This is a genomic window from Kitasatospora sp. NPDC041917 (assembly GCF_055589745.1).
In genome coordinates this window covers 1-57537 of record NZ_JBVJBI010000007.1, presented here as the reverse complement: position 1 = coordinate 57537, position 57537 = coordinate 1, and the positions used below count along the sequence as shown (strand labels likewise).

Genomic DNA, 57537 nt, shown 5'->3' with positions numbered 1-57537 from the left:
GCCCCGGTCGCCGCGCCCGTGCGGCAGGCCACCCGCGCCCCGGCGCTGCGACCGCCCACCACCAGCGGCAGGCCAAGCCCGGCCAGCCGCTCCGCCACCGGCCGCCAGCCGAGGTCCAGTGTCCTCGGCGCCGGGCCGAGCCTGCGGCCCGCCACCCGCCAGGGCTGCTCGACCAGCGCCACGGTGATCCCCCGGGCCGGCAGCTTCCCGGCCAGCGCCACCAGGTCCCGGGCCTCGATCCCGCCGCCCGCGCCGTGGCCGAGCGCCAGCACGACCACGGGCCGCTCGGCGCGGTGGTGGGTGATCCGGGCCTCCCCGGCCTCGGTGGGGACCAGTTCGGTGGTGCTCATCGCGGTGACTCCAGGAAGGTTCAGAACAGGGTGCTCTCGTACTCGACCTCGGTCCACGGCTCCTTGAGCTCCGGACCGTTGTTGCGGATGCTGCCGACCGCCGGCGACACCGGAGTGGCCAGCAGCGCACCCGGCGGCGGGGGCACCAGCAGCCGGCGCAGCCCGTCCGGGTCGGTCAGCCGCGGGTCCAGCCACGCGTCCCAGTCCCCCGGGTCCAGGAACAGCGGCATCCGCTCGTGGATCGGCGCCAGCGACTCCTCGGCGTCCGTGGTGACGATCGTGAAGGTCACCAGCCAGGCCTCCGGGTGCCCGGGCGGCACCGCCCGGTTGCGCCAGAACTCGTACAGCCCGGCCAGCGCCAGCGGGGTGCCGTCGGCCCGGGAGACGAAGTACGGCTTCTTGCGGGCCTTTCCGCGCTCCCCCGGCACCGTCTGCCACTCGTAGTAGCCGTCCACCGGCAGGATGCACCGGCGCGCGGCGAAGGCCTGCCGGTACGAGGGCTTCTCGTGCACCGTGTCCGACCGGGCGTTGATCATCTTCACCGCCGTCTCGGCGGAGTTCGACCACTGCGGCACCAGCCCCCAGCGCAGCACCCGCAGCTGCCGCACCGGCCGCGGCCGCTCCCCGCCCAGCCGCTCCAGCACCACGAAGGCGCTGTTGGTCGGCGCGACGTTCCAGTTCGGGTCCAGGGTCTCCGCGGGATCCCAGTGCTCGACGTCGAACAGCTCGACGACGTCCTCGGGCTTGCTGCTGGCTGCGAACCGACCGCACATGCGGGCCAGCTTGCCATGCCACCGGTTCTCACGACGTGTTCATCCCCGGACCAGAACCACCCGCCGCCTCCCGCCCGTCCCCGCATGGGAGGCTGCCCCGAACGGCCCAACGCGACGGCCCAGTGCGGCGGACGGAGGCGGAGACACCGATGAACGCGAACGACCTGACCCTCGGCGACCTGTGGAACCAGGTGACCGGCACCCAGGCCGCCCCACCCGGCTGGCTGGTCCTGGCCACCGGCGCCGCCGCCCTGCTCACCGTCCTGGCCCGCCCGCTCTGGCACGTCGCCCGCAACGCCGTGACCATCGCCCACGAGGGCGGCCACGGCCTGATCGCCGTGGTCACCCGCCGCAAGCTGGCCGGCATCCGGCTGCACTCGGACACCTCCGGGCTCACCCTCTCCTACGGCCGCCCCACCGGCCCCGGCATGGTCCTCACCGCCGCCGCCGGCTACACCGCCCCCGCGCTGCTCGGCCTCGGCTGCGCCGCCCTGCTCGCCGCCGACCGGATCACCCTGCTGCTCTGGCTGGCGATCGTGCTGCTGCTCGCCCTGCTGCTGCGCATCCGCAACGCCTTCGGCTTCCTCAGCGTGCTGGTCGCCGGCGGCGCCTTCTTCCTGGTCTCGTGGTTCGGCAGCGCCGAGGTCCAGGCCGGCTTCGCCTACCTCGGCTGCTGGTTCCTGCTCTTCGGCGCCGTCCGCCCCGTCCTGGAGCTCCAGCACCAGCGCCGGATCGGCTGGGCCCGCGACTCCGACGCCGACCAGCTCGCCCGGCTCACCCACGTCCCCGCCCTCGCCTGGGTCGCCGTCTTCCTGCTCGTCGCCCTCGCCTGCCTCGGCCTCGGCGCCGCCTGGCTGCTCCAGCCGCTGCGGTAGCCGGCCGGGAGCGTCCCGCCGCCCGACCGACGAGGGGGCTTCCGCCGCGGCCCCTAGACTTGCCCCATGACCGAGACCCTGTGGCCCGCCCCCGTCGCGACCAGCCCCGTCGACGCCACCGTCACCATCCCCGGCTCCAAGTCGGTCACCAACCGGGCCCTGGTGCTGGCGGCACTCGCCGACGGGCCGGGCTGGGTGCGGCGCCCGCTGCGCAGCCGCGACTCCCAGCTGATGGCCGACGGCCTGCGCGCCCTCGGGGTCACCATCGAGGAGAAGGTCAACAACGACTCCGGCGGCACCGGCGGCGGCGAGGCCTGGCGGGTCATCCCCGCCCCCGCGCTGCTCGGCCCCGCCTCCGTCGACGTCGGCAACGCCGGCACGGTGATGCGCTTCCTGCCGCCGCTCGCCGTCCTCGCCGACGGCCCCGTGCACTTCGACGGCGACCCGCGCTGCTACGAGCGCCCCCAGCACGGCGTGATCAACGCCCTGCGCGCGCTCGGCGCCCGGATCGAGGACGGCGGCCGGGGCGCCTTCCCGCTCACCGTGCACGGCACCGGCTCGCTGGACGGCGGCCCGGTCGAGCTGGACGCCTCCTCCTCGTCCCAGTTCGTCTCCGCCCTGCTGCTCTCCGGGGCCCGCTACAACCACGGCATCGAGGTCCGCCACGTCGGCGGCCCGGTCCCGTCGCTGCCGCACATCCGGATGACCGTGGAGATGCTGCGGCTGGCCGGCGCCCAGGTCGACGCCCCCGAGGACGGCGGCGAGAAGGACGTCTGGCGGGTCACCCCCGGCGCCCTGCTCGGCCGCGACCTGGTGGTCGAGCCGGACCTCTCCAACGCCGCGCCGTTCTTCGCCGCCGCCCTGGTCACCGGCGGCCGGGTCACCGTGCGGGACTGGCCCAGGCACACCACCCAGCCCGGGGACCAGCTGCGCGAGATCTACACCCGGATGGGCGGCGCCTGCGAGTTCACCGACGAGGGCCTGCAGTTCACCGGCACCGGCCGGATCCACGGCATCGAGGCCGACCTGCACGACGTCGGCGAGCTCACCCCGGTGATCGCCGCCGTCGCCGCGCTGGCCGACTCCGAGTCCCACCTGTACGGCATCGCCCACCTGCGCCTGCACGAGACCGACCGGCTCGCCGCGCTCGCCAAGGAGATCAACGACCTGGGCGGCGACGTCACCGAGACCGAGGACGGCCTGCGGATCCGCCCGCGCCCGCTGCACAGCGGCATCTTCCACACCTACGAGGACCACCGCCTCGCCACCGCCGCCGCCGTGCTCGGCCTCGCCGTGCCCGGCGTCGAGGTCGAGAACGTCGCCACCACCGCCAAGACCCTGCCCGACTTCCCCGGGATGTGGTCCGAGCTGCTCGGCGGCGAAGCGGCGGCGGGCGCCTGAGCGGAGACTGAGCACATGCGCCGCTACGGCAAGGACGCCGACGAGGACGACATCCGCAACCGCCCCGCCCGCCGGGGCTCCCGGCCGCGGACCCGAATCCGGCCCAAGCACGAGGACGCCGCCGAGGCGATGGTGCTGACCATCGACCGCGGCCGGATCACCTGCCTGGTCGACCCGGGAACGAAGCAGGAACGCGAGGTCGTCGCCATGAAGGCCCGCGAGCTGGGCCGCAAGGGCGTCGTCGTCGGCGACGTGGTCAACCTGGTCGGCGACCTCACCGGGGACGCCGACACCCTCGCCCGGATCGTCCGGGTCGAGGAGCGCACCTCGGTGCTGCGGCGCACCGCGGACGACGACGACCCGTACGAGCGGATCGTGGTCGCCAACGCCGAGCAGCTGGCCATCGTCACCGCCCTGGCCGATCCGGAGCCGCGCCCCCGGCTGATCGACCGCTGCCTGGTGGCGGCGTACGACGCGGGCATGGAGCCGCTGCTGGTGCTCACCAAGTCGGACCTCGCCCCGGCCTCGACGCTGCTGGAGACCTACGCGCCGCTGGGCATCGAGTACGTGGTCACCCGCCGTGACGAGCTGGAGACCACCGGCGCCGAGGCCGTCCGGGAGCACCTGCGCGGCCTGTCCACGGTCTTCATCGGCCACTCCGGCGTCGGCAAGACCACCCTGGTCAACGCGCTCGTCCCGGACCGCCGGCGACAGACCGGGCACGTCAACGCCGTGACCGGCCGCGGCCGGCACACCACCGTCTCCGCGCTGGCGCTGCGCTTGCCCCCGCCGCCCGGCGCCAAGCCCGGCTCGAAGAAGGCGCTGAACCCCGGCTGGGTGATCGACACTCCCGGCTTCCGCTCGTTCGGCCTCTCGCACATCGATCCGTCCCGGGTCATCCTCGCCTTCCCCGACCTGGAGGCCGGCACCGTCGACTGCCCGCGCGCGTGCAGCCACGACGAGCCGGACTGCGCGCTGGACGCCTGGGTCGCCGAGGGCCACGCCGAGGCGGCCCGGCTCTACTCGCTGCGCCGTCTGCTGGCCAGCAAGGACGGCGAGGCCGACTGAGTCCGGCCGTCCGCGGCCCGTCGACGGGGTTGGTGGCCCGTTCGAGGTGTCGGAGCGGGCCCACCTGGCGATCATAGGAAAGTCGGGCCGTATGCGGTCCGCCCGTCGATCGACAGGGAGGGCACGCGATGGCATGGGCCCTGGTGGTCCTGGCCGGCCTGCTGGAGACCGGCTTCGCGATCAACCTCAAGCTCAGCGAGGGCTTCACCAAGCTCTGGCCCACCATCAGCTTCTGCGTGTTCGCCCTCGGCAGCTTCGGCCTGCTCACCCTCTCGCTGAAGACCCTTCCGGTCGGCCCCGCCTACGCGGTGTGGACGGGCATCGGCGCGGCCGGCACCGCGATCTACGGCATGCTCTTCCTCGGCGAGAGCTCCTCGGTGCTCAAGCTGGTCTCGATCTCGCTGGTGATCGCCGGTGTCATCGGCCTCCAACTCAGCGGCACGACCCACTGAGCGGCCCGGCACGCGGAGCGGCCGCCCGGCACGCGGAGCGACGAGCGGAGCCGACACGGCGCGCCGGACGGCCGCGCGCGCCCGCACCCGCTCCGGGCCGCTCCGCGAGCCCGGCTGTGCCGATCCGGGGAGGCTCGCTAGGGTTTCGGGCATGGCCGATTACCACGACGACCTCCGACTCGCCCATGTCCTCGCCGACTCGGCCGACTCGGTCACCCTGGATCGCTTCCGCGCCCTCGACCTGAAGATCGAGACCAAGCCCGACCTCACCCCGGTGAGCGACGCCGACAAGGCCGCCGAGGAGCTCGTGCGCAGCGTGCTCCAGCGCGCCCGTCCGCGCGACGCCGTCCTCGGCGAGGAGTTCGGTCTCCAGGGCTCGGGCCCGCGCCGCTGGGTGATCGACCCGATCGACGGCACCAAGAACTACATCCGCGGCGTCCCGGTCTGGGCCACCCTGATCGCCCTGCTGGAGGACGGCCCGGACGGCGTCGAGCGCCCGGTGGTCGGCATCGTCTCCGCCCCCGCGCTGCAGCGCCGCTGGTGGGCGGCCAAGGGCCTGGGCGCGTTCGGCGGCCGCAGCCTGACCAAGGCCTCCCGGCTGCAGGTCTCCGGTGTCTCCCGGATCGAGGACGCGTCCTTCTCCTACTCCTCGCTCAGCGGCTGGGAGGAGCGCGGCCGCCTCGACCCGTTCCTGGACCTCACCCGCGCCTGCTGGCGCACCCGCGCGTACGGTGACTTCTGGTCCTACATGATGGTCGCCGAGGGCGCCGTCGACATCGCCGCCGAGCCCGAGCTGTCGCTGTGGGACATGGCGGCCAACTGCATCATCGTCGAGGAGGCCGGCGGCCGCTTCACCGGCCTGGACGGCGTCCCCGGCCCCGGCGGCGCCGACGCCGTCGCCTCCAACGGCCTGCTGCACGAGGAGGCCCTGCGCCGGCTCTCCGTCTGACCCGGCCGGCCCGAGCGTGGTCGCGGCCCCCCGACCAGTGGAAGCTGGTCGGGGGGCCGCCGCCGTTCCCGGTCCGGTGACTACCGCTTGCGCAGCTCCCGGACCGCCGCGTCCAGCCGCTGCCCGAAGTCGGCGTCGGCCTTGCGGAAGTTGTCGACCGCCCGCTCCACGATGTCCTCGCGGTCGGCGGAGACCTTGGCGATGAAGCCCGCCAGGTTGCCGATCAGGCGCTGCTTCTCCTCCTCGGAGAACAGCCGGTACAGGTCGCCGGCCTGCACGAAGTCGTCGTCCTCGGCGTGCGAGGGCGCGGCGTGGGTGCCGGTGGGGCCGTCGACGGCGGTCGCGGCCCACAGCGGACGGCCGGTCTGCACCGGGCCGCCGAAGCTGTTCGGCTCGTAGTTCTTCTGCCGGCCGTGGCGGCCGTCGTACAGGTGGCCGTCGCGGCTGTTGGTGCGGGCCTCGGTGGCGTGCGGACGGTTCACCGGCAGGTGGTCGGCGTTGATGCCGACCCGGTAGCGGTGGGCGTCGGCGTACGCGAACAGGCGGCCCTGGAGCATCTTGTCCGGGGACGGGCCGATGCCGGGCACGAAGTGCGCCGGGGAGAACACCGACTGCTCGACCTCGGCGAAGACGTTGTCGGGGTTGCGGTTGAGCTCCAGCTTCCCGATCTCGATCGGCGGGTAGTCGGCGTGCGGCCAGACCTTGGTGAGGTCGAAGGGGTTGAAGCGGTAGTTCGCCGCGTCGGCCGCCGGCATGATCTGGACCTGCACCGTCCAACTGGGGAACTCGCCGCGCTCGATCGACTCGCGCAGGTCGCGCTGGTGGCTGTCCGGGTCCTCGCCGGCGAGGGTGTTGGCCTCCGCCTGGGCGAGGTTGCGGATGCCCTGGTCGGTCTTGAAGTGGTACTTGACCCAGAAGTGCTCGCCGGCCTCGTTCTGCCACTGGTAGGTGTGCGAGCCGTAGCCGTTCATGTGCCGGTACGAGGCGGGGATGCCGCGGTCGCCGAACAGCCAGGTCACCTGGTGGGTGGCCTCGGGCGACAGGCCCCAGAAGTCCCAGACGTTGTCCGCCTCCTGGGAGCCGGTGTACGGGTCGCGCTTCTGGGTGTGGATGAAGTCGGGGAACTTGATGGCGTCCTTGATGAAGAACACCGGGGTGTTGTTGCCGACGAGGTCGTAGTTGCCCTCCTCGGTGTAGAACTTCAGCGCGAAGCCGCGCGGGTCGCGCACCGCGTCGGCCGCGCCGAGGTTGCCCGCCACCGTGGAGAAGCGCAGGAACGTCTCGGTCTGCTTGCCGACCTCGGAGAGGAACGCCGCCCGGGTCCAGGGCGTCACGTCGGCGGTCACGGTGAAGGTGCCGTACGCGCCGGCGCCGCGGGCGTGCACCACGCGCTCCGGGATCCGCTCGCGGTTGAAGTGCGCGAGCTTCTCGAACAGCAGCTGGTCCTGGATGAGCGCCGGGCCCCCGACGCCCGCCGTCTCGGTGTTCTGGTTGTCGGCGACGGGGGCACCCGCCTCCGTGGTCAGGGTCGGGCGCTGCTCGTCCTGGATCGTCATGGGAGTGCCTCCGCGGTGTCCGGTCGTGATGACACGATCCTAACTTGGACTTTGTCCAAGTCAATACTGGAACCAATCTCGGAGCTTGACCTACTCTGGATGGCATGAGCGACCTGCTGGAGAGACTGCGCGCACGGGGCTGGCGGCTGACCTCGCAACGCCGGGTCGTGGCCGAGGTCCTGGACGGCGACCACGTGCACCTCACCGCCGACGAGGTGCACGCCCGCGCGGCGGCCCGGCTGCCGGAGATCAGCCGCGCCACCGTCTACAACACGCTCGGCGAGCTCGTCACCCTCGGCGAGGTCCTGGAGGTCGCCACCGACGGCCGCGCCAAGCGCTACGACCCCAACGCGCACCGCGCCCACCAGCACCTGATCTGCTCGGGCTGCGGCGCGATCCGCGACGTCCACCCGCAGGGCGACCCGCTCGCCGCCCTCCCCGCCGCCGAGCGCTTCGGCTTCGCCGTCACCGCCGCCGAGGTCACCTACCGCGGCCTGTGCCCGAACTGCCGCCCCTGATCAAGAAGTTGCACCGATCAGGGAGTTGCACCGATCGGCGGGACAAGCGGATCGCGGGGCCGCTCGAATCGGGGGTTACGCGCTCAACTCGGCGTTCAGCGCGCCCAGCAGCCGCCCGGCCCGTTCGGCCACCTCGGCCGGCCCGGAGCCGATCGCCCGCCGGCACCAGTTCTCCGCCTGCATCGGCTCCCCGCGGCGCAGTGCCAGCAGCGCCAGCCGCAGCGCCGCCCGGCCGTGCCCGGCGTCGGCGGCCCGGGTGTACCAGAGCATCGCCTCGGCCTCGCTGTCCTGCCGGGCCAGCAGCAGCCCCAGGTTGAACGCGGCGCTGCGGCTGCCCGCCTCGGCGGCCCGCCGGTACCAGCTCTCCGCGATCTCCAGCGCCCCGCGCTCGGCCGCCCGCACGCCCATCCGCACCTGCGCCCGGCGGTGCCCGGCGTCGGCGGCCAGCGCGTACCAGTGCTCGGCCTCGGCGTCCGCGTCCCCGCGCCGGTCCAGCAGCGAGGCCAGCCGGAACGCGCCCTCGGCCGAGCCTCCGGCCGCCGCCTGCCGGTAGCGCTGCAGCGCCCCGGCCAGGTTGCCGCGCTGCTCCTGGACGACCGCGAGCTGCAGGGCCGCCTCGCCGTGCCCCTCGGCCGCGGCGCGCGCGTACCACTCCTGGGCCTGCTGCTGCTCGCCGCGCCCGGCGTGCAGCACGCCGAGGTTGAACGCGCCGTCCACGCTGCCGGCCTCGGCCGCCTTGGAGAACCAGGGCTGGGCGCCGGACTCGTCGCCGCGCTGCAGCAGCACCACGGCCAGCGCGTTGCAGGCCTCCCGGTGCCCGGCGTACGCGGCCCGGCGGTACCACTGCTCGGCCTGCTGCTCGCGGCCGGTGCCGGCGCAGAGCAGGCCCAGGTTGAAGGCGCCGTTCTGGTCTCCCGCGTCGAGTGCGGCGCGGTACCAGCGCTCGGCCGCGGCGGCCTCGCCGCGGCTCGCGTGCAGCGCGCCCAGGGCGTTGGCGGCGTTGCCGTCCCCGGCCTCGGCGGCCTCCTGCCACCACTCGGCGGCGGCCGCCACGTCCCCGGAGTCGCGCAGCAGGAAGCCCAGCGCGCAGGCCGCGCGCGGCTCCCCGTTCTGCGCGGCCTGCCGGTACCAGCGGGCCGCCTCCTCCAGCAGCGACCGGTCGGTGCGGGCGCGCTCCTCCAGCAGCACGCCCAGACGCAGCGCAGCGCGGGCGTGGCTGCGGGCGGCGGCGGTGCGGTACCAGGTCTCGGCGGTCTCCTTGTCCCCGGCGGCCTCACGCATCCGGGCCAGCCGGTAGGAGGCCTCCCGGTGCCCGGCGTCGGCGGAGACCTTGAACCAGCGCTCGGCGCGCACGTCCCGCCGGTGCTCCATCAGGTCGCCCAGGGCGTACGCGCCCAGCGGGTGGCCGTGGTCGGCGGCGAAGTGCAGCCAGTACTCGGCGGCCTCCTCCTCGCCCTGGTCGCGCAGTTGCAGCCCGAGCGCGTGCGCGGCCGGCGCGCTGCCGGCCACGGCGGCCTGGCGCCACCACTGGCCGGCCTCGGCGCGGTGGCCCTGCTGGTGCAGCAGCACGCCGAGGTTGTTGGCGGCGGCGCGCACCCCGGCGGCCGCGGCGGCACGCAGGTAGGACTCGGCGTCCTCCAGTTCGCCGCGGCGCAGCAGCAGGGTGCCGAGCCGGCAGGCGGCGTCCGGGTCGCCGCCGTCGGCGGCCTGCCGGTGGCGGGCCTCCAGCGCGGCGGACTCGCGGGCGGCGAGGGCGGTCTCGAAGCTGGTCGAGTCGAGGCCGGCCGGGTCGAGCGCGGCGCCGGCGGCCGGCTCCCCGCCGGGCTGTTCGCCGTACGCGCCGACGGCGGCGGCGAACTGACGGGTCGACACGTGGACCAGGCTGTCGGGCCCGTAGCCGGTGGCCGGGGAACGCTCGGACAGTCCGCTGGTGCGCTGGGCGGGCAGGGCTCCGGGGTGGGCGGCGGTGCTCTCGGGGCTCTCCGCCCAGGCGTCGGTGTCCGCCTCGACGGCCGCCGCGGACTTGGCGCCTGACTTGCCGATCAGCCTCATGCCGACTCCCGCTCCCCCAGAGTGTCGCGGCATCGTGCCCCGGCGTGCGACCGGGAGGACTCCCGGGGGAGGCGCCGGACCCGACGGCCGGTCAGCGGCCGTGCACCGTCCCCCATGTGTCCCATCGTCGCATCACCCAGTACCCGCGTACACCTGCCCCGGCCGAATTCCGGCGGGGCTGACCCGAAGCCGACGAAATTGCTTCGGCGCTTTGTCGATTTCCCGACACTCCAACCCCACAAACCCCGCTGCCGTCGTCCTTGGCGACGGTCGATACTACCGGAGCGGTTCCCGCCGCTTCCGGGCGAGAACGGAGCGGGAAACACCAGAGGCCCGGAGGAAGAATCCTCCGGGCCTCTGGCCTTTGTAGCGGGGACAGGATTTGAACCTGCGACCTCTGGGTTATGAGCCCAGCGAGCTACCGAGCTGCTCCACCCCGCGTCGGTGGTTGAACCATAGCACGGTCGCGGGGTGGAACGGAAAACGGTTGCCGCAGCTCAGTGGGCTACGGCTGCGGGCTGGGCGATCCGCCGCCCGTGGCACCCGGGGCGGGAGTGCCGCCCGGGGCGGGCGCCGGGCTGCCGCCGCGGGCCGCCTCGGCGGCCTTCAGCGCGTCGCCGAGCGCCTTCTGGGCGTTGCCGTAGGCCACCCAGTCGCCGTTCTTGAACGCGGTCTGGCTGTCGTTGTACGCCTTCTCCGCGTCCGAGAGCGCCTTCTGGAGCTCCGGCGAGATCGTCCCGCCCGGCGCCGGCGCGGTGGGCGTCGTCGGGTTGGTCGGGGTCGTCCCGGTGCCCGGGTTGGCCGGCACGGTCGGGGTGGTCGCCGGGGGCGTCCCGCCGAACACCTTCTTCAGCGCGGCCTCCAGGGTGTCCTCGAACGCCACGTTGTCGTCCCCGTACACCGCCAGGACCTTCTGCATCGTCGGGTACTTGGCGCCGCGTCCGCGCACGTACACCGGCTCGATGTTGAGCAGTCCGCCGCCGACCGGCAGGGTCAGCAGGTTGCCGTACTCCAGCTCGGCGTCCCCGCCGCTCTTCAGCGCGAAGATCTGGTTGGCCACCTCCTGGCGGGAGTTGAACTTCGACTGCACCAGGCCGGGGCCCGGGGCGCCGCTCTCGCCCGTCATCTTCAGGATGCGGATCTTCCCGTAGTCGTCCCCCGGGTCCGCGTTGACGGCCATGAAGGCCGCCAGGTTGGGCCGCTGGTTGGGCACGAAGGTGCTGGTGAGCGAGAAGCTCGCGGTGTTGGTGTCCGGCATCCGCACCGTCACGTAGTACGGCGGCTGGACCTGCTTGGTGTCGCTGGTCGGGTCCACCGGGACCTGCCAGATGTCACTGCCGTTGAAGAAGGAGTTGGCGTCGGTGACGTGGTACTGGCCGAGCAGGTCGCGCTGCACCTTGAACATGTCCTGCGGGTAGCGCAGGTGCGGCAGCAGGCCCTGCGGGATGTCCGCCTTGGGCTCGACGGTGCCGGGGAAGGCCTTCATCCAGGTCTTCAGGACCGGGTCCTTGTCGTCCCACTGGTAGAGCTTCACCTCGCCGGTGTAGGCGTCCACCGTGGCCTTGACCGAGTTGCGGATGTAGTTGACCTGGTTGGCGACGGTCAGCAGCTCACCGCGCTGGTTGGTCAGCGAGTCCTTGGTGGCGGCGCCCAGCGTCGTCTTCGAGGAGAACGGGAAGCCGTCCGAGGTGGTGTAGCCGTCCAGCACCCAGAGCACCCGGCCGTCCTGCACCACCGGGTACGGGTCGGCGTCGATCGACAGCCACGGCGCGACCTTCTCCACCCGCTCCTTGGGCGTCCGGTTGTAGAGCACCTTGGCACCGTCGGTGATCGCCCCCGCGTAGAGGATCTGCGGCTCGCTGAAGCGCACCGCGTACGCGGCCCGGGTCAGCGGGTTGTCCAGCGAGACCCCGCTGCCGCCGGAGTAGGTGTACTCGGCGTTCTGGCCGGTCTTGGGATCGGTGTAGTCGATCTCCTTGTTGGCGCCGCCGACGATCGAGTAGGTGGTGGTCTTCTCGCCGTAGTAGATCCGCTGCTGGTAGTCGCCCAGCGTGCCGGTGGCCGGCAGGCCCGACTCGGTGAACACCGGCTGGCCCTTGTCGTCGACCTGGTTGCCCTTGGCGGCCACCGCGCCGTAGCCGTGGGTGTACTTGAAGTGGTCGTTGATCCAGTTGCGCTGCACGCCGTTGAGGTCGAGCTCGCGCAGGCCGATCACGCTGTCCTGCTTGCCCTGCCCGGTGCCGTAGCGGTCCACGTCCAGCGTGTTCGGGAAGGCGTAGTAGTTGCGCTGCTGCTCCAGCGACTGGAACGTCGGCGAGACCACGTTCGGGTCCAGCAGCCGGATGTCCGCGACGGTCTGCGCGTCCGGCTTGAGCGCGTCGGCGTTGGTGGTGCCCTGCGGGGTGTACTGGGTGGTCTGCGCGTCCGCGATCCCGTACGCCTGGCGGGTGGCGTCGATGTTCTTCTGGATGTACGGCGTCTCCTTGGCCTGCTCGTTCGGCTTGACCTGGAACTGCTGCACGATCGCCGGGTACAGCCCGCCGATCAGCACCGCCGACAGCACCATCAGCCCCAGGCCGATCAGGGCCGGGGCCCAGGTGCGGCGGATGGGGGTCAGGAAGAACAGCACCGCGCAGATGATCGCGACGAAGAACAGGATGGTCTTGGCCGGCAGGAACGCGTTGGCGTCCACGTAGCGCAGGCCGGTCCAGCCCGAGACGCCCTTGTACGAGCCGGTCTTCACCGCCAGCGCGTACCGGTCCAGCCAGTACGCGACGGCCTTCAGCAGCACGAACACGCCCAGCAGCACCGCCAGGTGCCCCTGCGCGCCCACACTCGCCCGGCGGCCCGGGCCCTGCAGCCGCAGCCCGCCGTACAGGTAGTGCACCAGCGCCGAGGTCAGCAGCGAGACGATCACCGCGCTGAACGCGAAGCCCAGCACGAACTCGTAGAACGGCAGGTCGAAGGCGTAGAACGAGACGTCCATGCCGAACTGCGAGTCCTTCTCACCGAAGGAGGTCGAGTTCGTCCACATCAGCCAGGTCCGCCACTGCCCGGAGGCGGCGGCGCCGGCCACCAGGCCGATCACCAGCGAGATGCCGATCAGCGCCCAGCGCTTGAACGGCGCCAGGCCGGCCCGGTAGCGGTCCAGGCTCTGCTGCTCCACCGACATCGCCGACAGCGGCGGCCGCAGCCGGTGCGCCAGCCAGATGTTGAAGCCGACGATCACCGCCATCAGCAGCCCGAACACCGCGAACAGGCCGATCTTCGTCCACAGCTGGGTGGTGAACACCGAGGAGAAGTGGACCGACTTGAACCACAGCCAGTCCGTCCAGAAGCCCGCGAACATGACGAACAGCAGGAAGAGCACCGCGAGCACGCCCAGGGTCAGCAGGGCCACCCGCGCTCGCCGGGAGGGCGGGCCTACCCTGCGCCGGAAACCCGGCTCTGAGCGTTCGGGCATCTGGAAGACCACGGTGGCACCTCGGCTGTGTCGTCTGAATGGGTCGGTCGTCAGAGAAACTTAACCAGGCTTTGGTCGAGTTCCCACCGTTAGCAGACGGTTACGACGCCGGTCCGCCCCCGGCCGTCCCTTCCGTGGTTCCCGCGGCCCTCCGGGCGGCCCCGCGGCGGTCGTCGCGGCGCCCCTGACGACGGCTCCCGCGGCGGACCGCCCGGCGAGCGGGCCCCGCCCGGCGTGTGAGGATTGAGGCATGTCCGACGCGTCTGATCTGAACAACTCCCCCGACGACGTCTCCAAGCTCCCGGCCGCCACCCCGCTGACCCGGGCCGCGCTGGAGATCGACGAGTACGCATCCACCCTCGGCTGGGACCTCCCGGCCCGGCTGTTCGCCCTGGTGGACAGCGCCGCCCTGCGCAAGGCCAACCCGAAGATCGCCAAGCAGCTCGGCCTCGCCGAGGGCGACGAGGCCGGCCTGACCCCGATCGAGCAGGACGAGCTGCCGGCCGGCATGGAGCTCGACAAGTTCCTCGGCACCATCGCCTGGCCCGACTCGGTGGCCGGCTGCGCCCTGGTCGTCGAGCGCATGATGCTGCCCCCGGGCGCCGAGCAGTCCCGCCCGCGGGGCGCCAGCGACGCCCAGCTCGCCGAGTGGGTGGCCAACCACCCCAAGCGCGAGGAGGTGCGGATCACCGCCGCGGTGCTGCGCGGCGGCAAGAAGGAGATCGCCCTGCGGCTGCGTTCCAAGGACGTCGCCCGCGAGGTGCTGACCGGCCCCGACCTGGTGCCGGGCCTGACCGAGGCACTGCTGGCGACCTTCGCCTGACGCCTTCCCCGCCGGCTCTCCCGGCGGCCGCCCGGCGCCCGCCGGGCGGTCGGCCGGGCCTGTCAGCCGGCGGAGCAGGACGGCAGCGCGGAGGTCTGCCCGGAGCGGACCTGCTCCAGCGACTTCAGCGCGCCGTCCAGCGTGTCCGCCTTGATCAGGGTCAGCCCGGACGGCACGTTCTTGGTCGCCTCGGCGCAGTTCGAGGACGGGGTGAAGAAGTACTCGGCCCCGGCGTCCCGGGCGGCGATCAGCTTCATCGAGATGCCACCGATCGGGCCGACCTTGCCGTCGTCGTCGATGGTCCCGGTGCCGGCCACGAACTTGCCGCCGGTGAGGTCGCCGCCGGGGGTGAGCTTGTCGATGATGCCGAGCGAGAACATCAGGCCGGCGCTCGGGCCGCCCACGTCCTGCAGGCCGATGTCGATCTGGAACGGGTAGGTGTGCCGCATCCCGGTGCCGATGCCCACCACCGCGAGCTCCGCCCGCTCGGCGGAGGCGTTCGGGTCGAGGTCCTTGGCCCGGACGGTCGGGACGGTGACGTCGGTCTTCCCGCCCTGCGTGGCGGCGCCGTTCGCGTCCTTGACCCGAGGCACGACGGTGAAGACCACCGACTCGCCCGGCTTGTGCTTGGTGACGGCCGCGACCACCTGCTCGACCGAGCCGACCGGCGTGCCGTCCACCGCCACGATCTGGTCCCCCGCGTGCAGCCGGCCCTCGGCCGGGGCGCCCGCGGTGACCGACTTCACGATGAACTCGCTGCCCACCGGGATGCCCAGCTGCTTGAGCGCCGCGGTGCGCGCGCTGTCCTCGGAGGAGGCGAACTCCTCGGCGTTCTGCTTCTTGGCCTCCGCGTCCGACTGCCCCTTGGGGTAGACGTTGTCGTGCGGCACCACCAGCACGTCGTCCCGCAGCCAGCCGACCACCGCGTTGACCAGGCTGGGCTCGTACTTGGCCCCGGTGACCTGGACGGTGGTCATGTTGAGGTGACCGCTCGTCGGGTACGAGTCGTGCCCGCTGATGCTGATCACCGGCTTGCCGCCCTGGTTGCCGAGCGTGTTGTACGTCGGCCCCGGGCTCATCTCCGTGTACGGCACCTTCATCAGCACCGAGACGCAGAGCAGCGCTATGAGCAGCAGGGTGGCAGCGAGCATCGTCGCGGAGCGGCGTGGCATGCCACGACAGTACGGGACGCGCCCGAAGCGGCGCCCGCCGGGCTACCTGCCGGAGCCCTCGCCGGGGGCGGCCGCGCCCGCGGTGGTGCGTTCCATGGCGGCCATGAAACGCCGGTGTTCGGCCAGCGAGGCCGGGTCCCCGGTGGCCCGCGGCGCCCGCTGGGCCCACACCGCCCAGAGGGCGGCGACCAGGACCGCGGCCACCGGAATGAGCAACCAGGCGAGCGCACCCATGTCAGTACTCCCAGCTCGTCGTGTCTATGAGCAGATTAACCACTCCGGCGGACAACGCGGCCGGCGCCATCCGGGTCACGGGACGGCCGATCGGCTCACTTCCAGGGAGTATTCGGAGCACCGTCACGGACCCGTTGGAGTGAGACCTCGGCGCGCCTGACCCGACCGACGCACGAGGTGTGCCGATCGGTTCCGTCGCACCGGTCCCGCTCTCAGCAGCCGCCGGCGCCGACCCACTCCTCCCCGCCGTCGGAGAAGACCTGGTGCTTCCAGATCGGCACCTCGTGCTTGAGGTCGTCGATCAGCCGACGGGCGGCCGCGAAGGCCTCGCCGCGGTGGGCGCAGGAGACGGCGACGATCACGGCCTTGTCCGTGATCTCCAGCCGGCCCACCCGGTGGACCGCGGCGAGCGCCCGGACCGGGAAGTCGGCGGCCACCTTCTCGGCGATCCGGCGCATCTCCTGCTCGGCGGTGGGGTGGCAGCTGTACTCCAGCGCGGAGACCGACTTGCCGCCGTCGTGGTCCCGGACCGTCCCGACGAAGACGGTGGTGCCGCCGGCCGCGTCGTCGCCGACCGCCTCGTACACCTCGTCCAGCGAGAGCGGGGTGTCGCGGATGGCGAGCAGGCGGATGGGGTCGTGGTTCTCGGACATGACCCCATGATTCCCCATCCGGGACGGGACGGGGCACGTACTTTCCGCATCACGACGCCGGACTTTCGCATCGTGAGAAGCGCGTGCCGTCCGTCGACCGCCTCCCCACGCCGCCCGGTACCGGCAGGACGGAACCGGCCGATCGGAACCGGCACCGGGGCCGACCGGTCGGGGCCGACCAGTCAGAACCGCCGCCGCTTGCGGGCCCGGCGCACCAGCGCCGCCGTACCCACCAGCGCCACCGTCGCCCCGGCCGCCCCCAGACTGGTCGCCGCCTCCTTGCCGCCCAGCCGGCGACCGGCCACCGCGTGCTTGCCGGACACCTGCTCCAGCAGCTCGGCCAGCACCTGCTCGTTGGTGTGCGCCGGACGCCAGCCCGCCTCGTGCAGCCGGCTCCCGGACACCACCCACGGGTACATCGTGTACGCCAGGTCCCCGGCCGGGGCCGGGGTCAGACCGAGCCGGTGCAGCCGCGCCGCCGTACCGAGCGCCAGCGAGGCCGGCAGCTCCATCCGCCGGATCCCGGACAGCCGCTCCACGTCCTCCTGCTCCAGCCAGCCGTCGCAGCCGACCGTCACCTCGCCCTCGACCAGGCCCAGCGCCGCGTACTCCAGCGCCGCCGCCAGGTCGTCCACGTGGCAGAACTGCCAGCACGGGCGGGAGCCCGCCACCACCAGCAGCCGGGGCGCCTCGAAGTGCCGGGTCAGCACGGTGTCCACGCCGGGACCCACCACCACGGCCGGGCGCAGCACCGTCACCTGGAGGCCCGGGTGGGCGCGCGGCGCCCGGCGGGCCAGCCGCTCGATCTCCAGCAGGTCCCCGACCAGCGAGGCCTCCTCGGTGGCCCGCAGCTCGGAGTCCTCCGCCAGCGGCACCTCGTTGTCGGCCAGCGCGCCGTAGACCATCGCCGAGGTGCACAGCACCACCCGGTGGACGCCGGCGGCCGCGGCCGCGGTCAGCACCGTCTGGGCGCCGCGCACGTTGTAGGCGCTGCGGGCCCGGGCGTCGGACTCCATGCCGAAGTCCATCGCCAGGTGCACCACCACGTCGACCCCGGCCAGCCGCTCGGCCACCGCCGGGTCGCGGACGTCGAGCACCCGCCACTGCACGCCCGGCACCTCCCCCCGCCGGTCGTCCACGGCGAGGACCTTCCGGACGTGCGGGGAGGCCACCAGCCGGGCGGCGACCCGCTCGCCCAGCACCCCCGCGGCGCCGGTGACCGCCACGGTCAGCGGCCGTCCGCCGTAGGCTGGAGACGGCGACGCCGTGGTGTCCGACGCGTCCTCTCCTCCGGTCAGCCCAGAGCGAACGTCCGAGGGCGGGGAACTCACCGGCCATCCTCCACGGTTAGCTTTATGTGCGTACGGACGTGTGTCACGTACGTCCATCCTGCCCGAGGCGAAGGCCCGGCGGTGCACCCGGCGCGGGCCTGCCGCGCGGGAGCCGCCCCCGAGTCCCCCACTCCGCCGCCGCCCCGGGCGCAGACTTTTCCGCCACACCCGCATGACGGCCGACCGGATCGAGGACCCCGTGAGCGACCTTCCCTTCGGATTCGGCGTTCCGCCCGAGGAGCCCGAGGACGGCAAGGCCAAGCCCGACGACGCGCAGAAGAACGAGAAGAAGGACCAGGAGCAGTCCGGCGGCGGTCCGCAGCCGTTCGGCTTCGGCGGCGGCAACCCCTTCGGCGCGATGTTCGGCATGCCCGGCGCCCCGGGCGGCGCCGGAGCCGACAACCCCTTCGCCGCGATGTTCGGCGGCATGAACCCGGGTGACCTCGGCGCCGCCTTCCAGCAGCTCGGCCAGATGCTCTCGTTCGAGGGCGGCCCGGTGAACTGGGACCTCGCCACGAACATCGCCCGCCAGACCGTGGTCGCCGAGCCCGCCGAGGGCAAGAGCAAGGACCGCTCGGTCAGCGCGGCCGAGCGCTCCGCCGTCGCCGAGGCCGTCCGCCTGGCCGACCTGTGGCTCGACGGCTCCACCGAGTTCCCCTCCGGGGCCGGCACCGCCGTCGCCTGGAGCCGCGCCGAGTGGATCGAGGCCACCCTCCCGGTCTGGAAGGACCTGGTGGACCCGGTCGCCGAGCGGGTCGGCAACGCCATGGGCGGCGTGCTGCCCGAGGAGATGCAGGCCATGGCCGGCCCGCTGATGGGCGTGATGCGCTCGATGGGCGGCGCCATGTTCGGCACCCAGATCGGCCAGGCGCTCGGCGCGCTCGCCGGCGAGGTGGTCGGCTCCTCCGACGTCGGCCTGCCGCTCGCCCCGGCCGGCAAGGCCGCGCTGCTGCCGCAGAACGTCGCCGAGTTCGGCGAGGGCCTGAGCGTGCCCGCCGACGAGGTCCGGCTCTACCTCGCCCTGCGCGAAGCCGCCCACCAGCGGCTCTTCGCCCACGTGCCGTGGCTGCGGGCCCACCTTCTGGGCGCCGTCGAGGCCTACGCGCGCGGCATCAAGGTCGACACCTCCCGGATGGAGGAGCTGGTCGGCCAGCTCGACCCGAGCAACCCGGAGGCGCTGCAGGAGGCGCTGGCCGGCGGCCTGCTCCAGCCCGAGGACACCCCGGAGCAGAAGGCCGCGCTCGCCCGCCTGGAGACCGCGCTCGCGCTGGTCGAGGGCTGGGTCGACGCCGTCGTGCACGCCGCCGCCGAGCCGCACCTGCCGCAGGCCGGCGCGCTGCGCGAGACCGTCCGCCGCCGCCGCGCGGCCGGCGGGCCCGCCGAGCAGACCTTCGCCACCCTGGTCGGCCTGGAGCTGCGTCCGCGCCGGCTGCGCGACGCCTCCCGGCTCTGGGCGCTGCTCGCCGACGCCCGCGGCATCGAGGGCCGCGACGCGCTCTGGGAGCACCCGGACATGCTGCCCACCGCCGCCGACCTGGACGACCCGGACGCCTTCGTGCACCGGGGCTCCGCCGACGACCTGGAGGGCGGCATCGACTTCGACGCCTTCGACAAGCTGCTCGGCGAGGCCGCGGCCGGCAAGCCCGACCTCACCAAGAAGGACGAGCGGCCGGGGACCGACGAGGACGGCACCGACGGAAAGGGCGAGCCCACCGCATGACGGCGACCGAGACGCCCGCCACCGGGACGCCCGGCACCGGACTGCACGCGGACGCCGTCCGCGCGCTGACCGGGTGGCGGCCCGCCGACGAGGACCAGGAGCGGCTGCGGCTGGACTACCTGGAGCACCTGGCCGAGCAGCCCGAGGGCCTGTACCGCTCCTGCCTGCCCGCGCACATCACCGCGAGCGCGGCGGTCGTCGACCCGGCCGCCGGGCGGGTGCTGCTCACCCTGCACCCCAAGGTCGGCATGTGGCTCCAGATGGGCGGGCACTGCGAGCCCGGCGACCGCGACCTCGCCTCGGCCGCGCTGCGCGAGGCCGTCGAGGAGTCCGGCATCCCCGACCTGGTGCTGCTGGAGAGCGACGGCGCCCCGGTGCCGGCCAAGCTGGACCGGCACCTGGTCCGCTGCACCGGCAAGGACCGGCCGGAGAACACCCACCTGGACGTCCAGTACATCGCGCTGGCCCCGGCCGGCGCGCAGGCGCTGATCAGCGAGGAGTCGCTGGACCTGCGCTGGTTCGACTACGACCGGCTGCCGGAGCTCACCGACCACTCGGTGCGCGACCTGGTGGCCCGGGCACGGCAGCTGACCGGCTGAGGTGCGACGTCGGAAGGGGGCGCGGAGCCTATTGGCCCGCGCCCCCTTCCGTCGTTCCTCCGGTCGGACCGACCGGTCTCCGGCCGGGTGCATACCCGCGCCGCCGCGGCCTCAGCCGCAGGAGGAGTCCGGGTCCGGCCCGGACGGATCCGGGGCCGCGTGCCGCGCGCCGGGGATGTGCGGCAGCCGGGCGGCGGAGACCACGCCCTCCAGGTAGCCGCGGGCCCGCTCGGTCCGCGGGTAGGACTCCAGCAGGGCCCAGAACGCCGGGCCGTGGTCCGGCACCAACAGGTGCGCCAGCTCGTGCAGCAGCACGTAGTCCAGCACGTACTCCGGCATGCCCTGGAGCCGGTGGGAGAGACGGATCGTCCCCTCGCTGGGGGTGCAGGAGCCCCAGCGGGAATTCTGGTTGGTGACCCAGCGGACCTGGCTGGGCCGGGCGCGACCGTCCAGGTAGGCGCCCGACAGCTCGCGGGCCCGGGTCATCAGGGCCTCGTCACCGGGGGTCCGCCGGGACTCCTGGGCGGCGAGCTTCTCCAGCATCTGCGCGACCCAGCGCTGCTCCTCGGCGTGCGACATCCGGGCCGGGATCAGCACCACGGTGCGGTCGCCCTCGCGGTAGGCGGAGACCGTACGGCTGCGGCGGGCGCTGCGGCGCACCTCGACCCGGCCGCGGTCGTGCGCCTCGGGGGCCGCCGCGCCGGAGGGCGGCGGCTGCGGTGGAGCCGGCCTCGGCTGCTGCCGCTGGTCGGGGCGCCCGCGTGTGTTCGGCGCCGCGACCTGCGACCCGGACGCTGCGCGGGCACGCCGACTCGACGCCGGAGGATGGGAGTCCCGCTCGGCTGCCATGGCACACGACGTTACCCGGTACCACGGACAGAAGTCCGCTGCCGTGGCCGGAATCTTTCATGGAGTGATCGGGAACGAAAAGTCGACGGCGGGTGTCCGGAAACCGACTCCGGAGGGGATGGCCGGTTATCCACAGGGCGCGCGAACGGATGGTGCGATCATGCGCACGGCCCTGTGGACAACCTTCCGCACGACGTCGGCGCGATGGGGCAAGCTGCGGTCGGCCGTCCGGAAACGATCGGAAGGGAGATCGTCGTGCGCCTCGCCCTCAAACCCGCGCTGTCCCGCAGCTGGCGGGACCCGCAGACCCTGCAGTTCGGCACCGTCACCCGCTTCGCCGGGGTGCTCGGCAACGCCGACAAGACCCTCTGCGACTTCCTCGCGCTGCTCGACGGGACACGGGAGCGACCGGAGCTCCTGACCGAGGGCGAACGCATCGGGCTCGGCCGCGAACCGGCCGACACCCTGCTCACCGGCCTGGAGGAGACCGGCCTGCTGGACGACGCGGAGGCCGACCGCCGCGCCCTGGCCCGCTTCCCCCCGCAACAGCGGGACCTGCTCGGCCCCGACCTCGCCTCGCTCTCCCTGGTCCACTCCGGCCCGGGCGCCGCACCGGCGGTCCTCGGCCGCCGGGCCGACGCGCGGATCGAGGTGCGCGGCGCGGGCCGGGTCGGCACCGCCGTGGCGGCGGTGCTCGCGGCGGGCGGCACCGGCACGGTCACGGTCGCGGACCGCGGCCGGGTGAAGCCGGAGGACTGCTCCCCCGCCGGGCTGCCGCCCGGGGACGTCGGACGGCTGCGCTCGACGGCGGCCCGGGAGGCGGTGCAGCGGGCCACCGGCCGGCCGCCGGCGCCCCTGCCCCGGCGCCGCACCGGGGAGCCGCCACCGGACTTCGTGGTCCTCGCGCCGCGGGACGGCAGCGCCGCCTTCGCCGGCGGGACGTACGAGGCCCGACTGCTGCTGCGGGCCGGGGTGCCGCACCTCTACGTGGGCGTGGTCGAGGAGTTCGGCGTCGTCGGACCGCTGGTGATCCCCGGGGTGTCCGCCTGCGGGCACTGCCTGGTGCTGCGCCGGGAGGACGAGGACGCCGCCTGGCCCCGGGTCCTGGCCCAGCTCGCCGACGGAGGCCCCGGACGGGCCCGGACCCCGGCCTGCGACACGGCGCTGGCGACGGCGGTCGCCGGGCTGGCGGCGCTGCACGTCCAGGTGTTCCTGGACGGCGGCCGGCCGCCGAGCGTGGACGGCTGGTGCGAGGTCTCGGCCGGGGACGGCATGCCGAGGCGCCTGCGGCTGCGCGGGCACCCCGACTGCGGCTGCCTGTGGCAGCCGCTGCCGCCGGGGTGAGGAGCCCCGGAGGAAACCATCCGGCCCCGCGCGGGAAGTCGGCCGAGCCGACTTCCGGCGCGGAACCACCGGCCCCCACCGGACCAAGCCACCCAACTCCCCGCAAAGCGAGGGCACTCCCGGCCCCGCCCCACGGAATTCCGAGGGGCACGCGGCAGGGAGCGGGCACAATGGCGTAGAGATGGTCGGCCGCCCGGAACCGGGGGGCCGGGGAATGGAGGCCCGGGGTGAGCGATCTTCCGCGCAAGGCAATGACCCGCACGGCACGGCTCGCCGCCCTGCCGCTGGGGATAGCCGGCCGCGCCACGCTCGGCCTGGGCAAGCGGATCGGCGGCCGCTCCGCCGAGGTCGTCACCGCCGAGCTCCAACAGGCCACCGCGGACCAGCTGTTCAAGGTCCTCGGCGAACTCAAGGGCGGGGCGATGAAGTTCGGGCAGGTGCTGTCCGTCTTCGAGGCCGCGCTGCCGGAGGAGGTGGCCGGGCCGTACCGGGCGGCGCTCACCAAGCTCCAGGACGCCGCTCCCCCGATGCCCGCCGCCAAGGTGCACACCGCGCTCGCCCAGCGGCTCGGCGACTCCTGGCGCGAGCTGTTCCGGGAGTTCGACGACCGGCCCTCGGCCGCCGCCTCGATCGGCCAGGTGCACAAGGCGGTCTGGCACGACGGCCGCACGGTCGCCGTCAAGGTGCAGTACCCGGGCGCGGGCGACGCCCTGCTCGCGGACCTCTCGCAGCTGAGCCGGGTGGCCTGGCTGCTGGGACCGCTGATCCCCGGGCTGGACATCAAGCCGCTGATCGCCGAGCTGCGCGAGCGCGTCTCGGAGGAGCTGGACTACGAGCTGGAGGCGCAGGCCCAGCGCCGGCACGCCGAGGAGTTCACGGACGACCCGGACATCGTGGTGCCGGGCGTGGTGGCCCAGGCCGACCAGGTGCTGGTCACCGAGTGGATGGGCGGCACCCCGCTGGCCGAGGTGATCGCGGGCGGCACCCAGGAGGAGCGCGACCGCGCCGGGCAGCTGCTGGCCCGGTTCCTGTTCGCGGGCCCGTCCCGGACGGGGCTGCTGCACGCGGACCCGCACCCGGGCAACTTCCGGCTGCTGAAGGACGACGGCCCGGCGTCGGGCTGGCGGCTGGGCGTGCTGGACTTCGGCACCGTGGACCGGCTGCCCGGCGGGCTGCCCGCGCCGATCGGGGCCTCGCTGCGGATGGCGTTGGCCGGGGACGCGGCCGGGGTGCTCCGGATGCTGCGCGAGGAGGGCTTCGTGAAGCCCTCGATCCGGCTGGATCCGGACGCGGTGCTGGACTACCTGCTGCCGATCATCGAGCCGGCCGCGGTGGAGAACTTCCACTTCACCCGGACCTGGATGCGCGCCCAGGCGGCCCGGATCGCCGATCCGCGCTCGCCCGCCTACAACCTGGGCAAGCAGCTGAACCTGCCGCCCGCGTACCTGCTGATCCACCGGGTGACGCTGAGCACCATCGGGGTGCTCTGCCAGCTGGGCGCCAAGGCGCCGTTCCGCGCCGAGATGCTGGCGTGGCTGCCCGAGTTCGCCGGGCACCCGTCGGCAGGGCCGGCGGGGCCCGCCGCGCCCGCCCGGGTCCGCGAGGACTGACCCAGGCACCGCGACAACGGCCGCAGGCCGCTCCCCGACGACGGGGAGCGGCCTGCGGCACGACGGGGGTGGACCGGAGTCCGGGAGGGGCCGGTCGAGGACGGCCCCGGGCCGACGGCCCTACATCAGTGCGACGGCGAGCGCCTTGCGGGCCCGCATCGAGGCCCGCTCGGCCCGCTGCCTGAGCCTGCGGGCCCGGGCGACCCGGTTGACGAGCCGTTGGTTCTCGGCCTCGTGCAGCCTGTCTTGCATATGGGCACGGGCCAGGGATTCGTGGAGGAGTTGCATTTCGAGGATCCTGTTCTGGGTCTGACGTTCGGTGGCCTGCTCGGCGCGGGCGGTGGGATCGACGGCGGCGGGGTTCATGTGGTGGTCCTGCTCGTGGTGCTTGCTCGGGAACGGGATGCGGGCTGCGGCGTCGGCCTTGGCGGCGGCGATCCGCACGGATCGGCGGAGGGCGCTGTCCAGCGGGGGCTGCTCTCCCCGGCGGACGACCCTGGCGCCGTGGGCGGGGTTCACGCCATGACCTCGGTCTTGCGCGGACGGCCACGGGGACGCTTGCGGGCCACGACGACGCCCTGGACGAACAGCTCGCCACCCCAGACGCCCCACGGCTCGCGCCGCTCCAGGGCGCCGGCCAGGCAGGCCTCCTTCACCGGGCAGGTGCCGCAGAGGGACTTCGCGTACTCGACGTCGGCCGGCGTCTCGGCGAAGAAGACCTCGGGGTCGAAGGCGCGGCAGGGGATGGGGAGACCGAGGGACTCGGCCTGCTCGATCGAGCTGAGCTGCATGGAAGGAACCTCCGGGGGGTCGGCCTGGTCGGCCTGGGTGATCTGGCTTGTCGGCGGTACGGACGGGGTGGGCGGTGTGATGACCGTGGACACTGTGGGCGTCTTCCTCGTCTTTTCTCAGTGGTTCCGGCCCAGGTGACTGGTGGTGCTGGGCCGGAGGCCCCGGAGGGCCTGGGTGGTCTTGCGTACCGGACAAAACAGAAGGGCCGCGGATCCCGGTGTGACGGGTTCCGCGGCCCTGGAGGTGCCGACCTGAGGCTGGCTCAGGTTCGTTCTCTCCAGGGTTCAGGGCCGCGGAAGGCCCACATCCGGACGGCCTCGGCGCCGGTAAAGGCGGCCGTGGCCTGGTTAATCTGCTGCTCGTTCTGCTTCTGGGCGTTTTCGGCACCGATGACCTGCGCATAGCCGCCATGCATGGCGGCGGCTACGGCCGCCTTCGGTGCCTGGGTCGGTCGCTCGTCGCGCAGGGAGCACGGCGTGCCGAACGAGGCCCAGCCCCGGGACAGACCGGTCTCGACAGTGGTGCCGTCGACGCTCCTGCTGCCCGTGAGGCACAGATCAGTGTGTCCAGGACCACTGACAACGGGGGCGACGGAGACACCGGTGGTGTCGAGACCCAGACCGGTTCCACCGAGCTCGGCGAGCGCCCGCAGACGGGCGGCACGCAGGGAGGCAGCGACAACGGTCTGGCCAGTCATTTTGGTGATCATGATGTTTCCCACTGTCTTCGCCTCCTCTCGGCGTCTCGCGGAGCCTGGTCTCCCTGGCTCCGAATGTTCGGATGTCTGTCTCGGTAAAGCTGTGGTGAAGCTCTCGGGCGAGGGGCATCAGCACAGGTTTCACCCCGTGCGACCGCGTCCCCTTGACCGCTCCGGCAGGCTATTGCGCTCCCGGTACGCGGCGCAAACTATTTTTCACGCGAGTTCTTCGGCACGTCACACAACGGGTTCCGAAACCCTCGAAGCGGCCTCCTGGACCACGCCCGGACCGGCTCAGGCCGGATCGTCCGAACCGCCGTCCTCGACGTCGTCCGGGTCCTCCTCGGGCTCCTCCCCCGCACACAACGAGAGCACGGCCGCCCCGTACTTGTCCAGCTTCAAGGCGCCGACCCCGGAGATGGCGGCCAGCTCCCCGCGGCCGGCGGGCACGTCCTCGGCGATCGCCATCAGCGTGGCGTCGGTGAACACCACGTAGGCCGGCGCGCCCTGCTTCTTCGCCTGCCGGGCCCGCCACTCGCGCAGCCGCTCGTACAGCCCCTCGTCCATCGTGGACGGGCAGCTCTCGCAGCGGCGCAGCTTGCGCTCGACGGCCTCGGTGAGCACCTTGTCGCAGACCCGGCACTTGACCGGTCCGCGGACCCGCCGCGCGGCGGAGCGCTCGCCGGGCTCGACGCCCCCTCGCCCGCCGCGCGCGCCGGTGCGCGCGCCGGGAGCGGTGGAGCCGGGGCGCAACCCGTCCAGGAAGCGGCTGGGCTTGCGGCTCGCCCGGCCGCCCGGGGAGCGGGAGAGCGCCCAGGAGAGGCTGAGGTGCTTGCGGGCGCGGGTGACGCCGACGTAGAGGAGGCGGCGCTCCTCCTCGACCTGCTCGTCGGTCTTGGCGTAGATGATCGGCAGGGTGCCCTCGGTGAGGCCGACCAGGAAGACGGCGTCCCATTCGAGGCCCTTGGCGGCGTGCAGCGAGGCGAGCGTGACGCCCTCGACGGCCGGGGCGTGCTGGGCCGCGGCGCGGGCGTCCAGCTCGGCGACGTAGGCCGAGAGGTCGGTGCCCTGGCCTGCCTCGGTACGGGTGCGCTCGAACTCCTCGGCCAGCCGGACGAGGGCGGCCAGCGACTCCCAGCGGTCCCGGACGGCGCCGGAGCCGGCCGGGGGCTCGGCGGTGAAGCCGCGGGTGGCCAGCACCGCGCGGACCTGGCCGGCCAGGTCGGGGGCGTCGTCGGTGAGCGGGTCGGAGGCGGCCCGGGCGGCGCCGCGCAGCAGCACGCCGGCGTCCCGGACCTCGGGGCGTTCGAAGAACCGTTCCGCGCCCTTGAGCTGGTAGGGGACGTTGAGGTCGGCGAGGGCCTGCTCGTAGACCTCGGACTGGCCGTTGGTGCGGAACAGCACCGCGATCTCGCTGGCGCGCACGCCGGCGGCGAGCAGCTCCTTGATCCGGCGGGCGGTGGTCTCGGCCTCGGTGGGCTCGTCCTCGTACTCGGTGTAGACCGGTTCGGGGCCGGCCTCGCGCTGGGAGACGAGCTCCAGGCGGTGCCGGGCGGCCTCGCCGCGGGCCTGGGAGAGCAGCCCGTTGGCGAGGTGGACGACCTGGGGGGTGGAGCGGTAGTCGCGGACCAGCTTGACCACCGTCGCCCCGGGGTGCCGGCTGCGGAAGTTGAGCAGGTAGTCGGGCGTGGCGCCGGTGAAGGAGTAGATGGTCTGGCTGGCGTCGCCGACGACGCAGAGGCTGGCGCCGCCGTCCGGGCCGGTCCACCGGTCGAGCAGGCGCTGCTGGAGCGGGGAGACGTCCTGGTACTCGTCGACGGTGAAGTGCCGGTACTGGGAGCGGACCTGGTCGGCGATGTCCGGGCGGTCCTCCAGGATCGCGGCGGTGAGCAGCAGGACGTCCTCGAAGTCCATGCTGCCGCGGCGGCTCTTGGCCTCCTCGTAGACGCGGTAGACCTGGGCGGTCTCGGCCGGGTCGCGGGGGGCCTCGCGGCCGGACTTGGCGACGGCCACCGGGTAGTCCTCCGGGGCGATCTGGGTGACCTTGGCCCATTCGATCTCGGCGGTGAGGTCGCGCAGTTCGGTGCGCTGGACGCGCAGGCCGCAGCGGCCGGCCGCCTCGGCCACCAGCTGGACCTTGCGTTCCAGGAGCTGGGGCACGGGGCCGCCGACGGCGCGCGGCCAGAAGTACTGGAGCTGGCGCAGCGCGGCGGCGTGGAAGGTGCGGGCCTGGACGCCCTCGGCGCCGAGCTGGCGCAGCCGGCCGCGCATCTCGCCGGCCGCGCGGGCGGTGAAGGTCACGGCGAGGACCTGCTGGGGGTGGTAGACGCCGCTGCTCACGCCGTAGGCGATCCGGTGGGTGATGGCGCGGGTCTTGCCGGTGCCGGCGCCGGCCAGGACGCAGACCGGGCCCTGCAGGGCGGTGGCGACGGCGCGCTGCTCGGGGTCGAGCCCGGCGAGCACGGCGTCCGGGCCCGTCGCGGCGCCGGGGTCGGCCCAGGGGGAGCCGTGGGGGCCGTCGTAGGGGCTGCCGCTCAAGAGGTCTTCCTGCATGCGTTCCATCCTCTCAGCCCGGTGGGACATCGCGGAGGGGGTTGTCCACAGGCCCGGTGCGATCGCAGGATGATCGCCCCGTACGACGGTCGACGGCATACCGGAATGCCCGCCGCCCGGTGGACGTTGCCTCCGGAGACCGTACGCACCTCTCTTTCGAAGGAGCCCCCTCGATGTCCGGCACCGTGACGATGTACAGCACGACCTGGTGTGGGTACTGCAACCGACTCAAGAGCCAGCTGGAGCGCGAAGGCATCGGCTACACCGAGATCAACATCGAGGAGGACCCGGCGTCGGCGTCCTTCGTCGAGTCGGTGAACAACGGCAACCAGACCGTTCCGACGGTGCTGGTGACGCCGGCCGGCGGCGGCGAGCGCGTCGTCATGACGAACCCGAGCCTGCTGCAGGTCAAGAAGGCCCTGGCGGCCTGAGTCCGCCGGGTCCGGCCCGGGCCGCCCGGGCCGCCCGGGCCGCCGGGGCCGGCGCGCGTCACGGCGCGTCGGCCCGGGCCGGGTCGACGGGCGCGGCGGGGGCGGGCAGGGTGGTGCGGGCGCCGAGGTCGCCCACGCCGTAGACGAGCCGGCTGCGGTCGGCCGAGTAGCGGGTCTCGATGACCCGGACGGGCCCGCGCCGGTCGTAGGTGACGCGGGTCTGCACCATCAGCGGCACCCCGGGGCCGCCCTGGAACCACTGGGCCTCCTCGGGGCCGGGCATCCGCGCGACCAGGTGGTCCACGGCCCCGATCTCGGTGCGTCCGAGGGTGGCGAGCACCGCCTCGTCGCCGCCCTCGACGGGGTCGGGCTCCATCAGCGGGGTGCCGGCGGCGAGGCCGGCCCGGTAGTGGCTCTCCTCGATGGAGTACGGCTCGCGGTCGAGCAGCCGCAGCTGGCGGCGGACCACGATGGCCTCGCCGGGGCGCAGTCCGAGCCGTTCGGCAATGTCCACCCTGGCCCGGACGATCATCATCTCGAAGTCGGTGCCGAGCTCCCGTCCGGCCCCGGCGGCCTCGCCGAGGTAGACGGCGGAGGGCGCGGCGAGGCAGTCGCGCGGCGCGGGGGTCAGGCCGGGCCCGTAGGCGCGGTGGTCCAGGACGGGGTGTTCGCGCAGGTAGGTGCCCTTGCCCTGGAGGCGGACCAGGCGGCCCTCGTTGACCAGGACGTCGACGGCGAGCCGGACGGTGTTGCGGGCGACGCCGTACTGGCGCTCCAGTTCGCTCTCGACCGGCAGGGCCGCGTCGGCGGTGAACTCGCCCTCGGCGATCCGGCGGCGCAGGTCGGCGGCGAGGCGCTGGTATTTGGGGGATTGGGCGGTGCCCCGGGGGATTGTCACCCTCGTGAATGTAGCGAGCACGGCGAGCCGGTTTCAGCCGTTTCCGGCAATATCGTCCGCGCGGGTTGACTTCGGAGCCCTGCGAGCCCCTCCCGGTAGCAGAACTGGCCCGTCCGGATACGAACAGCTGGTCGTGGCGAATTCGGGAAGGGATTGCGGAGTAAAAGGGGGGCGCGCGGAATTCTCCACGCGCCCCCCTTCGCCCGGGCACCATTCGGGCGGGCCGCTTTCGGGCCGACCACTTCGTACGGGCCGCTTTCGGGCGGACCGCTTCGGGCGGACCGCTTCGGGCGGACCGCTTCGGCCGGACCGCTTCGGCCGGACCGCTTTACCGCAGGGCTACCAGCGAGCCGCCGAGGGCAGCGGCTCCCCGTACCAGAGCTCGACCAGGTGCCGGGCGATCGAGATGCCGGACGGCGGCAGGATCTCGCCCGCCTCCATCCCGGCCCGCAGCTCCTCGCGGGAGAACCAGCGCGCCTCGGCCAGCTCCTCGCCGTCCACGGTGATCTCGGTGCCGCCGGGCAGCGCCCGGCCCAGGAAGCCGAGCATCAGGCTGGACGGGAACGGCCAGGGCTGGCTGGCGACGTAGCGCACCTCGCCGACCCGCACGCCCGCCTCCTCCTGCACCTCGCGGGCCACCGCCTGCTCGATCGACTCCCCCGGCTCGACGAAGCCGGCCAGCGTGGACCAGCGGCCCTCCGGCCACAGCGCCTGGCGGCCGAGCAGGCAGCGGTCCTGCTCGTCGGTGATCACCATGATCACCGCCGGGTCGGTGCGCGGGTAGTGCTCGGCCGCGCAGGAGGTGCAGCGCCGCACGTGCCCGGCGCCGGCCTTCTCGGTCGGGTGCCCGCAGCGCGAGCAGAAGCTGTGCAGCCGGTGCCAGTGCTCCAGCGCCACCGCGTGCACCAGCAGCCCGGCGTCCCGGTCGGACAGCAGCCCGCCGACCTCGCGCAGCCCGGCCGGGCGGGCGTCGCCGTCCAGGCGCCCGGGCAGACTCTCGCCGGCCAGCGCGAAGTACGAGACGCCGTCCTCGTCGGTGCCCAGGAAGTACCGGTCGCCGGTCTGCGGCGCCTCGAAGGAGGGCATCAGCACGAGCTCGGTGCCCTCCGCGGTGTCGACCACGAACGCCTCGCCGCCCGCGATCGGCAGGACCCGGGTGCTCGGGTGGCTCCAGGCCGCCGCCAGCCAGGGCTCGTCGAGGCGGTGCTCGGCCGCCCGGTCCACCCCGGACCGGGCCAGTGCCAGGTGCAGCGGGCGCTCGGTCTCAGGCACGGTGCTCACGTCTGTTCCATCCCCACGTGGTGAATCATCCGGATGAGTGATCTGGCTGCCATGGTGCTCGATCCCGGGGTCATGCCCCCGGCCGGAAGTTCTCCGCCAGGTCGCCCCAGAGGTACGCGGCGGTCTCCACACCCTTGGCCAGCAGGTCCAGCTCGACCTTCTCGTTGACCGAGTGCCAGCCGTCCGAGGGCACCGAGATGCCGAGGAACAGCACCGGCGCGCCCAGCACGTCCTGGAGGTCGGCGGCGGGGCCGGAGCCGCCCTCGCGGGTGAAGAGGATCTTCTGGCCGAAGGCCCGCCCCATCGCCCGGACGGTGGACCGGAGCGCCGGGTGGTCCAGCGGGGTCAGGCAGGGCCGGGTCGCGCCGGGGAAGACCAGGTCGTACCGGACGCCCGCGGGCACCCGCTCGGCCACCCAGGCCCGCACCGCCTCGCGGACCTTCTCCACCTCCTGTCCGGCGACCAGCCGGAAGGACAGCTTGAGGTGCGCCGAGGCGGGGACGATGGTCTTGCCGCCGGGGCCGGTGTAGCCGCCCCAGATGCCGTTGACCTCGGCGGTCGGGCGGGCCCAGATCCGCTCCAGGGTGGAGTAGCCGGCCTCGCCGCGGGTGCCGTACGACTTGGCGACCCGCAGCCACTGCTCCTCGTCGAAGGGCAGCTCGGCGAACAGCTCGCGCTCCGTCCCGGTCAGCTCGACGACGCCGTCGTAGAACCCCGGGATCGCGACCTTGCGGTCGGCGTCGTGCAGGCCGGCGGCCAGCTCCGCCGCGACCTGGGCCGGGTTGGGGACGGCGCCGCCGAAGGACCCGGAGTGGATGTCGGTGTCCGGCCCGTACAGGTCGATCTGGGCGTCGGCCAGGCCGCGCATGCCGGTGCAGACGGTCGGCGTGGTAGCGGACCACATGCCGGTGTCCGAGATGACCACCACATCGGCGGCCAGCCGTCCGGCCTCGCGCCGGACCAGCTCGGCGAAGTTCGGCGAGCCGGACTCCTCCTCGCCCTCGATCAGCAGCTTGAGGTTGACGGCCGGCGCGGTGCGGCCGGTGGCGGCCAGGTGGGCGCGCACGCCCAGGGTGTGGAAGAACACCTGGCCCTTGTCGTCGGCGGCGCCGCGCGCGTACAGCCGGCCGTCGACCACGGTCGGGGTGAACGGCTCGGTCTCCCAGCCGTCCTCCCGCGCCGCGGGCTGCACGTCGTGGTGCCCGTAGACCAGGACGGTCGGCGCGGACGGGTCCCCGGAGGGCCACTCGGCGAACACCGCGGGCAGGCCTTCGGTCTCCCACACCTCGGTCACCGGGAAGCCGGTCTCGCCGAGCTTGGCGGCCAGCCACTCGGCCGAGCGCCGCACGTCGCCGGCCCGGTCCGGATCGGCCGAGACCGAGGGGATGGCCAGCCACTCGGCGAGGTCGGCGAGGAAGGCGGCCTGGTGCCGGTCGATGTAGGAGCGGACGGCGCTGTCCGGGGTTCTCGTCATACCGACGACTGTAGTTCGCCCGTGCGGGTGCCCGCCCCGGCCGTCCGGCTGCCGGGCGCCGTCAGGGCTGTAACCTCCGTCACCCCCGCCGCGACGAAGACGCGGACGGGGGTGACGCGGACGGGGGCGGGGCGAGCGGGCGCGGGGCCCGGGACCGACGCGGGCCCCGGGGCGGCCCAGGCCCCGGGGCGGCGCGGGCCTCAGCCCGAGCGGCGCAGCAGGGTGATCCGCGAGCGGGTCATCAGCGCCGCGAGCCCGGCCGCGAGCACCGGCAGCAGCAGCACGGTGGCGGCGATGGTGGGCCACGGGAAGACCAGGGCCGCCTTGCTGGCGATCTCCTCGGGGCTCATGCCGGGGTAGCTGCTCGCCGCGGCCTCGACCTTGCGCAGCGCCACTCCCGGCACCACGCCGCAGACCACGCCGAGCAGGGCGCCCATCGCGGCGATCACCCCGCACTGGAAGCCGGAAAGCGAGCGCCGGATGCGGGGCTCGGCGCCGACCGCCGCGAGGGTGGTCAGATCGCGCTGGGAGTCGGCGGCGGCCAGTCCGGTGGCGATGCCGGCCGCGCCGAGGGCGACGATGCCGGCGAAGACGTTCAGACCGAACTGGATCAGCCCGGCCGGGGACTCGTAGCCGCGCTCGATCTTGAGCACGTCGTGGTCGACGAGCTTGGCCAGCGCGCCGTCGGCCTTCTGCTGGGCGGTGTCCGAGGGCATGGCGCCGGGCAGCCAGACGGAGCCGGCCGGGGCGGTGGAGAAGCCGAGCCGGGTGGCGGTGTCCTGGGTGACCACGGCCTGGGCCGAGGCGGGCAGCGCGGGCTCGGCGAGGACGGCGTCCACGGTGATCTCGGTGATGACGGGCTTGCTCGCGGGGCCGTTCCCGCTGCCGGTCACCGGACTGCTGTACCGGAGGATCGCCTTGCCGTCCTTGAGGTAGCGGGCGTCGAAGACCACGGCCTTGCCGGCGGCGAGGGCCCGGCCCGGGGCCGGGTCGGTGACGCCGAAGAGGTTGTGCAGCAGGGTGGCGTCCCCGGCCGTGACCGCGCTGAACTGGTTGTTGCGGCGGTGGTCCCTCTGGCAGCGCTTGTCGGTGCTCATGACATGCTCGCTCTCGGCCAGCGAGAGGGTGTCGCCCGTGTCCATGAGCGGGCAGCGGTCCTCCTTGGGCAGCTCGACGCTGACGTAGCCGCAGTAGCTGCCCTCGGAGCAGTCGACCTTCGGCTGGACGCGCCGGACGTCGGCGCGCGGGCCGAGGTCGGGGATGCTGCGTTCGACGGCCTCGCGCATCTGCGGCAGCAGCTTGGCGTCGGACAGCCAGCCGTTGCCGAGGATGACGGCCCCGGACGGACCGGAGGCGGTGTACTCCAGCCGGTACTGCTCCTCGAAGCTGGCGATGTAGACGCTGACGGCAACGGAGCCGGCGACGGCGGCCATCACGGCGGCCACCGCGGGCGCGGTGCGGCCGCGGTGGCGCACCGAGTCGCGCAGGGCGAGCCGGGGGCCGAGCGGGAGCCAGCGGCCGAGCCGGCCGAACAGGCCGACCAGGTAGGGCACGAGGGCGACCATGCCGAGCTCGGCGAGGGCCGAGCCGCCGAGGACGGCGAAGCTGCGGTTGCCGACGCCGCTGGTGGCACCGGCCAGGGCGAGGGCCGCGCCGCCGCCGAGTGTCAGCAGTCCCGCGACGGCGAGCCTGCGGCTCGGCGGCTTGAGGGTGTCGCGGCCGGTGAGCGCGGCGACGACGTCCTGCCGGGAGGCCTGGACGGCGGGGACGACGGCGGCCAGCAGGCCGGTGACGAGCCCGACCATGAGGACGCCGAGCAGGTCGAGCGGCGGCAGGGCGAAGTGGGCGAAGCGCTGGCCGGAGCGCTCCTCGGCGGCGGTGCGCAGCAGGGCGACCAGGCCGATGCCGAGGCCCAGGCCGATCACGGCGCCGGTGATGCCGAGGACGATGCCGCCGCCGAGCACGACCGCGCGGACGTTGGCGCGCTCACCGCCGGCGGCGGCGAGCAGCCCGAGCTGCCGCCGGGAGCGCCGGGCGCCGACGGCGAAGGCGGGGCCCGCGAGGAGGACGATCTCCAGCAGGGCCATGCCGACGACGGTGGCGAGGATGACGATGTCGGTCCGGTTGAAGTAGCTGGGGCCGCTGCCGTCATGCTTCTGCTCGACGAAGTACGGGACGTCGGCACTGGCCGGCGGGTCGGCCAGCACGGCGCGCGAGGTCACCTGGAAGCCGTACTCGTTGAACTCCTTGACCTTCTGCCAGTCGATCGAGGCCCCGGCCGGGAGCTTGACCAGCCAGCGGGTGGTCTCGCCGGGGTCCTCGGTCGAGGCGTCGGAGCCGCCCGACGGCTTGGGGAGGCGGTCGAGCACGGTGCCGGGGCGGGCGGTGAGCTCGGTGGCCCGCAGTTCGCCGGGGTACTCGTAGACGCCGGTGATGGTGAAGGGGCTGTTCTCCAGACCGCGGACGGCGGTCCTGTCGCCGATCCTGAGCCCGGAGCGCTTGAGGAAGTCCCGGGTGACGGCGGCCTCGGTGTCGGCGGTGGGGGCCCGGCCCTGGAGGAGGTCGATCCGGCCCCGCCAGACCGGGTCGGCCAGGTCGGCCTCGCCGACCCGGGTGCTGATCAGGCCCTCGGAGCTGCTCGCGGCGGTGAACGGGCCGGAGAGCTCGGGCACCAGGGTGGCGCCGGCCGGGAGGAGTTGGCGGGCCAGCTCGTCGGGTGCGGTGTCGAGGGAGCGCTGCTGCGCGGGGGTGTACGTGGGGGCTTCGCCGGCCTTGGCGTCGTCCTTGGGGCTCTGGATGGTGAGCCCCTTCTCGGGGTCGGGCGCCTGCTTGACGGAGGAGCCGCGTTCGACGATGTGCACTTCGCCGACCGCCTGGCCCATGACCCGCGTCGCGTGTTCGGCGGGGGTGAGCTCGGCGCTGCGGAAGACCACGTCGGCGCCGGTGACGCCGAGGACGGGCAGGGCGACCATGGCGATGACGAGGGCGCTGCGGCCCTTGGCGCGCAGGGCGTCGCGGCGGGCGATGCGCAGGGCCACCCGCCAGGCGCTGAGCTTCACTCGTCCACCTTCAGGCTGTTGGTGGCGGCGCTGACGAGCAGGCTGGCGGCGTCCTGGCTGACGGATTCGTCGACCATCCGGCCGTCGCGCAGGAAGACGACCCGGTCGGCCCAGGCGGCGTGCCGGGCCTCGTGGGTGACCATCATGGCGGCGGCGCCGGCGTCGCAGCGGGCGCGCAGGACGGCGAGGACGGCCTCGCCGGTGGTGGAGTCGAGGGCGCCGGTGGGTTCGTCGGCGAGGACCAGGCGGCGGTCGCCGATCAGGGCGCGGGCGATGGCGACGCGCTGCTGCTGACCGCCGGACATGTCGTCGGGGAAGCGGTCGGCGAGTTCGGGGATGCCGAGCTCCTCCAGGGCGGCGAGGGCCTCGCGGCGGGCGGCGCGGGTGGACAGCCCGTCGAGTTCGCGCGGCAGCGAGATGTTCTCGGCGGCGGTGAGCGCCGGTATCAGGTTGTAGTCCTGGAAGACGTAGCCGACGGAGCGGCGGCGGACCCGGGCGAGCTTCTTGCGGTCGAGCTCGCCCAGGGCGACGCCCTCGACCAGGACCCGGCCGCCGCTCGGGGTGTCCAGGCCGCCGGCCAGGGTGAGCAGGGTCGACTTGCCGGAGCCCGAGGGGCCCATGACGGCGACGAACTCGCCGGGGTGGACCTTGAGGTCGACGCCGCGCAGGGCCTGGACCTCGGCGGCGCCGTGGCCGTGGACGCGGGTGACGTTCTCCAGGTGGAGCACCGGCGTCGGCCGGGCCTCTTGGGTGTGGGACATGGATTCCCCCCTCGTACTGGGTGTGCGCTCGGCGTCGGGGCCGAGCATGGTGGTTCGGTTGCCGCGGGGGCTCAGGCGCGCAGGCGGCGCCCGCGCTTGGCGGGCGCGGCGCCGTCGCGGGCGGCCTCGGCGGTGCGGGTCTGCAGGAGTTCGGCCTGCTGGGCGAGCCGGGTCTCGCAGTGGTCGAGCCAGCGGATCTCGGCTTCGGTCTGGAAGATGAGCTGGTCGAGGACGAGCAGCCAGGCCAGGTCGTTACTGGCGGAGGGCGTGGCGCCGGGGCGCTTCTCCCCCGCGAGGGCGCGGCCCTTGAGCCGGGTGTAGTCCTGGAGCGCCTTGATGCTGTGCCGGCGCTGGCCCTGGACGACGGCGGAGACGTCGACCCCGGGGACGGTCACCGCCATGGCGAGCTTGATCGCCAGTTCGTCGCGCGGGGGGTTGGTCCGGGGCACCGGGGTGTCGAACCAGGTCCGCAGCTCTTCCCGGCCCGCGTCGGTGGCGGCGTAGAACTGGTGGCCCTCGTCGTCCTCCCCCGCGGGCTCGACCAGCCCGTCGCGCTCCAGCCGCGACAACGTGGTGTAGACCTGCCCGACGTTGAGCGGCCAGGTGGCGCCGGTGCGCGCCTCGAACTCGGTGCGCAGCTGGTAGCCGTAGCGAGGGCCCTGGTCGAGCAGGGCGAGCAGACCGTGACGGATGGACATACCGAGTATGTATACCCGGTATGCCCTACCGTCTCAAGCCGCGCCCACCCGGTCGGGGGAGCGGGTACCGTCGTGCGGTGTGAGCCACTTGCGCATCGCCACCTTCAACCTCCTGCACGGCCAGCCGCTCGCCCCGGACGGCGCCCCGCGGCCCTACCCGTCCGACGCCGGCGAACCGTTGGCCGAGGCGGTGGCCGCACTGGACGCCGACGTGCTGGCGCTCCAGGAGGTCGACCGGTACCAGGCGCGCTCCGGCGGCACCGACCAGGCGGCGGTGGCGGCCGCGGCCATGGGCGCCAAGGACTGGCGCTTCGCCGCCGCCCTGCACGGCCGCCCGGCGCCGGTCGCGGGCTGGGTGCCGGAGCCGTCCGGACCGGGCGGCCTGCGGGTGTACGGGCCCGGCGAGATGGGCGACGGCGCCCCGCCCTCGTACGGGACGGCGCTGCTGACGCGGCTCCCGGTGCGGCACTGGCGGGCCCGGCGGTTCGCCCCGGCGCCGTTCGGGCTGCCGCTGCGGGTGGCCGGGCGGCGCGGGCTGACCCCGGTGCCGGACGAGCCGCGGGCGGCGCTGGCGGCCGTCCTGGAGGGCGACCGCGGGCCGTTCACCGTGGTGGCGGCGCACCTGTCCTTCGTCCCCGGCTGGAACATGGCGCAGCTGGCCGGCATCCGGCGCTGGATCGCCGACCTGCCGCAGCCGTACCTGGTACTGGGCGACTTCAACCTGGTCGGCGCCGTGCCCCGCACGGTGCTCGGCGGGGCGACGGCGCTGGAGCGCACCGCGCCGCGGGTGCGGGTGCGCGAGCTGCGGGCGGCGCGGCGGGCCCGGCCGGCCCTGACCGAGGCGCGCCGGCGCCGGGTGCGCGAGCCGCGCCCCCGCCTGCAGGGCTGGTACGACCTGGCGCGCACGCCGACCTACCCCTCGCACCGGCCCGCGGTGCAGTTCGACCACGTGCTGGGGATCGGTGTGCCGCGCACGGCGGTCGGGCCGGCGGCGGCGCCGCGCGCGACGGTGTCGGACCACCGCCCGCTGCTGGTCGAGGTGTCGCTGTAGGGCGGCCCCGGACGCCTACTGGCGCGCCAGGACCCCGGCCTGCTGCGGGAGGTGGACGGTGGTGGCGGCCCGGGGCTCCCCCGGCCCGAGCGCGTGCGGGGGGTCGAACTGGAGCAGCAGCATGGCCGCGTCGTCGCCGAGCTGGCGCCCGACGTGGCGCACCACGTCCTCGTGCAGCCGCTGCAGGACGTCGGCCGGGCGGCCGGCCGCGCAGTGCGGGAAGCGTTCGGCGAGCGGGTAGAAGACGCCCGCGCGGTCGCGGGCCTCGATCACGCCGTCGGTGAACAGCAGCACCCGGTCGTCGCCCTGGAGCAGCAGCCGGTGCACCGGCGGTCGGACGTCGACCGGGTCGAGGACGCCCAGCGGCGGTACGGTCTCGGCGAGTTCGAGCGGCCGGACCTCCCCGCCGCGCAGCAGCAGCGGGGCCGGATGACCGCAGTTGACGATCTCCGCGGCGCCGTCGGGCCCGACGCCGATCAGCACCAGGGTGACGAACTCCTCCTCCACGCCCGGGTGGTCGTTCTCGTGCAGGGCGCGGTCGAGGCTGACGGCCAGCCAGCCGGCCACCCGGTCCAGGGCGGCCTCCTGGTGGGCGGCCTCGCGGAAGGCCCCGAGCACGGCGGCGGCCGTCTCCACCGCGCCGAGGCCCTTGCCGCGCACGTCCCCGACCACCGCCCGCACCCCGTGCCGGGTGTTGACCACCTCGTAGAGGTCGCCGCCGATCCGGGCGTGCGCGGCGGCGGCCTCGTAGTGGACGGCCGCCCGGACGGTGCCGACCCGCTCGGGGACGGGCCGCAGCAGCACCCGGCGGGCGATCGAGGCGACCAGCTGGGCGTCGGCCAGCGCCCGTTCCTGGCGCAGCCTCAGGGTGGCGCTGACCCAGCCGATCGCGGCGACGAGCAGGATCGCGAAGACGCTGGCGGCGTGCACGGACTCGCCGAGCGTGTCGCTGCGGAAGGCCATCAGGAAGGCCGCCGCCTCGGTGCCCAGACCGATGGCGAGCGGGTACCAGGTTCGGCGGCTGACCACGGCGGCCAGCGCGGGTACGGCGGTGAGGGCCGGTTCGACCGTCACCTCGGTGCCGCTGAGGTAGTCGAGGGCGACGATCAGCACCATGCCGAGGAACGGCAGCGCCAGCGCCGTCCTCGGCCAGGTGCCGGTCGCGCGCGGAGCGGGCCCCGGTGTCGGCCCGGTGAACCGCTCTCTGATCCATCCGGTCGCGCTCAACTTCGGTCTCTCCAGCAGAAGACGCCGATGCCCGAGGGCACCTGCGGTGATGACTGAGGGTCAGGGAATGCGGGCCTCGCTGGCGGCCGGAGTACGGGGGTTGACCGGTTACCGACCCCACAATAGGCGCGAAACGTGCATGACGCACAGGTTTCGGGCACTGGCATGATGACTTGGATGCTCTGCGTGACTCAATAGTCACTGTTCCCGATCAGGAGCCGTTCCAACTCTTTTCGGTCGGGAAGTCCTGCCGGACGGACGATCCGGCCACTGCGGACGTACAGGAACGACGCCGTGACCTGCTCGGGATCGACGCCCGCGTGCTCGGCCCAGGCCAGCCGGTAGACCGCGAGCTGCAACGGGTCGGCGGTCTCCTCCCGATGGGTTTTCCAGTCCACCACTTCGTAGCGTGACGCACCACCGGATTCCGACAACGCGTCATCCTCCCGGTAGACCGCGTCGATCCGTCCCCGCACCACCCGACCCGCCAGCACCAGCTGGAACGGCACCTCCACCCGGTGGGGCTTGCGCCGGGCGTACGGGGTGCGCAGGAACGCCTCCTTGAGCCGCTCCAGGTCCTGCTCGTCCTCGATGCCGTCGTCGTCGGCGCCGGGCAGCGCACCGGGCTCGACCAGCAGCAGCGGCTCGATCCGGGACTGCACCCAGGCGTGGAAGCGGGTGCCGCGCCGGGCCGCCGGCTGCGGGGGGCGCGGCATCGGGCGGGCCAGTTCGTGCGCGAAGCCGTCCGGGTCCGCGGCCAGCCGCAGCAGCTGGGTGGCGGACAGCGCGGCGGGCAGCGGCACGTCCCGCGCGGTGCGCCGGGACCGCTCCAACTCGCCCAGCAGCGCCGTCAGATCGCGGTCCCAGGAGGCGACCTGACGCTGGTCCTCGGGGGCCGTCTCCTCGGCTTCGGGGGCGGGCGCCCCCGCCACCCGGGCGCGCACCACCCCGGCGACCCGGCGGCGGGCGTGCTGGGCGGCCGGGTCCAGCGGCAGCGGCCAGGGGCGCTCGACCGGGGCGGCCAGCGCCGGGTTCTCGGCGCCCTTCTCCGGCTGCTCGGCCCAGTGCTCGACCTCGCCCGCGCCGGGCCGCTCGCAGTGCTCGCGCAGCCGCTCCAGGAAGGCGGACGGGCCGCGGACGGTCTTCTGGCTCGGCCCCCACCAGTGCCCGGAGGCCAGCAGCAGCGACCTGGGCCGGGTGAACGCCACGTAGCCCAGGCGCAGTTCCTCGACGCCGGAGTGCTCGGCCAGCTCCTTCTTGAACGCCGCCATCGACTTCCCGTTCCACCCGCCGCGCACGTCGGGCAGAGTTTCGGCGTCGCCGCGCAGGGCGTGCGGGAGCACCCGCTTGGTGCTCGTCCAGCGTTCGCGCGGGCTCGACGACGGGAATGCGCCCCGCACCAGACCGGGGACGGCCACCACGTCCCACTCCAGGCCCTTGGACTTGTGCGCGGTGAGCACCTTCACGGTGTCCTCGCCGCCGGGCAGGCTGCTGTCCAGGCCGCGGTCGTACTCCTGGGCGGCGCGCAGGAAGCCGAGGAAGGCGGCCAGGCCCGGGTCGCCGTCGAGGTCGGCGAAGGAGGCGGCGACGTCCAGGAAGGCGTACAGGGTCTCCCGCCGCCGGGCGGCCAGGGCCTGCGGGGAGGCGGCGAGTTCGACCTCCAGACCGGTGACGGACAGCACCCGGTGCAGCACGTCCATCAGCGGGTCGGCGAGCGAGCGCCGCAGTTCGCGCAGCTCGACGGCGAGCCGGGCGAAGCGCACCCGGGCCTCGGCGGAGAACGGCAGCTCGTCCGGCTTCCCGTCCTCACCGGCCGAGGGGTCCAGGAAGGTCTCCACCGCGTCGGCCAGCGAGACCACCTCGGTCGGATCGGCCTCGGCGACCGCCGCGGCCAGCGCCTCGACGCCCTCCGGCCGGTCGGTGCGCACCAGGTCGGCGGCCCGGCGGCCGAGCAGCGCGAGGTCGCGCGGGCCGATCCGCCAGCGCGGGCCGATCAGCAGGCGCACCAGCGCCGCGTTGGCGGTCGGGTCCTGCAGCACCTCGCAGACCGCCACCAGGTCGGCCACCTCGGGCAGCTGCAGCAGCCCGCCCAGGCCCACCACCTCGACCGGCACCTCCCGGGCGACCAGCGCGGCGTGGATGTCCGGGAAGGCCGCGCCGCCGCGGCACAGCACGGCGATCCGGCCGGGCGCGGTGCCGGTGCGCACCAGGTGCGCGATCGAGTCGGCCAGCCAGTCGACCTCCTCGGCGTGGGTGGGCAGCAGCGCCGCCCGCACGAAGCCGTCCCGCTCGGCGCCGGGGGCCGGGCGCAGCGCCTCCACGCCCTCGTGCATCTCCCGCAGCGGGGCGGCGAGTTCGTTGGCGAAGGCGAGCAGCCGGCCGCCGCTGCGGCGGTTCTCGCTGAGCGCGTAGCGGGCGGCGGGGCGGCCGTCGGCCTTCGGGAAGTGCCGGGGGAACTCGTCGAGGTTGGCCACGGAGGCGCCGCGCCAGCCGTAGATCGCCTGACAGGGGTCGCCGACGGCGGTCACCGGGTGACCGCCGCCGGTGCGGGCGCCGTCGGAGGGGGCGCCGAACAGGCCCGCGAGCATCAGCCGCTGGGCGACCGAGGTGTCCTGGTACTCGTCCAGCAGCACCACCTTGAACTGGTCGCGCAGCAGCTCCCCGACCTCCGGGCGCTGCTGGGCCAGGCGGGCGGCGGCGGCGATCTGGTCGCCGAAGTCCATCAGCCCGGCGGAGCGCTTGCGGCGCCGGTAGTCCTCGACGAGGCGCAGCAGCTCCAGCCGGGCCCGGGCGGTGACCGGGACGGCCCGCAGGTCGTCGTTGGTCAGCTTGACGGTGGCGAGGGTGTCCAGCAGCCGCTCGTCGAACTCGCGCAGGGTCTGCGGCTCGACCAGGTGCTCGGCGAGTTCGCCGTCCAGCGCGGCCAGGTCGGCGACCAGGTTGGAGAAGGTGCCGGTGAGGGCGGGGAACGGGCCGCGGGCGGTGCGCAGCACCTTGGCGGCGAGCTGGAAGCGGGTGGCGTCGGCGAGCAGCCGGACGTCCGGCTCGATGCCGATCCGCAGGCCGTGCTCCTTGAGCAGGCGCCCGGCGAAGGCGTGGTAGGTGGAGATCTCCGGGTCGCCGAGCGGCTCGGCGGCGGCCCGGTCGGCCGCCCTCCCCCAGTCCTCGTCCACGGGTGCCCCCTGCCCGCCGAGACGCAGCGAGGCCCGCACGCGCTCGGAGAGCTCGCCGGCGGCCTTGTTGGTGAAGGTGAGGCCGAGCACCTCCTCGGGCCGTACGGCACCGGAGCCGACCAGCCAGACCACGCGGGCGGCCATCACCGTGGTCTTGCCGGAGCCGGCGCCGGCCACGATCACGGCCGGTTCCAGGGGGGCGCCGATGGCCGCCATCTGCTCCCGGTTGAACGGGATCCCCAGCAGCTCCTTGAGCTGGTCGGGATGGCTGAGCACGGCGGTCACCCCGCAACCGTAACCGGAGCGACGGACAAACCCCGCCCGGCCGTTCCCCGCCCGCCCCCTACTCGACGAGTTGGGTGCCGTCCCGCTGGGCGGAGCAGCTGCGGCGGAAGGCGCAGCGGTCGCAGCCCGCGCCGGTCCGCGGGACGAAGCGCTCGGCGAGGACCTTCCCGGCCGCCTCGGCGAGCAGGTTCTCGATCCAGGGCTCGCCCTCCGGCGGCTCCTGCCGCTGCACCTTGGGGGCGTCCGAGGCGGCCTTGGCGGCGGGCTCGCGCAGGTGGACCAGTTCGGCGCCGCCGGTGTCCGGCGGGTGCCCGGTGAAGCCGGGCAGCTCGTTCAGGGCGCCGGCCCGGACGGCGAGCTGGTAGACGGCGAGCTGCTTGTGCTCGGGCAGCGACTTGTCGGTGGGTATCTGCTTGCCGGTCTTGAAGTCGACCACGTAGGCGCGCCCGGCCGCGTCCTTCTCCACCCGGTCCATCGAGCCGCGGATGCGCACCGCGACGCCGCCGACGTCGAGGGTGACGTCGAAGCCGTGCTCGGTGGCGACGAGGTCCCGGCCGCGCTCCAGGACGTGCCAGTTGAGGAAGCGCTCCAGGGCGGCGCGGGCCTCGGTCTTCTCCTGCTGGGACTTCCAGGGCGCGTCGAAGGCCAGCGCGTCCCAGACGGTGTCCAGCCGCTCCATGAGCACGGCGAGGTCGGCGGGGGTGCGGCCGGAGCCGACCTCGTCGGCGAGGGCGTGCACCACGTTGCCGAAGCCCTGGGCGGCCGAGCCCGCGCCGCGGGCCTTGACCTCCTTGTCCAGGAACCACTGCAGGGAGCAGCTCTCCAGCTGTTCCAGCCCGCTGCCGGACAGCCGGACCGGCACGTCGGCGCTGCGCAGCGGTTCGGGGGCGGTGGTGGGGTCGTCCAGGCCCCACCAGCGCTCGGGCTGGGCGGCGGGCACCAGCGGCAGCCCGTCCTCGTCGGTGGCGGCGGCCAGGGTGGCGAGCCGTTCGGCGGCGGCGCGGCGCAGTTCGGGCGAGCGGGCGGGGTCGACGGTGACGGCGCGCAGTTCGGCGACCAGTGCGGCGACGGACAGCGGGCGGCGCGGGCGGTGGGTGACGTCCTCGACGGTGACCGGCGGGGTGCGGCGGACCACCTTGCCGGTCCGGGGGTCGACGTCCTCGCGGTAGAGCTCGCGCAGGAAGCGGGACGGTTCGTCGCCGTCGTCGGCGGGGGCCTTGACGGCGGTGACGATCAGCCGCTCCTTGGCGCGGGTCGCGGCGACGTAGAAGAGCCGGCGCTCCTCGCCGAGCAGGGCGCCCGGGGAGAGCGGTTCGGCGAGGCCGTCGCGGCCGATCCGGTCGGCCTCCAGCAGGGAGCCGCGGCGGCGCAGGTCGGGCCAGAGACCGTCCTGGACGCCGGCCACCACGACCAGGCGCCACTCCAGGCCCTTGGAGCGGTGGGCCGTCATCAGGCGCACCGCCTCGGGGCGCACCGCCCGGACGGTGAGGGTGTCGGCGGCGATGTCCTGGGCTTCGAGCTCGGCGAGCAGGTCCAGGGCGCTGCGGTGGCCGGTGACCTGCTCCTCGGCCCGGGCGGCGGTCTCGAACAGGGCGCACAGCGCGTCCAGGTCGCGGTCGGCGTTGCGGCCGGCCGCGCCGCCGCGCAGGGCGGCCCGTTCGAGCCGCTCGCGCCAGCGCCGGCTGCCGTCCCACAGCTCCCAGAGCGCCTCCTCGGCGGTGCAGCCGCCGGCCAGCTGTTCGCGGACCTTGCGCAGCAGGGTGCCGAGGTCGCGGGCGCGGCGGGCGTGCGCGGGGTCGAGGGCGACGAGGCGCTCGGGTTCGGCGAGGGCCTCGCGGATCAGTTCGGCGGCCGGGCGCGGGACGGCGGCGGGGCGGCCATCGGCGCGCAGCGCGGCGCGTTCCTCCTCGCGCAGGGCGCGGCCGAGCCGGCGCAGGTCGGAGCCGTCGAGGCCGCCGAGCGGGCCGGTGAGCAGGGCGTGCGCCACGTCGGTGGTGAGCGGGTCGGGGGCGTCCGGGTCGCCCTGCTTGTCCCGGGCGGCCTGCTCGGCGCAGGCCCGCAGGGCGAGCAGCAGCTGGGCGACGGCCGGCTCCTCGCGCAGCGGCAGGTCGTCGCCGTCGATCTCCAGCGGGACGCCGGCCGCGCCGAGCGCCCGCCGCACCCCGGGGATGGAGCGGGCGCCGGCCCGGACGAGCACGGCCATCTCGCCCCAGGGCACGCCGTCCTCCAGGTGGGCGCGGCGCAGCAGGTCGGCGATCGAGTCCAGCTCGGCGCCGGGGGTCGGGTAGGTGTAGACCTCGACCCTGCCGCCCTCGCGGGAGGGCAGCAGGGCGCGGTGCTGGGCGAGCTTGTCGGCGGGCAGCCGGCCCATCGGCATCCGGCGGGCGACTTCCCGGGAGGCGGCGAGCAGCACGGCGCCGGAGCGGCGGGAGACCCGCAGCACCTTGACCTCGGCGGGGCTGCCGTCGGCCCGCCGGAAGGCCTGCGGGAAGTCGAGGATGCCGTTGATGTCGGCGCCGCGGAAGGCGTAGATCGACTGGTCCGGGTCGCCGACCGCGACGAGGTCGCGCCCGCCGCCGGCCAGCTGGCGCAGCAGCCGGACCTGGGAGGGGTCGGTGTCCTGGTACTCGTCGACGAAGACGACCTCGTAGCGCCGCCGCAGCTGCTCGCCGACCTCGGGACGCTCGGCGAGCAGCACGGCGCGGTGGACGAGTTCGGCGTAGTCGAGGACGCCGCGCAGGTCGAGGACGTCGAGGTAGTCGGCCAGGAAGTGCGCGGCGGCGGCCCAGTCGGGGCGCTGGACGCCCTGCGCGAAGCGTTCCAGTTCGGCTTCGCCGAGGCCGAGTTCGCGGCTGCGGGCGAGGACGGCGCGGACCTCGTCGGCGAAGCCGCGGGTGGTCAGGCAGGCCCGCAGGTCCAGCGGCCACTCGATGCGGGTGCTGCCGTGCTTGGCGTCCTCGGCGCCGCCGGCCAGCAGCTCGCGGACCATGACGTCCTGCTCGGGGCCGGAGAGCAGCCGCAGCGGCTCGGCGTAGTCCGCCGGGTCCTGGTGGGCGCGCAGCAGGGCGTAGCAGAAGGAGTGGAAGGTGGTGGCCTGCGGGGCGGCGGCCGAGCCGCCGAGCCGGCCGGACATCCGGTCGCGCAGTTCGGTGGCGGCCTTGCGGCTGAAGGTGAGGACGAGGATCCGCTCGGGGTCGGTGCCGTCCTCGATCCGCCGGGCGACCGCCTCGACCAGGGTGGTGGTCTTGCCCGTGCCCGGTCCGGCCAGCACCAGCAGCGGCCCGCCGGTGTGCTCGACCACGGCGCGCTGGTAGGCGTCCAGCACGGGTGGGTCGGGCTGGACGAGCGGGCTGCGCACGAGCCGGTAGGGGGAGCTCACGAACTGGTCCTGGGGGTCGAACGGTGGGGCACGGCGGAGGCGGACCCGTCGGGCCCGCCCGTACCGAGCCTACGATCCTGCCCCGTCATTCCCGTCCGCGCGGCGGTTTCGGCACAATGCGACCCGGGCCGGGCCTACGCCTGCGCGCCGTCCCAGCGGGCCCGCTTCAGGTCGACCCGGGGCGGGTCGGCGAGTTCGCGCAGCGGGGTGCCCTCGTCGCCGTAGTGGGCGAGGGCGCGCTGCTCGTGCCCGGGCAGCAGGCGGCCGTCCGCGCGGATCACCCGCCACCAGGGCACCGAGCCGCCGTACAGTGCCATCACCCGGCCGACCTGCCGGGGGCCGCCCTGGCCGAGGTATTCGGCGACGTCGCCGTAGGTCATCACCCTGCCGGGTGGAATCCGCTCGGTCAGGTCGAGCACCAGTTCGGCGAACGGCGGCAGGGCGTCCGGAAGACCGTCGTGTGTTGCGTCCGTCACCTGCGGCATTCTTCCTTACAGGGGCGCGTCCGTGGCCCGGTGCGTACGATCCGCCGCGCCCGATCCGCCCCCTGTCCCGCACGGGACGCCGGGGCATGCCACCATCTTCCGGGGCGGTGAGTGGTGATACGAGGACAAGACCAGATGACCGGGACGGCTGACGTGGGCGTGGACAAGGACTCCGACGAGTCCGCCTCCGCCGTGCCGTCGACGCCCGGGAACGAGAGCGAAGGCCGGCCCGAACCGGGCCCGACGCCGGAAGTCTCCCTGATCAAGGACCGAACGATCAAGACCCCCGCACCCGCGAAGGCCCCCGGACAGCCCGGCCCTCCCGCGGCCGAGACCACCTCGGCCCCGGAGCCGGCGCTCCCGACGGCCCCTGCCGTCCCGCCCGAGGACCACGAGCCGCCGGACCACGACCCGCTGGACGAGGCCCCGCACCTGGACGTCGACGAGCCGCTGCTCGCCGCCCGCGCGCACCGCCCGTCCGACCTGATCCGCTTCCTGGCCGGCGTCCTCGGGATAGTCGCCGTCTTCGTGCTGGCCGGCATCGCCACCGGGACCACCAGCGGCATCGAGCAGGACATCGCCTCCAACGCGCCGCACTTCTCCGCGGTGTTCTCCACCATCACCGGCCTGCTCTCCAGCGTCGCGGTGCTCGCCGTGCCGCTGGCCTTCGCCGTCGAACGGCTGATCAAACGCGACGGCCTGCGGGTCGCCGACGGCGTGCTCGCCTCGGTGCTGGCGTACGGCGTCTCGCTCGGCATCGACTGGTGGGTGGCCGAGGGCGCCTCCGAGCACACCCGGGACGCACTGACCAGGCTGCCCCTGGACAGCAACGGCACCCTCACCGACCCGGTGCACGGCTACCTCGCCCCGGTGATCGCCTACATGACCGCCGTCGGCATGTCGAGCAGACCCCGCTGGCGGGTCGCCCTGTGGGTGGTGGTGGTCTTCAGCGGGGTCACCGAGCTGCTCGGCGGCTACACCACCCCGCTGTCGCTGATGCTCACCGTGCTGATCGGCTGGTCCGTCGCCTACGGCACGCTGTACGCGATCGGCTCCCCCAACATCCGGCCCACCGGCCAGCACCTGATGATCGGCCTGCGCAAGGTCGGCTTCACCCCGGCCGGCGCCGTGCGCGCCCCCGACGCCCCCGGCGGCACCCGCCGCTACCACGTCACCCAGCAGGGCGGCCCCCCGCTGGACGTGCACATCATCGACCGCGAGCAGCAGGCCTCCGGCTTCTTCTACCGGGCCTGGCGGCGGCTGCGGCTGCGCTCGGTCGCGGTGCGCCGCAGCCCCCAGTCGCTGCGCCAGGCGCTGGAGCAGGAGGCCCTGATCGCGTACGCGGCGGCCGCCTCGGGCGCCCGCGCGCCGCAGCTGGTCGCCACCTCCGAGCTCGGCCCGGACGCCGCGATCCTGGTGTACGAGAACGTCGAGGGCCGCACCCTGGACGAGCTGGCCGACGAGGAGGTCACCGACCCGGTGATGGCCTCGGTCTGGCAGTCGGTGGCCGCCCTGCACGAGCGCCGGATCGCCCACCGCCGGCTCACCGGCGAGTCGCTGCTGGTGGTGGACGAGCGCACCGGCTGCCTGGTCAACCTCTCCGGCGGCGACATCGCCGCCACCGACCTGACGCTGCGCATCGACGTCGCCCAGCTGCTCACCACCTTCGCGCTGCGGATCGGCCCGGAGCGCGCCGTCGCCACCGCCAACGCGGTGCTCGGCGCCGAGCGGGTCGCCCAGGCGCTGCCGCTGCTCCAGCCGGTCGGGATGAGCCGCTCCACCCGGGTCGACCTCGCCAAGCTCACCAAGGAGCGCAAGACCGCCGCCCGGGCCAGGGCGCTGGAGCAGGTCGCGGCCGGCGAGCGCACCCAGCAGCAGGCCGAGGAGGACATCGCGGTGGCCGGCGAGGACCTGCTGAGCCGCATCCGCGGCCAGATCCTCCAGATCGCCCCCGAGGCCCCGATGGCCCCGGTCAAGCTGGAACGGCTGAAGCCGAAGAGCCTGATCATGGTGATCGCGCTGACCTTCGCCGCCTACCTGGCCCTGACCACCATCAAGCCGGCCCAGCTGAAGCTCTCCCAGATGAACTGGGCCTGGGCCGCGGCCGCCCTGCTCGCCGCCGCCTTCAGCTACGTCGCCGCCGCGATGAGCCTGACCGGCTTCGTCCCCGAGCGGCTGCCGTTCCGGCGCACCGTCGCAGCCCAGCTGGCCGGCTCCTTCGTCAAGCTGGTCGCCCCCGCCGCGATCGGCGGCATCGCGCTCAACACCCGGTACCTGCAGAGGGCCGGCATCCGCTCCGGCCAGGCGGTGGCCTCGGTCGGCGCCTCCCAACTGGCGGGCCTGGCCGGGCACCTGCTGCTGCTGTTCAGCTTCGGCCTGATCACCGGCAGCCAGACCAACGGCGACCTCTCCGCCTCCCGCGCGGTGATCATCGGCGTGCTGAGCGCCGCCGTGCTCGCCCTGGTGGTGGCCGCCGTCGCGCCGCTGCGCCGGTTCGTGCTGGGCCGGCTGCGCTCGCTGTTCTTCGGCGTGGTGCCGCGGATGCTCGACCTGATGCAGACGCCCAGCAAGCTGGTCACCGGCTTCGGCGGCATCCTGCTGCTGACCCTCTCCTTCACCGCGTGCCTGGACTTCTCGGTGCAGGCCTTCGGCGGCGACGTCAGCTTCTCGGCCGTCGCGGTGGTCTTCCTGACCGCCAACGCGGCCGGCTCGGCGATCCCCACCCCCGGCGGCATCGGCCCGGTCGAGGTCGCCCTGATCGGCGCCCTGACCGTCGCCGACGTCTCCCCCACGATCGCCACCCCGGCGGTCTTCCTCTACCGGGCGCTCACCTTCTGGCTGCCGGTGCTGCCGGGCTGGATCGCCTACAACGTGCTCCAGCGCAAGAAGGCGCTCTGAGCCGCCCCGGGCACCGCCGACCTCCCCGCGCGCACCGGAGCACGGAAAAGGGCCCGCCGGACGGCGGGCCCTTCCACGGTGGGGGCGTCGGTCAGTAGACCGGCTTGTGCGGCTCGATCTGGTTCACCCAGCCGAGCACGCCGCCGCCCAGGTGCACGGCGTTGCCGAAGCCGGCGGCCTTCACCACGGCCAGCACCTCGGCCGAGCGCACGCCCGACTTGCAGTGCAGCACGATCTTCCTGTCCTGCGGCAGCTTCTCCAGCGCGTCGCCCATCAGGAACTCGTTCTTCGGGATCAGCACCGCGCCGGGGATGTTGACGATCTCGTACTCGCCGGGCTCGCGGACGTCGATGAGGTAGATGTCCTCCTTGTCGTCCTGCCACTGCTTGAGCTGCTGCGAGGTGATGGTCGAACCGGCGGCGGCGGCCTGCGCCTCCTCCGACACGACGCCGCAGAAGGCCTCGTAGTCGATCAGCTCGGTGACCGTCGGGTTCTCGCCGCAGACGGCGCAGTTCGGGTCCTTGCGGACCTTCACCTGGCGGTAGTTCATCTCCAGGGCGTCGTAGATCACCAGCCGGCCGACCAGCGGGTCGCCGATGCCGGCGAGCAGCTTGATCGCCTCGTTGACCTGGATCGAGCCGATGGACGCGCACAGCACGCCCAGCACGCCGCCCTCGGCGCAGGAGGGGACCATGCCCGCCGGCGGGGCCTCCGGGTAGAGGCAGCGGTAGCAGGGGCCGTGCTCGGCCCAGAACACGCTGGCCTGGCCGTCGAAGCGGTAGATCGAGCCCCACACGTACGGCTTGCCGAGCAGCACCGCGGCGTCGTTCACCAGGTAGCGGGTGGCGAAGTTGTCGGTGCCGTCCACGATCAGGTCGTAGCCGGAGAAGATCTCCATGACGTTGGAGTTGTCGAGGCGCTCCTCGTGCAGCACCACGTCGACGTACGGGTTGATCTCCTTGACCGAGTCGCGGGCCGACTCCGCCTTGGACCGGCCGATGTCCGACTGACCGTGGATCACCTGGCGCTGCAGGTTCGACTCGTCGACCACGTCGAACTCGACGATGCCCAGCGTGCCGACACCGGCGGCGGCCAGGTACAGCAGGGCCGGCGAGCCGAGGCCGCCGGCGCCGACGCACAGCACCTTGGCGTTCTTCAGCCGCTTCTGCCCCGCCATGCCCACGTCCGGGATGATCAGGTGGCGGGAGTACCGGCGGACCTCGTCAACGGTGAGCTCGGCGGCCGGCTCGACCAGGGGTGGCAACGACACGGGGACTCCGATGGGTCTTGTTCGGGTGGCCAGGGCCAACCGCGCTGCGGGTTGCTGCTCCGCCACTCGGGTGGCTGTCTAGGCCAACAGTGTCACGCCCCCTCGCTATTCCGAGACAGCCCGTCCGATGGGCGAGACGGGCGGCACCGGATCGTGGAACCGGCGGCGGGGCCCCGGAAAAGCGCCCCGAGCCCGTGGTTGACGGGCCCGGGGCACCGCGCGGCACGCTCACACCCGGCAGGCCGTCTCCAGCCACACGTCGCCCAGCGACTCCTCCAGCGGCACCTGCGTCCGCCATCCGAGACGGTCCCGGGCGGTGCGCACGTCCGCCTGCCGCCACGGCACCGGCTCGCCCGGCACCGCCCGGCCCTCCGGGCGGTGCCCCTCCGGCCGGTGCCCCGGCAGGTGGTGGCCGGGCAGGTGGTCGCCGCCCGCCCCGGCGGCCTGCGCGGGCAGCAGGACCTGCCGGTTCTCCTCGACGATCTGCCCCTCGAAGCCCGAGGCCCGCACCAGCAGCTGGGCCGCGTCCCGGGCCCGCACGGCGTGCCCGCTGCCGATGTTGATCACCCCGGTGGCGGCCGACACCGCGGCCGCCCGGATGGCCCGCGCGACGTCCCGCACGTCCACGAAATCCCGGTATCCGGACAGGTCCGGCATCCGCACCTGGTGCTCGTCCCGCTCCAGCGCCCGCCGCAGGCCCTCGGCCAGCCGCCCGAACAGCGAGGCGGTCGGCGCCCCCGGGCCCACCACGTCGAACACCCGCAGCACCGCCGCGTCCAGCCCGGAGGCCAGCACCAGCTCCGTCCCGGCCAGCTTGGACACCCCGTACGGGCCGACCGGCCGCGGCTCGGCCTGCTCGGACACCGGCACCCCGCCGGGCACCGGCCCGTACTCGGCGGCCGAGCCGACGTGCACCAGCCGGGCCGGCTCCCGGCTGCGCCGGATGGCCTCGCAGACGGTCGCGACGGCCAGCGTGTTCGACCGGATCAGGGTGCGCGAGCTGCCGTAGGTGGCGCCCGCGCAGTTGATCACCACCTGCGGCGCGACCGCGTCCAGGAACCGGGCCAGCGCGCCCGGGCTCCCCGTGGTCAGGTCGAAGCGGATGTCGGCCGAGTCGCGCCGGCCGAGCACCGTCACCTGCAACTCCTGGTCCATCAGCAGACGATCGGTGACCCGGCGGCCGATGAAGCCGTCGGCGCCCAGCAGCAGCACCCTCATCGGGGGTGTCCTTCCACGAAGCCAGTTCGGGACGACCTGGCGGACTGAGTTCAACGAACGGGACGAGAGCGGGGATCACGCGGCGGATCCCCGCGGTGGAGCGACGGAGCGGGTGGACGGTGTCGGCGGACGGCGCTCAGCGGTGCGAGCCGGCCCGGCCGAGCACCGCCCCGGCGTACGCCAGCAGCGCCACCGCGACGGTGCCGCCGCCGAGCAGCCAGGCCTCCGGGGCGGAGCGCCCCAGGGCGAGCGGCCCGAGCACCGCGGCGGCCCCGGCCGACGCCCCCGCCGCGGCGGCGGCCGTCCGGCCGCACCGCGCCAGCAGCACCGGCAGCACCAGCAGCAGGCCCAGCACGCCCTGCCCCGCCCACTGGGCGGGGCCGGCCCGCTCGACCGCCAGGTGCAGCGGCCCGCCGCCGTGGCCCGGCCCGGGGCGCGGCGCGACGACGGCCAGCACGGCCAGCGCGGCGAAGCTCAGCACCCCGAGCACCGCCAGGTGCAGGGCCAGCGCGACCGGGAGCACCGGCCGCATCCGGGCCCGGAACTCGGCCAGGGTGCCCGCCGTACCCAGGTGGCCGCGGCCGACCTGCCGGTACCAGCGGGCCGTCCGCTCGGCCGCCCCGGCCGAGACCGCCGCCGCCAGCACCAGCGCGACGGCCTGCGGACGGTCCCCGCCCGGTACGGCCGAGGGGAGCAGCAGCAGCGCGGCCAGGCCCAGCCCGTGGCCCAGCGCCGCCGGGCGCAGCCGGGAGCCCGGGAGCGGCCGGGGCGCCGGTGCCCCGGCGGGCCCCGGCCCCAGGGCGTCCGGCGGGCGGACGGGTCCGGCGCACGGCGGGCCGGGATCGGCCGGGGACGGCGCGGTCAGCGCGGGCAGCAGCACCAGCGGGACGGCGGCGGACAGCAGCACCGGCCAGCGCGGCCCGAGCGCGGCCACCCCCGCGCAGGGCAGCGCGGCCAGCGCGGCGGCGGTCAGTGCGGCCCGGGCGGCGGCTCCGCCCGACCGCCGCTCCACCGGCCGGGGCGCCGGCGGGCGGCGGGGCACCCGGGCGTACAGCTCCTCGGCCAGCGAGAAGAGGTCGGCGTGCCGGCAACGGGCGGCGGTGTCCGGGCCGAGCCCGGCCTCCTCCAGCCCGGCGGCGATCTCCAGCGGGTCGACGGCGCGCTCGCACAGCCCGCGGTGCTCCGCCATCACCTCGCGCACCGGGTCCGCGCTGCCGCCGAGCAGGGTCCCGCCCGGCATCAGCGGGCCTCCGCGAGTTCGGCCCGCCGCCCGGCCGGCTCCCGCGCCCCGTCCGGGTTCGCGTTCCCCTCCTCCGGGGTGCCGCCCCCGCGCGGGCCGTCGGCCAGCCAGTACTCGGCGGGACGGGCGAACGGGCGCGGCGCGGGCCCGCCCTCCCCGCCGCCCCCGCCGCCGGGGAAGGCCGGGTACTGCGAGACCAGCTCCAGGTAGATCTCCCGGAACGCGCCGATCACCGGCTCCACGGCGAAGCGTTCCTGCGCCCGCAGCCGCCCGGCCAGCCCGAGCCGGCCCCGCCGCTCCTCGTCGCGCAGCAGCGCCAGGCAGGCGCCGGCCAGGGCGCGCGGATCGCGGGCGGGCACCAGCAGCCCGGTCGGCCCGACCACCTCGCGGGCCACCCCGACATCGGTGGAGACCACCGCCCGGCCGCTGAGCATCGCGTCCGCGAGCAGCCGGGGGCTGCGCAGGGAGAGCCCCGAGAAGACCGTCACCGTGCCCGCCTCCCAGGCCCCGGCGAGGGAGCCGGGCCGCCCGGCGAAGTCCACCGCCGGGGCCACCCCCAGCCGTTCGGCCACCGCCGCGCAGTGCGCCCGGTAGCCGGGCGCCGCCTCCTCGCCGTACACCACCAGCCGGGCGCCGGGCAGTTCGGCGCGGACCCGGGCGAGGGCGTGCAGCGCGAGTTCGAGGTCCCGGCCCGGCTCCAGCGCGCCCGCCCACACCAGGGTCGGCGCCGCGGGCTCCGGCCCGGCGGCCGGGCGGTCCACCGCCGGCGTGCCCTCGTACACCACCCGGGTGCGCGCCGGGTCGGCCCCGCAGCGGCGCTGCCACTGCTGGTCGTGGGCGCTGCCGGGGGTGAGTATCGCGGCCTGCCGGTAGGTCTCCCCGGTGAGCGCCCGGAAGAAGGACAGCAGCAGGGCGCGGACCGGCCACCGGTACGGCGCCTCGCGGTAGCCGAGGTACTGCTCGCGCAGGTGCAGGCCGTGCTCGGTGACCACGAACGGCACCCCGTGCAGGTGCCGGGCCACCAGGGCGGGCAGCGCGGCCGGACCGCCGCCGACCACGTGGCACAGGTCGGCCGCGCCGAGGCCGCCGGGGCCGGTGCCGTACCAGGGCGCGGACAGCGGGCGCAGGCACTGCTCCAGCAGGTCCGCCGCGACCAGCACGTCGCACACCAGCGGCTGCCCGGCCGAGGTGTCCGCGCCGGGCAGCCGCCAGATCCGCTCCAGCAGCCGGCGGGCGTGCGCGGAGGCCAGGAAGGCGGGCAGCGTGCCGTCCTCCCGGGCGAGCGCCGCCAGCCGGTACAGCCCGGGCCCGAAGCCGGCTCTCTCCGCGGGCAGCACCAGGGCCCGCACCAGTTGTTCGTACGCCCCGGCGTACCGGCGTCTGCGCACCGCGCCCGGCGCCCGGCCGCCCGGCCGGCGCCCCCACAGCGCCAGCTCGTGCGGGCCGCGCAGGACGGCCGGCAGCCGCTCCGCGGTGTCCGGGGCCCGCCGGACCGGCCCCGGCCGCGGGCCGGTCAGCAGGTACAGCTCGAACCCGTGCTCCGGCAGGCCCTCGGCCAGCCGCTCGCACCAGCCCCCGGCACCACGCCGGGAATGCGGACGGACACCCTCGGTGAGCAGGGCAACGCGCACGGGAGACCTCCAGGGCAGAGCGGATTCGCTGGGCGGGATCACGGACGGATCGACGGATTTCCGGGCGGCCCGGGCGGTCGCCCGGGGCGCCCCCGCACGACGGCGGGAACGGTCGGGGAAGAGAGGTCCGGTCGGCGCCGCGGTGCCTCCGTGCGGCCCGCCGGCGGCCCGGTCGCGGCCGCGCCGCGTTCCGTTCCCCCGGGCTCCCGCCCGCTTCGGCGGTCGGGCCCGGCCCGCCGGAACCCCTCGGCCGCGGCCGCCCTCCGGTTCCTCCGGCGGCCGCGACTCCCCCACACCTGTTCGGTCCGACAGCAGAAAGGTAGGACCGGCCCTGGCCGATCCATCGGTCACATGCCTGCCTGCCACCTGATCGAGTGAACCGCCGTGACCTCGACCCGATCCGGGCCGTTACCGGGCGGTATGCGCGGCCGCCCGCGCGGCCCCGCCCGGGCGCGCGATCGGCCCGCCGCGGCGCGCGCCCCACCCGCGCCGTGCGCTCGGCCGGTGACGTGCGCTCAGCCGGCGGTGTGCGCGATCAGCTCCCGTACCGCCCGGGCGACCTCGTCGGGGTGCTCCATCATCGCCACGTGCCCGGATTCCGGCAGCACCAGCAGCCGGGCGTCCGTGAAGGCCGCGCAGGCGCGGCGGGCCGAGCGGTAGGAGACCAGCTTGTCGCGCAGCCCGTACACCAGCAGCACCGGCGCCCCGACCCGCTCGGCCTGCCGCCACAGCGCCTGGTCGCCGCGCTCCGTGTACGCCGAGACGATGCCGCGGGCCGAGCCGACCAGCGCCTGCATCGCGTGCGGCACCTCCAGCCGGCGCCGGTACTCGGCGACCGCCTGGGCCCGGGCCTCCGGGCTCAGGCCCTCCGGAGCGCCGTAGACCAGCCGCAGCAGGTCCTCGGTGGCCGCCTCCGCGTCGCGCCCGCCCGCGGACAGCCGGCGCAGCACCGCGGGCACGCCGGGCACCGCGAGCAGACCGGTCGGCCAGGCGGAGCGCTGCGGGGGCAGCTCGGGCAGCGCCGGGGAGACCAGGGTGAGGCTGCGCACCAGGTCCGGGCGCACGGCCGCCAGCCGGACGGCGACCGCGCCGCCCAGCGAGTTGCCGAACAGGTGGACCGGGCCGCGGCCGGAGGCCTCCAGGTAGCCGATCACCGCGCGGACGTGGCCGGAGACGGTGAGGTTGCCGTCGGTGGGCGGGTGGGAGCGGCCGAAGCCGGGCAGGTCCACGGCCTCGCCGTCGACGTACCCGGAGAGCCGGCCCATCAGGGCCTCCCAGTTGGCGGCCGAGCCGCCGAGGCCGTGCACGAAGAGCCCGGGCTCGCGCCCGTCGGCGACGCCGTCGGCGGCGGGCCGGTGCACCGCGAGCACCGCGCCGGGGACCTCGACCGTACGTACCTGCTGCTCAGCGCTGCTCATGGTGGACGATGGTAGTGAGCCCCGCCCCGGAAGCGCCGGGGTGGTCGGGCCGTGGGCCGCCTCCGTCCCACCACTGCCGAGGCCGAGGTCAGCGCCGTATTGTGGGCTCCTGACAACCAGGCCGATCGTCTTTTCTCGCCTTCGCCGAACGCGGGCGCGGTTACCGAAAAGTAGAATCGGCCATCCTGCAGCAGCGAACAGACCCCGAAGTGAGGAGCGCCGTGACGGCCATCCAGGAGGCGCAGGAGCGCCCGCGCGGTGCCCGCCTGCCGCGAAGCGCCCGCCGTGAACAACTGCTCGGTGCCGCCCAGGAGGTGTTCGTCGCGCAGGGCTACCACGCGGCCGCCATGGACGACATCGCCGACCGCGCCGGGGTGAGCAAGCCGGTGCTCTACCAGCACTTCCCCGGGAAGCTGGAGCTCTACCTGGCGCTGCTGGACAAGCACTGCGACGCCCTGGTCGAGTCGACCCGCGAGGCGCTGTCGGCGACCAACGACAACAAGCAGCGGGTGGCCAACACCATGGAGGCGTACTTCAACTACGTCTCCAGCGAGTCCGGCGCCTTCCGGCTGGTCTTCGAGTCGGACCTGACCAACGAGCCGGCCGTGCGCGAGCGGGTCGAGCGGGCCTCCGAGGCGAGCGCGACGCTGGTCAGCAAGGTGATCCAGGAGGACACCGACCTGCCCGAGGCGGAGTCCAAGCTGCTCGCCGCCGGGGTCTGCGGCCTGGCCCAGATCACCGCCAGGTACTGGCTCTCGCAGGGCCTGGAGATCCCCCGCGACGAGGCGGTGCGGCTGGTCGCCAGCCTGTCCTGGCGCGGCCTGAAGGGCTTCCCGATGCACCCGGGCGAGCAGTCCGGCGAGGGTGCCGCCCACCAGGGCTGATCCACCGACCTTCGTCGGGCCGGGGATCCGGTGCTCTATGGTGAAGCCGTACGGCACGGTCGCCGCGAACGCTTGTCCCAGGCGGTCCGGTGCCCGTGCGTGGAGGCTGCAACCCCGGAGGGACGGAAGCCGTGGAGGTCAAGATCGGCGTGCAGAACGCGCCTCGCGAGATCGTGATCGAGAGCTCGCAGACTGCCGATGAGGTCCAGAGCGCGGTCGCGAAGGCACTGGAGGGCTCGGAGAAGATCTTCGCGCTGTCCGACGAGCACGGCCGTCGCATCATCGTCCCGGCCGAGCGCCTGGCGTACGTGGAGATCGGCGAGTCGGCCTCCCGCAAGGTCGGCTTCGGCACCGCCTGAGGCGTCGCCGCACAGGATCGTCCGGTGCCCCGTTCCCGCGAGGGAGCGGGGCACCGTCGCGTGTACGACCGGGTGGGGCGGGGTACGGCGAGGGTGCGGCGCCGGTGCCGCACGCCCGTTCCCCGGGAGGCAGCCTTGCTGGTCGAGTCGATAGCCTTCGCCCTCGTCGGCCTGGTCACGGGCGGCGCCGCCCTGCTGGCCCTGCCCGCGTACTTCCGCGCCACCCGGGCCCTGACACTGGGCACCGCGCTGGCGGCGGCGCTGGTCGGCGGGGTGGTCGCGCACTTCGGCGTGGACGGGCGCCAGCCCGCGGTGTCCGTCGCGGCCGCGGCGGTGGCCGCGGGCGTGCTCACCTCGCTGCTGGCCCGGCCGGACCTCGCCGCCGGGCGCGCCCCGGCGCACCGGCACCACCCGCACCGGCCCGGCGCCCACCGCGCGTCGCGGCGGCACCGGGCGGCCTGAGGAACCCGTCGGCGGCCCGAGGACTCCTAGTGAGCTGGTCTTGAGATCTGCGGTCGCCACGTGAGGCGCTTCGCGTCACAGTTTCGGTGTTCTCCGCGCTCCGGGTGGTGACATGGCGTCA

At 74.5% G+C, this 57537-nt stretch carries 46 protein-coding genes and 1 tRNA gene (1 of these 47 only partly in view); 17 read left to right on the top strand and 30 right to left on the bottom strand.

Annotation, left to right across the window (positions count from 1 at the left end; translation table 11 throughout):
• Window positions 1-350, bottom strand: the 5' portion of a protein-coding gene (locus ACZ6EM_RS10685) for an alpha/beta hydrolase family protein (protein ID WP_465772243.1). The gene continues 289 nt to the left of window position 1, outside the view; the window shows 350 of its 639 coding nt (coding positions 1-350); the start codon lies at window positions 348-350; its stop codon lies off the left edge, out of view.
• A gap of 20 nt (window positions 351-370) precedes the next feature.
• Window positions 371-1123, bottom strand: a complete 753-nt coding sequence (locus ACZ6EM_RS10680) for an SOS response-associated peptidase (protein ID WP_401046894.1) — start codon at window positions 1121-1123, stop codon at window positions 371-373.
• A 149-nt stretch (window positions 1124-1272) separates the two neighbouring features.
• On the opposite strand from ACZ6EM_RS10680, the gene ACZ6EM_RS10675 reads away from it, so the two are divergent.
• From ACZ6EM_RS10675 to hisN, 5 genes are all read left to right on the top strand, one after another.
• Entirely contained in the window at window positions 1273-1998 is a 726-nt protein-coding gene (locus ACZ6EM_RS10675; RefSeq protein WP_401046897.1) for a M50 family metallopeptidase, read from the top strand.
• Between the two features lie 66 nt (window positions 1999-2064).
• Window positions 2065-3399, top strand: coding sequence for a 3-phosphoshikimate 1-carboxyvinyltransferase (gene aroA / locus ACZ6EM_RS10670; RefSeq protein WP_452177971.1), 1335 nt, complete (start codon window positions 2065-2067; stop codon window positions 3397-3399).
• Between the two features lie 15 nt (window positions 3400-3414).
• Complete coding sequence (rsgA, locus tag ACZ6EM_RS10665; protein WP_359908428.1) at window positions 3415-4467, top strand: ribosome small subunit-dependent GTPase A; 1053 nt, start codon at window positions 3415-3417, stop codon at window positions 4465-4467.
• 128 nt (window positions 4468-4595) lie between these two features.
• Window positions 4596-4919, top strand: a complete 324-nt coding sequence (locus ACZ6EM_RS10660) for a DMT family transporter (RefSeq protein ID WP_359908425.1) — start codon at window positions 4596-4598, stop codon at window positions 4917-4919.
• A gap of 151 nt (window positions 4920-5070) precedes the next feature.
• Window positions 5071-5868 (top strand): histidinol-phosphatase, encoded by a 798-nt coding sequence (gene hisN, locus ACZ6EM_RS10655; protein ID WP_380540004.1) that lies wholly within the window; start codon window positions 5071-5073, stop codon window positions 5866-5868.
• An 80-nt stretch (window positions 5869-5948) separates the two neighbouring features.
• Here the strand turns inward: hisN and ACZ6EM_RS10650 are convergent, their stop codons facing one another.
• Window positions 5949-7424: a catalase gene (locus tag ACZ6EM_RS10650; RefSeq protein ID WP_359908420.1), complete on the bottom strand. Its 1476-nt coding sequence runs from the start codon at window positions 7422-7424 to the stop codon at window positions 5949-5951.
• Between the two features lie 104 nt (window positions 7425-7528).
• Between ACZ6EM_RS10650 and ACZ6EM_RS10645 the strand changes: the two genes are divergently transcribed.
• On the top strand, window positions 7529-7942 hold the full coding sequence (locus ACZ6EM_RS10645; RefSeq protein ID WP_380354946.1) for a Fur family transcriptional regulator: 414 nt from the start codon (window positions 7529-7531) through the stop codon (window positions 7940-7942).
• Window positions 7943-8017: 75 nt separating this feature from the next.
• Here the strand turns inward: ACZ6EM_RS10645 and ACZ6EM_RS10640 are convergent, their stop codons facing one another.
• From ACZ6EM_RS10640 to ACZ6EM_RS10630, 3 genes are all read right to left on the bottom strand, one after another.
• Window positions 8018-9994, bottom strand: coding sequence for a sel1 repeat family protein (locus ACZ6EM_RS10640; RefSeq protein ID WP_401044173.1), 1977 nt, complete (start codon window positions 9992-9994; stop codon window positions 8018-8020).
• A gap of 367 nt (window positions 9995-10361) precedes the next feature.
• A tRNA-Met gene (locus ACZ6EM_RS10635) sits at window positions 10362-10435 on the bottom strand.
• A 64-nt stretch (window positions 10436-10499) separates the two neighbouring features.
• A complete protein-coding gene (locus ACZ6EM_RS10630; protein WP_401044190.1) occupies window positions 10500-13457 on the bottom strand; it encodes a UPF0182 family membrane protein in 2958 nt (985 codons plus the stop codon).
• A 250-nt stretch (window positions 13458-13707) separates the two neighbouring features.
• On the opposite strand from ACZ6EM_RS10630, the gene ACZ6EM_RS10625 reads away from it, so the two are divergent.
• Window positions 13708-14280, top strand: a complete 573-nt coding sequence (locus ACZ6EM_RS10625; protein ID WP_359908408.1) for a PPA1309 family protein — start codon at window positions 13708-13710, stop codon at window positions 14278-14280.
• A gap of 62 nt (window positions 14281-14342) precedes the next feature.
• Here the strand turns inward: ACZ6EM_RS10625 and ACZ6EM_RS10620 are convergent, their stop codons facing one another.
• The 4 genes from ACZ6EM_RS10620 to ACZ6EM_RS10605 form a co-directional block, all read right to left on the bottom strand.
• Window positions 14343-15452 (bottom strand): YlbL family protein, encoded by a 1110-nt coding sequence (locus tag ACZ6EM_RS10620; RefSeq protein ID WP_359908403.1) that lies wholly within the window; start codon window positions 15450-15452, stop codon window positions 14343-14345.
• Between the two features lie 42 nt (window positions 15453-15494).
• Window positions 15495-15686, bottom strand: coding sequence for a hypothetical protein (locus ACZ6EM_RS10615; protein WP_401044177.1), 192 nt, complete (start codon window positions 15684-15686; stop codon window positions 15495-15497).
• A gap of 212 nt (window positions 15687-15898) precedes the next feature.
• Window positions 15899-16339, bottom strand: a complete 441-nt coding sequence (locus tag ACZ6EM_RS10610) for a molybdenum cofactor biosynthesis protein MoaE (RefSeq protein WP_359908397.1) — start codon at window positions 16337-16339, stop codon at window positions 15899-15901.
• A 182-nt stretch (window positions 16340-16521) separates the two neighbouring features.
• On the bottom strand, window positions 16522-17670 hold the full coding sequence (locus ACZ6EM_RS10605) for an NAD-dependent epimerase/dehydratase family protein (protein WP_359908394.1): 1149 nt from the start codon (window positions 17668-17670) through the stop codon (window positions 16522-16524).
• A gap of 199 nt (window positions 17671-17869) precedes the next feature.
• On the opposite strand from ACZ6EM_RS10605, the gene ACZ6EM_RS10600 reads away from it, so the two are divergent.
• Both ACZ6EM_RS10600 and ACZ6EM_RS10595 read left to right on the top strand, forming a co-directional pair.
• Window positions 17870-19390 (top strand): zinc-dependent metalloprotease, encoded by a 1521-nt coding sequence (locus ACZ6EM_RS10600; RefSeq protein WP_401044180.1) that lies wholly within the window; start codon window positions 17870-17872, stop codon window positions 19388-19390.
• Window positions 19387-19989 (top strand): NUDIX hydrolase, encoded by a 603-nt coding sequence (locus ACZ6EM_RS10595; RefSeq protein ID WP_359908388.1) that lies wholly within the window; start codon window positions 19387-19389, stop codon window positions 19987-19989. Before ACZ6EM_RS10600 ends, ACZ6EM_RS10595 begins: the two co-directional genes overlap by 4 nt.
• A gap of 111 nt (window positions 19990-20100) precedes the next feature.
• Here ACZ6EM_RS10595 and ACZ6EM_RS10590 read toward each other — a convergent pair whose 3' ends face one another.
• Window positions 20101-20838 (bottom strand): M48 metallopeptidase family protein, encoded by a 738-nt coding sequence (locus tag ACZ6EM_RS10590; protein WP_401044183.1) that lies wholly within the window; start codon window positions 20836-20838, stop codon window positions 20101-20103.
• 255 nt (window positions 20839-21093) lie between these two features.
• On the opposite strand from ACZ6EM_RS10590, the gene ACZ6EM_RS10585 reads away from it, so the two are divergent.
• Both ACZ6EM_RS10585 and ACZ6EM_RS10580 read left to right on the top strand, forming a co-directional pair.
• Window positions 21094-22182, top strand: coding sequence for a ThiF family adenylyltransferase (locus ACZ6EM_RS10585; protein WP_387694932.1), 1089 nt, complete (start codon window positions 21094-21096; stop codon window positions 22180-22182).
• A gap of 227 nt (window positions 22183-22409) precedes the next feature.
• The gene (locus tag ACZ6EM_RS10580; protein WP_465772242.1) at window positions 22410-23792 is read left to right on the top strand and encodes an ABC1 kinase family protein; all 1383 of its coding nucleotides are present in this window, start codon (window positions 22410-22412) and stop codon (window positions 23790-23792) included.
• A gap of 120 nt (window positions 23793-23912) precedes the next feature.
• On the opposite strand, the gene ACZ6EM_RS10575 is transcribed toward ACZ6EM_RS10580, so the two are convergent.
• From ACZ6EM_RS10575 to ACZ6EM_RS10560, 4 genes are all read right to left on the bottom strand, one after another.
• Window positions 23913-24311 (bottom strand): hypothetical protein, encoded by a 399-nt coding sequence (locus tag ACZ6EM_RS10575; protein ID WP_380358895.1) that lies wholly within the window; start codon window positions 24309-24311, stop codon window positions 23913-23915.
• Window positions 24308-24676, bottom strand: a complete 369-nt coding sequence (locus ACZ6EM_RS10570) for a WhiB family transcriptional regulator (RefSeq protein ID WP_380358898.1) — start codon at window positions 24674-24676, stop codon at window positions 24308-24310. Before ACZ6EM_RS10570 ends, ACZ6EM_RS10575 begins: the two co-directional genes overlap by 4 nt.
• Window positions 24677-24846: 170 nt before the next feature.
• Entirely contained in the window at window positions 24847-25305 is a 459-nt protein-coding gene (locus ACZ6EM_RS10565) for a hypothetical protein (RefSeq protein WP_452177977.1), read from the bottom strand.
• A 270-nt stretch (window positions 25306-25575) separates the two neighbouring features.
• Window positions 25576-27843, bottom strand: a complete 2268-nt coding sequence (locus ACZ6EM_RS10560) for an ATP-dependent DNA helicase UvrD2 (RefSeq protein ID WP_465772241.1) — start codon at window positions 27841-27843, stop codon at window positions 25576-25578.
• Between the two features lie 164 nt (window positions 27844-28007).
• On the opposite strand from ACZ6EM_RS10560, the gene ACZ6EM_RS10555 reads away from it, so the two are divergent.
• A complete protein-coding gene (locus ACZ6EM_RS10555; RefSeq protein WP_030058313.1) occupies window positions 28008-28265 on the top strand; it encodes a mycoredoxin in 258 nt (85 codons plus the stop codon).
• Between the two features lie 58 nt (window positions 28266-28323).
• Here ACZ6EM_RS10555 and ACZ6EM_RS10550 read toward each other — a convergent pair whose 3' ends face one another.
• From ACZ6EM_RS10550 to ACZ6EM_RS10525, 6 genes are all read right to left on the bottom strand, one after another.
• Window positions 28324-29163, bottom strand: coding sequence for a GntR family transcriptional regulator (locus tag ACZ6EM_RS10550; RefSeq protein WP_465772240.1), 840 nt, complete (start codon window positions 29161-29163; stop codon window positions 28324-28326).
• Window positions 29164-29502: 339 nt separating this feature from the next.
• Complete coding sequence (gene nudC / locus ACZ6EM_RS10545; RefSeq protein WP_401053629.1) at window positions 29503-30444, bottom strand: NAD(+) diphosphatase; 942 nt, start codon at window positions 30442-30444, stop codon at window positions 29503-29505.
• A gap of 70 nt (window positions 30445-30514) precedes the next feature.
• Window positions 30515-31918 carry a dipeptidase gene (locus ACZ6EM_RS10540; RefSeq protein WP_401053630.1) on the bottom strand — a complete coding sequence of 468 codons (1404 nt, stop codon included), beginning with the start codon at window positions 31916-31918 and terminating at the stop codon, window positions 30515-30517.
• A gap of 200 nt (window positions 31919-32118) precedes the next feature.
• The gene (locus tag ACZ6EM_RS10535) at window positions 32119-34977 is read right to left on the bottom strand and encodes an ABC transporter permease (RefSeq protein ID WP_401049443.1); all 2859 of its coding nucleotides are present in this window, start codon (window positions 34975-34977) and stop codon (window positions 32119-32121) included.
• Window positions 34974-35738 (bottom strand): ABC transporter ATP-binding protein, encoded by a 765-nt coding sequence (locus tag ACZ6EM_RS10530; RefSeq protein WP_401049441.1) that lies wholly within the window; start codon window positions 35736-35738, stop codon window positions 34974-34976. The genes ACZ6EM_RS10535 and ACZ6EM_RS10530 overlap by 4 nt, the downstream gene beginning before the upstream one ends.
• A gap of 71 nt (window positions 35739-35809) precedes the next feature.
• Window positions 35810-36436, bottom strand: a complete 627-nt coding sequence (locus ACZ6EM_RS10525; RefSeq protein ID WP_401049439.1) for a PadR family transcriptional regulator — start codon at window positions 36434-36436, stop codon at window positions 35810-35812.
• A 79-nt stretch (window positions 36437-36515) separates the two neighbouring features.
• Between ACZ6EM_RS10525 and ACZ6EM_RS10520 the strand changes: the two genes are divergently transcribed.
• Window positions 36516-37487 (top strand): endonuclease/exonuclease/phosphatase family protein, encoded by a 972-nt coding sequence (locus tag ACZ6EM_RS10520; protein ID WP_380539967.1) that lies wholly within the window; start codon window positions 36516-36518, stop codon window positions 37485-37487.
• 15 nt (window positions 37488-37502) lie between these two features.
• On the opposite strand, the gene ACZ6EM_RS10515 is transcribed toward ACZ6EM_RS10520, so the two are convergent.
• From ACZ6EM_RS10515 to ACZ6EM_RS10500, 4 genes are all read right to left on the bottom strand, one after another.
• Window positions 37503-38714 (bottom strand): PP2C family protein-serine/threonine phosphatase, encoded by a 1212-nt coding sequence (locus ACZ6EM_RS10515; RefSeq protein WP_401049438.1) that lies wholly within the window; start codon window positions 38712-38714, stop codon window positions 37503-37505.
• 191 nt (window positions 38715-38905) lie between these two features.
• Window positions 38906-42172, bottom strand: coding sequence for a UvrD-helicase domain-containing protein (locus ACZ6EM_RS10510; protein WP_465772239.1), 3267 nt, complete (start codon window positions 42170-42172; stop codon window positions 38906-38908).
• Window positions 42173-42230: 58 nt separating this feature from the next.
• Window positions 42231-45551 (bottom strand): ATP-dependent helicase, encoded by a 3321-nt coding sequence (locus ACZ6EM_RS10505; RefSeq protein WP_401054236.1) that lies wholly within the window; start codon window positions 45549-45551, stop codon window positions 42231-42233.
• A gap of 134 nt (window positions 45552-45685) precedes the next feature.
• On the bottom strand, window positions 45686-46036 hold the full coding sequence (locus ACZ6EM_RS10500) for an MGMT family protein (RefSeq protein WP_380350175.1): 351 nt from the start codon (window positions 46034-46036) through the stop codon (window positions 45686-45688).
• A 135-nt stretch (window positions 46037-46171) separates the two neighbouring features.
• Between ACZ6EM_RS10500 and ACZ6EM_RS10495 the strand changes: the two genes are divergently transcribed.
• On the top strand, window positions 46172-48934 hold the full coding sequence (locus ACZ6EM_RS10495; RefSeq protein ID WP_452177982.1) for a flippase-like domain-containing protein: 2763 nt from the start codon (window positions 46172-46174) through the stop codon (window positions 48932-48934).
• Between the two features lie 91 nt (window positions 48935-49025).
• Here the strand turns inward: ACZ6EM_RS10495 and moeZ are convergent, their stop codons facing one another.
• The 5 genes from moeZ to ACZ6EM_RS10470 all read right to left on the bottom strand — a co-directional run bounded on the left by moeZ (window position 49026) and on the right by ACZ6EM_RS10470 (window position 55711).
• Window positions 49026-50204: an adenylyltransferase/sulfurtransferase MoeZ gene (moeZ, locus tag ACZ6EM_RS10490; RefSeq protein ID WP_452177983.1), complete on the bottom strand. Its 1179-nt coding sequence runs from the start codon at window positions 50202-50204 to the stop codon at window positions 49026-49028.
• Window positions 50205-50432: 228 nt separating this feature from the next.
• Window positions 50433-51422 (bottom strand): NAD-dependent epimerase/dehydratase family protein, encoded by a 990-nt coding sequence (locus tag ACZ6EM_RS10485; RefSeq protein ID WP_380350169.1) that lies wholly within the window; start codon window positions 51420-51422, stop codon window positions 50433-50435.
• A gap of 136 nt (window positions 51423-51558) precedes the next feature.
• Window positions 51559-52662, bottom strand: a complete 1104-nt coding sequence (locus tag ACZ6EM_RS10480) for a hypothetical protein (RefSeq protein WP_465772238.1) — start codon at window positions 52660-52662, stop codon at window positions 51559-51561.
• Entirely contained in the window at window positions 52662-54293 is a 1632-nt protein-coding gene (locus tag ACZ6EM_RS10475) for a DUF3492 domain-containing protein (protein ID WP_465772237.1), read from the bottom strand. The genes ACZ6EM_RS10480 and ACZ6EM_RS10475 overlap by 1 nt, the downstream gene beginning before the upstream one ends.
• A gap of 515 nt (window positions 54294-54808) precedes the next feature.
• Window positions 54809-55711, bottom strand: a complete 903-nt coding sequence (locus tag ACZ6EM_RS10470) for an alpha/beta fold hydrolase (RefSeq protein WP_465772236.1) — start codon at window positions 55709-55711, stop codon at window positions 54809-54811.
• Window positions 55712-55932: 221 nt separating this feature from the next.
• Between ACZ6EM_RS10470 and ACZ6EM_RS10465 the strand changes: the two genes are divergently transcribed.
• The 3 genes from ACZ6EM_RS10465 (at window position 55933) to ACZ6EM_RS10455 (ending at window position 57416) form a co-directional block, all read left to right on the top strand.
• The gene (locus ACZ6EM_RS10465) at window positions 55933-56595 is read left to right on the top strand and encodes a TetR/AcrR family transcriptional regulator (protein WP_359903508.1); all 663 of its coding nucleotides are present in this window, start codon (window positions 55933-55935) and stop codon (window positions 56593-56595) included.
• 131 nt (window positions 56596-56726) lie between these two features.
• Window positions 56727-56954 (top strand): DUF3107 domain-containing protein, encoded by a 228-nt coding sequence (locus ACZ6EM_RS10460; protein WP_359903510.1) that lies wholly within the window; start codon window positions 56727-56729, stop codon window positions 56952-56954.
• A gap of 135 nt (window positions 56955-57089) precedes the next feature.
• Window positions 57090-57416, top strand: a complete 327-nt coding sequence (locus tag ACZ6EM_RS10455; RefSeq protein WP_465772235.1) for a hypothetical protein — start codon at window positions 57090-57092, stop codon at window positions 57414-57416.
• Window positions 57417-57537 lie beyond the last annotated feature (121 nt).

Bases quoted from the DNA above. Each gene is read 5' to 3' on its own strand.
- ACZ6EM_RS10680 (WP_401046894.1), bottom strand. From the start codon at position 1,123: ATGTGCGGTCGGTTCGCAGCCAGCAGCAAGCCCGAGGACGTCGTCGAG.
- ACZ6EM_RS10675 (WP_401046897.1), top strand. From the start codon at position 1,273: ATGAACGCGAACGACCTGACCCTCGGCGACCTGTGGAACCAGGTGACC.
- aroA (WP_452177971.1), top strand. From the start codon at position 2,065: ATGACCGAGACCCTGTGGCCCGCCCCCGTCGCGACCAGCCCCGTCGAC.
- rsgA (WP_359908428.1), top strand. From the start codon at position 3,415: ATGCGCCGCTACGGCAAGGACGCCGACGAGGACGACATCCGCAACCGC.
- ACZ6EM_RS10660 (WP_359908425.1), top strand. From the start codon at position 4,596: ATGGCATGGGCCCTGGTGGTCCTGGCCGGCCTGCTGGAGACCGGCTTC.
- hisN (WP_380540004.1), top strand. From the start codon at position 5,071: ATGGCCGATTACCACGACGACCTCCGACTCGCCCATGTCCTCGCCGAC.
- ACZ6EM_RS10650 (WP_359908420.1), bottom strand. From the start codon at position 7,424: ATGACGATCCAGGACGAGCAGCGCCCGACCCTGACCACGGAGGCGGGT.
- ACZ6EM_RS10645 (WP_380354946.1), top strand. From the start codon at position 7,529: ATGAGCGACCTGCTGGAGAGACTGCGCGCACGGGGCTGGCGGCTGACC.
- ACZ6EM_RS10640 (WP_401044173.1), bottom strand. From the start codon at position 9,994: ATGAGGCTGATCGGCAAGTCAGGCGCCAAGTCCGCGGCGGCCGTCGAG.
- ACZ6EM_RS10630 (WP_401044190.1), bottom strand. From the start codon at position 13,457: ATGCCCGAACGCTCAGAGCCGGGTTTCCGGCGCAGGGTAGGCCCGCCC.
- ACZ6EM_RS10625 (WP_359908408.1), top strand. From the start codon at position 13,708: ATGTCCGACGCGTCTGATCTGAACAACTCCCCCGACGACGTCTCCAAG.
- ACZ6EM_RS10620 (WP_359908403.1), bottom strand. From the start codon at position 15,452: ATGCCACGCCGCTCCGCGACGATGCTCGCTGCCACCCTGCTGCTCATA.
- ACZ6EM_RS10615 (WP_401044177.1), bottom strand. From the start codon at position 15,686: ATGGGTGCGCTCGCCTGGTTGCTCATTCCGGTGGCCGCGGTCCTGGTC.
- ACZ6EM_RS10610 (WP_359908397.1), bottom strand. From the start codon at position 16,339: ATGTCCGAGAACCACGACCCCATCCGCCTGCTCGCCATCCGCGACACC.
- ACZ6EM_RS10595 (WP_359908388.1), top strand. From the start codon at position 19,387: ATGACGGCGACCGAGACGCCCGCCACCGGGACGCCCGGCACCGGACTG.
- ACZ6EM_RS10590 (WP_401044183.1), bottom strand. From the start codon at position 20,838: ATGGCAGCCGAGCGGGACTCCCATCCTCCGGCGTCGAGTCGGCGTGCC.
- ACZ6EM_RS10560 (WP_465772241.1), bottom strand. From the start codon at position 27,843: ATGGAACGCATGCAGGAAGACCTCTTGAGCGGCAGCCCCTACGACGGC.
- ACZ6EM_RS10555 (WP_030058313.1), top strand. From the start codon at position 28,008: ATGTCCGGCACCGTGACGATGTACAGCACGACCTGGTGTGGGTACTGC.
- ACZ6EM_RS10540 (WP_401053630.1), bottom strand. From the start codon at position 31,918: ATGACGAGAACCCCGGACAGCGCCGTCCGCTCCTACATCGACCGGCAC.
- ACZ6EM_RS10530 (WP_401049441.1), bottom strand. From the start codon at position 35,738: ATGTCCCACACCCAAGAGGCCCGGCCGACGCCGGTGCTCCACCTGGAG.
- ACZ6EM_RS10525 (WP_401049439.1), bottom strand. From the start codon at position 36,436: ATGTCCATCCGTCACGGTCTGCTCGCCCTGCTCGACCAGGGCCCTCGC.
- ACZ6EM_RS10500 (WP_380350175.1), bottom strand. From the start codon at position 46,036: ATGCCGCAGGTGACGGACGCAACACACGACGGTCTTCCGGACGCCCTG.
- ACZ6EM_RS10495 (WP_452177982.1), top strand. From the start codon at position 46,172: ATGACCGGGACGGCTGACGTGGGCGTGGACAAGGACTCCGACGAGTCC.
- ACZ6EM_RS10485 (WP_380350169.1), bottom strand. From the start codon at position 51,422: ATGAGGGTGCTGCTGCTGGGCGCCGACGGCTTCATCGGCCGCCGGGTC.
- ACZ6EM_RS10480 (WP_465772238.1), bottom strand. From the start codon at position 52,662: ATGCCGGGCGGGACCCTGCTCGGCGGCAGCGCGGACCCGGTGCGCGAG.
- ACZ6EM_RS10470 (WP_465772236.1), bottom strand. From the start codon at position 55,711: ATGAGCAGCGCTGAGCAGCAGGTACGTACGGTCGAGGTCCCCGGCGCG.